We start from the raw sequence: 57200 nt of genomic DNA on the forward strand, positions 1-57200 counted from the left end.
GAGGCGGCTTTCGATCTCGCTGAGGCGGCTGTCGTTGGTCTCGCGGAAGGCCTCAAAGGTCGTGGCGAAATCAGCGAAAGCAGTCGCGACCTCCGTGCCGGCGGCCTTGGTTTCAGGAGCGGTCAGATCCGTGTGCATAGAGTCATTCCTCATGGATCAGAGAGAAGCGGACAGCCGCGTGGCAGCGGCGCGGATGGTGGCGGCGAGATCGGACGCGGGCTGCACGGCGCCGGGCAAGGGGCGCCGCAAGTGATCACGCAAGCGATCGCGCGATAGGTCACGCTTGACGCTGCCGACGCGCGCGCCGGGCAGCATCGGGAAGGTGACGAGCGAGATTTCCCAGAGATCGAGCCGTGAGATATGGCGCAGACCATCGCGCGGATCAGTGCGAGCGCGCTCGGTGCGATAGCCGATCGAGAGGCCATCCACCGCCCCATCGCGCATCAGCGCGTGGATTTCGCGGGCACGCCCAACGGCGAGATTGAGCTGCCCGCGCACCTTCAACCCGCGCGCATCCTCGGCGAGCGCGAGCCAGCGGCCTATCGGCTCGCCGGGATCGTGCTGCCACAGCAACTTGACGCCCTTGATGCCGCGCCGGTCGAGGCTGGCGCGGAAGGCGCCGCGTTCCACGACATCGCGGCCGAGGTCGGGCACGCCGAACAGGCTGGCATAGCCCTCGAACAGACCGGGCGCCGCAGCCGTGGCGATCAGCTTCACCGCGGGTGCGGTCGGAAAAACCGGCTTCACCGGCCGGCCCGGGCCGGCTGCCGGCGGCCATTGGCCAGCCCGGCGGCGCCCGCCTCCAGTTGCTCCAGGATGCGCACAAACGTCGCGATGGCCTCGTCCGGCTTGTGGGGCTGGCGGGGGCGGCGCTGTGCAGGCCGGGCCTGCCGCGCGGGTGAAGCATTCATGCTTGGGTCTCCTTGCTGGGATTGACCGATGGCTCGACCGGCGCCTCGAGCGAGGGCTGAACGGCCGAGGACTGGGCTGCATGGCGAAGGTTGAAGCGGGCGAGCTCGCCGACGAAGACGTCGAAGCGCTGGTTCGCGGCGCTGAGCTCGCGCAGGATGAGCACGAGGAAGGTCGAGGCGCCGCTCGCCCAGAGAAAGAGGGCGAGATGCGCGAGATCACCCCGCGCGATGAAAGTCTCAGTGATGCCGGCCATGGCAGGCCTCCGAGGGTTCAGCGCCCGGCCGGCCCGTAGCCGGTCGCCTCTCGCTTCTCGTCGCGATCGATGAAATCGGCGGCGGCGATACGCCGCCACAGGGCCTCGCGCTCGCTGGAGAGAGCCTCGATGCCGTCGAGATCGGGGACGAGCGTCAATGCGGGCTCATAAGCTGGGCCGAGCCACTGCGCGATACTTTGCGCCGTGCGCTTGACGAGCGGGATGACCGCCTGCCGCCAGAAGGCGCGGTTGGCTTCGGCGAAATTGGCATAGGTATTGTCGCCGGGCAGGCCCAGCATCAGCGGCGGCACGCCGAAGGCGAGCGCGATCTCGCGCGCCGCCGCGGCCTTCGCCTCGATGAAATCCATGTCCTTCGGCGACAGCGACAGCTGCTTCCAGTCGAGACCGCCATCGAGCAGCAGGGGGCGCCCCGCATTGGCCGCGCCCTGGAACTGCTCGTCGAGCTCGGCTTTCAGCCGCTCGAACTGCGCGTCGGTCAGATTGGTGCCCTGCGGCCCCGCATAAACCAGCGCGCCGGACGGCCGAGCGGCGTTGTCGAGCAGCGCCTTGTTCCAGGCGCCCGTCGCGTTGTGGATGTCGAGCGCGGTCGCCGCCGCCTCCATCGGCGACAGCCCGTAGTGGTCATCGACGGGATTGAACAAGGTGAGATGCAGGATGGGCGGGAGGCGCTCGTCTTGGCGCTCTTCCCGGCGCCCTTCTTGGCGCCCGTCCTGGCGAAAGCGGACCGTTTCGCCACCGATGGTGTAGTCATAGGCCTCCGGCCAGCCATCGCCGCCCGGCACGACGCGCATGCGGTCCGGCCGCAGCGCGAAGAGTTCGCGCGGCTCGCCATCGAGCGCGACCATCTCGATATAGGCGTTACCGGCTACCAGAAGGTGCCCATAGACGGCCTCGAGAAAGGCGGCGCCCGCCTCCCGTGGGTTCGGGCGGGCGAGAAGCTTGAGCAGGGGATGATCATCGAGCTCCCGACGGCCGTCATAGGCGAGCCAGGGCACGGAGGCGGCGGCCTCGGCGATCATGCGGACGCAGCGGTGGACGACCGCGTTGCGCTGGAAGCCCTCGCGCGCCAAGGCCGCGTAGTCGCGCGGCGTCCAGACCGGCTTGCCCATCTGGTAAAAGGCAATGAGCGGTCCCGCCCGCGAGGCCTTGGCTTCAGGGGGCGCGGCCGTTGCCGGGCGCGACGGCGTGTTCACCGCGCGCCCGATGAGGCGGGTGAGAAAGTTCGGCATGAACTGTTCTTTCGATGGGACAGAGCGGAAATTCTGGTGTGGCGGGATCAGAGCCGGCGCACGCGCGGCTCGGCCTGCCCGGTGAGGGCAAGGGCGGTTACCGCCCATACCAGGGCATCGAGACGATCGGGAGACCGGCCGGACGACAAACCAGCTGGGCCAAAATCGGCCATCTCGTCCTCGAGCACCGGAAGCGCGCCTACATGACGGACCCGTCCCTGCTCGTAGAGGGCCGCGACCGGTTCGGCCCGCAGATATTTGCCGCGTGTGGCGCGCACCGCTGTCACGGGCACACCGGGATCGATCTCGCGAATGACGGCGGCCACCATCTCGCCGCCCTGATTGACCTCCGCGACGAGCGCATCGGCCTCGAGCCGTCGATAGAGGGCAACCGCGGCCGCGGCCCATTCGGCCGGACGTGCCCGTTCCAGCGTGGCGTCCTCCAGCACGAAGGCCTGGCCGCCCGCATCGATGCCCGCCGCCACGATGCCGCAGGCATCGGCCCGCCGGCCAGACGAAGCGGGCGGATCGACCGCGACGACGATGCGGGTCAGCGCCGGCGCCCTCTCGACGCGGCCCGCCTCGATCGCGTCCCTGTTCCACAGCGCATCCGCGCGCTCCTCGACGATCTCGCCATCGAGTTCCTGCCGGCCGAGGCGGGTGCCCGCATAGCGCCCGACGATCGTATCAAGGAAGGCGGGTGCGAGATGAAAAGCGTTGGCGCGGGTCGCTGCCCGCGACAATGCGGTGCGCGGATCGGCCATGAGCTTTTTCAAGAGGGGGATCGGACGCGGTGTCGTCGTCACCACCTGCCGGGGGCGCGTGCCCAGGCGCAATCCGAACTGCAGCATATCCCATGTCTCCTGCGCGTGACGCCATTTGCAGAGTTCATCGATCCAGGCCGCCTCGAACTGCGGCCCACGCAATTGTTCGGGATCCTCGGCGGAGAAGGCCTGGGCCACTGCGCCGTTCGGCCACTCCAGCCGGCGACGCGTCGGCGTCCATGTCGGGCGTTCCCGTCTCGAATGGATGGCGAGCAGGCCGGAGACGCCTTCGATCATCACATCGCGGACATCGGCCGCCGTCTCGCCGACAAGCGCGATCCGGCCGGCCGGAGCGGACGTGAAGGGCGGATGCCCTAGCGCCATTCCCCGCACCCATTCCGCGCCGGTGCGCGTCTTGCCCGCGCCGCGTCCGCCAAGCACCAGCCAGACGGTCCAGTCGTCGCGGAGCGGGTCGTTGTCCGGCGGCAATTGATCAGGCCGGGCGAAGAGCGGCCAATGATGCATCAGCCAGTCCAGCAGCCTCGCATCACAGCTCGCCAGCAGGGACTTCAGCGTCCCGCGCGCGGCGCAGTCGATCAATGCGCTCCGCAAGCTCGCGTCGGAAATCGTCGAGGTCCCGGACATCGCCGCCCTTCTCCTTCGCCGTCGTGGCGTCGACAGTCTGTTCGTCAGCCTCCAGGGCGAGGAGATCGCGCAGGGTTTTCACCACCACGGCCAGGGTGCGCGCATCCTTTTCGCGCTCTCCGGGCTCGGTCTCGCCTTCCGCCAAACGCCGCTCCACCGCGCGCACCTGCGCATCGGCGGTGCGCCAAAGTCGCGCGACGAGAGCGCTTCTCGCGGGTGCGGTCTTGGATCTGGTCTTCTCGGATCTGGTCTTGGTTTCGACCTCAGGGCCGGGCTTTGGGTCGGCCTTGGAACGTGCCTTCGCAACCGTAGACCGAAGGTCTGTCAGAGCCTTAGGCTTCGTGCCTTTGGAAGGCCTGGCTTTTGTCTTTGCGTTGCGGCGGGTTCTCCCTTCAGCCGACAGCCCAGCGCGACCGGGGATCTCGACGGGCATTTCCGGAGTGGATGCGAGTGCGTTGCGCACGGCGGTTCGCCCCCATCCCGTCGCGACCATAATGCCGGCAATGGAAGCGCCTTCGGCGCGGCGGCGACGCATGTCCGCCGCCTCGTCCGCAGTTGGAGAGGCCATGAAATTGTCCTGTGAACGCTGAAGCAATTCCCAAGAACAGTCGAAGCTGTTTCGCTTTTGGGACTGCGTCACAACATGGAGATGAAAAGATCTTGCGCTCCAAAGGAAATGGAGAAGGCGGTCGCCTGGGCGCCGTTTGCCACGCTCCCGCACTCTGGCAAGTCCCATCTGGCGGCCGCGCCGGAGTATCGCGCTGAAACGCAATTCTGGAGCATGACTGTACCCTACCTCAACAGCGCATCGCCGTCAAGGATAATTTTCCTATTATAGGAATTATACGCTATCGAGGGCGCCGAGGAGCGCAAAACTGCGATGTTTAGGTCACACCTGTTGCCAAACAACACGCTTCACCGACCCGTGAGCGGGATTTGCCCCAGTACGGTCATGTTCAAGGAACTTTTGGCCTTAGTTCTCAATGTATCCGGGACCGTATATCCGCGGTTCCAAAATTTTCCCCGGCAGAGGTCGATTATGGTTGGTTTGACACGGCGTATGTTGATGGGCGGCGGGCTTGTGGCCCTCGGCGGATGCGTTTCCCGTCCCCCGGTTCCGGTGGCAGTCGGACCGACGTATGATCCATCGTTCGAGCGGATGTACGCCGCTATCGATAACGAGCGCTTTCCTATTCCTGCCGTCGATCTTTCCGAAATAGACCCGGAGTTCCTGCGCCGGGAAGTGGCCTATGACACCACGCAGCAGCCGGGAACGATCGTCGTGGATCCGAACGATCGTTTCCTCTACCTCGTACGGCCGAACGGCCGTGCCATGCGCTATGGCATTGGTGTGGGGCGCGAGGGCTTCGGCTGGAACGGCAACGCCCAGGTGCGGCGCAAGGCACAATGGCCGACATGGACTCCGCCGTCGCAGATGATCAAGCGCCAGCCCGAATTGCGCCAATATGCCGGCGGCATGCCGGGGGGCCCGGAAAATCCGCTCGGCGCGCGCGCGCTTTATCTTTATCAGGGCGATCGGGATACGCTCTACCGCATCCATGGCACCAACGAGCCCTGGACGATCGGCCAAGCGGTCTCGTCAGGCTGCATCCGGCTGATCAACCAGGACATCATCGACCTTTATTCGCGTGTCCCGACGGGCACTAAGGTCGTCGTGCTCCGCAGCAATCCCGATCTGATGGCGCAAGGTTGAGGTTCGAGGCCGACGGCCTCGCCCCACATCGTCGGCATATAGTCAACCACGGCCTTGAAGGCTCCGGGATCACGCCCGGAGCCTTTTTTTCAATCTGTCAGGTCGGCGTACGCCGACGCGCACTTCTAGGCACCTTGTTCGGCCAGGTGACGATCCTGTCCGGAAAGTCCTCTTCATCCAAGTCCCCCTCGCTCGTCACAGAGCGTCCGCGCAGGGAAACACCGGCCATGTGAACGGTGTGAGGATCTCCAGAAACGAGCGGATGCCACCAGTAGAGGTCCGCCCCCTCACGCACCAGGCGGTAGGCGCAGGTCGGCGGCAGCCATGAAAGACGCTCGACCTCCTCGACGGTCAGGCGGATGCAATCATGCACGAACGCCTGGCGGTTGGGATAGTCGCGGCAGCGGCAGCTCTCTGTGTCGAGAAGCCGGCAAGCGACGTCCGTGAAATGAATGGTACCTGTGTCCTCATCCTCAAGCTTGACGAGGCAACAGCGACCGCAACCATCGCACAGGGACTCCCATTCAGCCCCGTCCATCTGGGCGAGCGTTTTGGTCTTCCAGAACGGTAGCTCGGCGGAGCCGTCCGGCTCCGCATTTATCGACTCTTTACCGCAGATCTGATCTTTGAATTCGGCGGCGGCCATTTACCATAATACCTTGTCAGACACACAAATGATGCAAGGGATGCGAAAGATATGCGTCGCATAACGGATCCCGTCGACGCGGGAAAGTGCAGCCCGCTGAAGCAGCACTTATCGCGTCAATATGGCCGTCTTTTGCGTCGTGCATGGTGTTGATAAGCGCTATCGTATCCATCTTATGTATCGGTAATAGCAAACATTAGGGCGGGTTGGCGTGCTATCGTTCGGTGGAGCCTCGTTCTGGAAGCGCCTTAAGCGTCGGGCACTCGCCTTCGACTCAAAGGTGGATTCGAGCCTCTACGATGCCAGCCGTGATTTCAACGAGGTTTGGTTACGGATCTGCGCCTACTCCGACAGGCTGCGTGTTCGCGGCTTCGCCCGCGTCGCCAATGAACTCGCCTGTGAAGGCCTGACGCTCGGGCTCGCCGGGGGTATCCTTTTACTCGCCCTTGCCATTCCAGCCTTCCGGGAAACCAGCGAGGACTGGCTCAAGCGGCCGGAGCTGGCGGTCACGTTCCTCGATCGCTATGGCAACGAAATCGGCAAGCGCGGCATCCTCCATGACGACACCCTGGCGTTTCAGGATATCCCCGACGTCTTCATAAAGGCCGTTCTCGCGACTGAGGACCGGCGTTTCTATGACCATTTCGGTATCGACGTCATAGGCACGATGCGTGCCGCCTCCGCCAACGCCCGCGCTGAGGGCGTGGTTCAAGGCGGCTCGTCGATCACCCAGCAGCTCGCCAAGAACCTCTTCCTCAACAACGAGCGATCGCTGGAGCGAAAGGTCAAGGAAGCCTTTCTCGCGCTCTGGCTGGAATCGCGGCTGACCAAGAACGAGATCCTCAAGCTTTATCTCGATCGCGCCTATATGGGGGGCAGCACCTTTGGTGTTGTCGCGGCGACGGAGTTCTATTTCGGCAAGTCGGTCAAGGATTTGACCCTTCCCGAAGCCGCCATGCTGGCCGGCCTGTTCAAGGCGCCCTCGAAATTCGCCCCCCACGTCAATCTGCCCGCGGCCCGGGCCCGCGCCTCGGATGTGCTGAGCAATATGGTCGCGGCCAATGTGCTGAGCGAGGGACAGGCCGAGATGGCCCGGCGCAACCCGGCGACGCCGATCGATCGCCGCCGCGACGTCAGCCCGGACTATTACCTCGATTGGGCTTTCGAGGAGGTCAAGCGGCTCGCGGACGAGGACAAGTTTGGTGAGGAGCGGGTCCTGACGGTCAAGACGGGCCTCGACATCTTTGCCCAGCACAGCGCCGAGAGCGCGCTGGAGGAGAACCTCCGCCGGGATGGCAAGCGCTTCAACGCAAGCCAGGGCGCGATGGCTGTGCTCGAACCCGACGGCAACGTGCGCGCCATGGTCGGCGGCCGCGACTACGGCGCGAGCCAGTTCAACCGGGCGACCAACGCGCTGCGGCAGCCCGGGTCGTCCTACAAGCCGTTCGTCTACACCGCAGCACTGGAAGCCGGGCTCTACAAGCCCAATACCATCGTCACGGATGCGCCCGTCTGCATCGGCAACTGGTGCCCGAACAACTACGGTCGCTCCTACGCCGGTTCGATGCCGCTGATCACGGCTCTCGCAAAATCCATCAACACTATTCCGGTGCGGATGTCGCTGGCGCTCGGCAAAGGCAACGCCAAGGTCGGCCGCGCCAAGATCATCGAGATGAGCCACCGCATGGGGCTCACCACCAATCTCGAGGACACGCCCTCTCTGCCGATTGGCGCCGGTGTCGTGACCGTTCTCGATATGGCTTCGGGCTACGCGGTCTTCGCCAATGGCGGCAAGCGGGCGAAACCCTACAGCGCGACAGAAGTGCGCAACGGGCGCGGCGAGATCATCTGGCGCCACGACAGCGAAGCCCCACCACAGCAGATCGTCGCGCCGTCGGTGATCGCCGACATGAATCTCATGCTGCAGCGCGTGGTCGAAGGTGGCACGGGCGGCCGGGCGCGCCTGCCGGGAATGATCGTCGCGGGCAAGACAGGTACGACCAATGCCTATCGCGATGCCTGGTTCGTCGGCTTCACCGGCAATCTGGTCGCCAGCGTCTGGCTCGGTAACGATGACTATACGTCGACGCGCAACCTGACCGGCGGCGTTCTTCCCGCCCAGATCTGGCACGACACGATGGCGCCGATCCTGGCCGGCACGGAGCAAAAACCTCTTCTGGGGATCGATGTGAAACCCGGCACCGCCGAGAAGCCCGTTGCCTCGAACGCGCCCGCCGCCAGCGACACCGGACGCGGCGGCCCGATGACCCTGTCGCGCCGTTCCTATGAAGCCTTGAACGGCGTAACCGACCTCATCAAGGCGGCCGGCCCCACACCCCGGCGACAGGCTGCCGGAGCGCGTGTGCCAGCGAGCCCGAACGTTTTCGGCTCGGCGACAGCGCCTGTCGCAATGCCCTGATTCGCAAAGGGCATGCGTTCCGTGGCGCCACGGCCAAGCTGTTGGATCACCTCATTTGTGACGTACTCCATCAGCCTATCAGTATGCAGGGATTGCGGGATCTCCGCGGGGCAACCGGGGTTGACGCTCGCAGCACCGTCGCCTCTTGATGGACGTGGATGGCTTGTGCTCTCCCACTCCCGATTCGCTCGCTCCTGACCCTCCGCTGCCGTGCGCTCATTTCTTGCCCTGCCCTTGATCTTCGCCATCGGCGCCGCCACCGGTCTCGGCTCGGCCTATTTTGCCGTGAAGGGGGATCCGGCATTCGGCGCCGTTCAATCCGGCCAATGGGTCACCTGGCCGGATCTCGGCTCGGTTACGATCGACCCCTATGCCCTTGCCAATCTGGCGCGCTCTGCCCGCATTCCTCTCGCGTCAGGCGAAGGATACGCGTTCACGACCAGCACCGACGAAGCTGGCCGGCCCCTCGACAGTACCTGTCGCTACATATTGTCGGGTCACTCGCCACGCTCACGCATTTGGACTGTGACAATCTATGACGCGAACGGCGATCTCTCTCCAAACCCGCTGCAGCGCGATGGTTTCACTTCGCGCGAGGTGACATTGTCAGCCGATGGCGCCATCGCCATCAATCTTTCTCGTGAAGCGACTGCCGGGGACTGGCTTCCCCTACCGACGACGCGTGCATTTTCCGCGGTCCTGCGCCTTTACGACACGGCGTTGTCTCCAACGTCAGGCTCCATCAGCAACATCGGCCTGCCCACCTTGAAGCGGACGGCGTGCTGATGGCGCGGATCCTTGGTTCATTCACGCTGACCTTGATCGCTGGGCTTGTCCTGGGCGCCGCGGTCCATATCCTGACCATCTTCGCGATACCGCATCTTGCAGAGCGCAACGCGTATGCCCGTTTTGGAACGGACACCGGCGCGAGTGACCTGCTCTTTCCCAATCCGGCAAAGCACCCGCCCCTGCCCCAGCCTGATCCTGCTGTGGCGGTGGCCGCCTGCTCGTTCGACCTGAGCAAGGGCCCGGTTGTCGCGTCCGCGAGGCTCGATGCGAGCTTCGCATCCCTCTCGATCCATGCGCGTGGAGGCCAGGTGCTCTACGCTCTTACCGACCAGGCGGCCACCCGCGGTCAGGTGAAGCTCACGCTCATGTCGCAAGCCTATTTCGACGAATTCGTGGCGGACAGCGAGGAAGCGACGGCGACCAACACTCTACGGCTGGTCACCTCGGAAAACAGCGGGCTCGTGGTCATCCGGGTGCTCGCCGCTTTTCCCAGTGAGATGCCCGAGGCCAAGAAGGCCGCGGAAAGCCTGCTGTGCATGCCACAGCCCCAAGCACCTCGTTCTTGAGGGGATGCCGTAGGGCTATAGGCGATTCGCCGGTACCGTAATTGTCGTGACCAACCATTTCAGGCCGTGATGACCTGCGAGAGCCGCATGGTCAGCAGACATTCTTGTCGCGCTGCGGTGCCTGTCTTTTGCCACGCCGCGGTAAATTGCGCGCAGGCGTCTCATGCCGTTCGTAGTGAACACCCATGAAAAGCAAGAGCTGGGCAGGCTTGTCGGACCTTACCGCCGGACGGCGCATCCGATATTTGAACGCGGCTTGATCCGCCAACTGAACAACCTGCCCCAACTGAGTACCGGCAATTTGATCCATCGCGGCCTCCGTACAGCGCCCCGAAACGGGTTGCGTCCATCCACATTAGAAATGGGACGGCGTGGTTAAATGTTCCTTAAATGCAGGTGACTTGCCCTGCAAAAATACAATCAGAAATTGCACGTCGTTGCTGAAATTGCACGTTGCGCGAAATTCAACGCCCGGCAATAGCATGTCCCGATTACCCTATAGCGCCCGCTGGCTATCCCGCGCCTTCTCAACGAGAACGATTCACCATCCGCTAACCATTCAGCAAGACGAATGAGTGCCTGCCAGTCAACGCAAGGGCTGGCACACAATTCTTTCATCCGACCTTTGAAAAGCGCTCGTCATTCCTTGGCTAGATCAAGGAAATGACGTCCCTCTCGATCCTCGACCTCGACGATCCACAAGTCGGGATCGAAAGCGATTTCGCGCCGAAGCTTCTCCTCAGCAGCGAGCGGGCTTGCCTCGCTCAACGGGATCTGGAGGAAAAAGCGCTCTTCCGGTTGGTCGCCCGTCAAACTCTGCGGGGCTGGTCCATAGAGCGCGCAGGTGCCATCCAGGGGATCGATCTTGACGAAGACCGCACCGGCTTCCGCGGCTCCTCGCCGACGCAGAACGGCATAGGCGCCCTCAACTGAACACCGCCTGATATAGGCGGGAACCCAGAAATCAGTCCTCAGCCGCATGGGGAAGTTCCCGGCCCATCTCTATTCAACCGGCATACCACTAGCAGCGCCAAGTGCCTGCAGCGTCCGCGGCCCAAGCTCCCCGGTGACAGCCAGGCCATGGTCCTTCTCGAAGATCTCGATCGCCTTCTGCGTGGCCGGTCCCATCAGGCCGTCCGGCTTGATAACGTAGCCAAGCTTGAGCAGGGCCTTCTGCGCGTTGAGCAGGACGAGCGAGGCCTGGGGTGTTGTATTGATCGCGCCCGTGGTAGCCGGGGCGCCACCACGGATGAAGTCGCCGATGACGTCGGGACGGGCGGGCGGAAGCGCCGCTGCCGTCTCGCGTGGCGCTGGCGCGGCCCGCTCCGGGCGATTGGGTGGCTGGACAGCAGCCGGCGCAGTGGGCGCGGCGCCCCGCTGCGGCGGAGCCGGCACCGGCGGCGCTGGCGTGGTGGATGCGACAGGCCGCTGGGCCGTCTCCGGTGCGGCCCGGCCGCGGTCGGAACCGAACAATGGTGCTGGATGCTGGCCGGGTTGCAGCGCGACCGCATTGACGACGATGAAGACCGCGCAACTCGTCATCAAAAGGGCGGTGAGAGCCGTCGCTGGCTTCCGGACAAGGGGGATGGCCACGATCTTGAGAATGGCGATAGGGCGAACCGCGCTTGCGATGGCGCCTATGATGGATCGGGATGCTTTCGCCCCTTTTGCCCGCCCACCGCGCGTTTGGCCGCCGGCTTGACCGCGCGCCCGCCCCCGTGGCTTCGCCGGAGCGCTATCGTAGACCCTGAAATCGTGATCGGAACGAGCTAGAACTTCACGCACGACGCTTCACAGCCTCTTTTTCATGGTCGTCTTTGCGACGATTAGCCCAGGGCATGGCCAGCCCGATATCCAGCCGATGGCGTGCCTGTGGGACTTCGACACCGACGCGGCAATCCTGCGGCAAGGAGACCGTGACCGTCGTGCCCTTGCCGGCAACGCTCGCGATATTGATGGTTCCATGGTGCAGGGACACAAGCCCGTTGACGACCGACAATCCAAGCCCGGTTCCTTCATAAGGCCGGTCGTAGGACGAGCGCGCCTGAAAGAACGGTGAGCCGAGCCTTGGAATATCTTCCTCCGCGATGCCGATCCCTGTATCCGCGACGCTCAGGACGAAGCGGTCTCCCTCGACCTTCGCGCTCACGCGAACTTCGCCGCCGGGGGGGGTGAATTTCACCGCATTTGCGATGAGGTTGAGCACGATTTGCCGGCAAGCGCGCTGATCGGCCACCAGCACATGGTCATTGCGCTCGAACTGGCGCCCGAGGACGATCTCGGCGTCCTTGGCCTTGAGCTGCATGAGGTCACAACAATCGTCGAGCAAGGCGCTCGCGTCGAAGGGCTCGAATTCGATCTCGAAATTGCCCGCCTCGATCCGCGACATGTCGAGCAGCATGTTCACCATCTCCAGGAGGTGACGGCCGGAGTTCTGCACGATCATCGCATACTCACGCTGCCTTGCCTGATCATGCGGGGAGAGCGCGGGGCTGGCGAGGATCTCGGAGAATCCAATGATGGCGTTGAGCGGCGTTCGCAGTTCATGGCTAACTGTCGCCAGGAAACGGCTCTTGGCGTCATTGGCGCTTTCGGCCTGGCTCAGGGCCTCGTCGAGCTCGGCCTCGTGCTGCTTGAGGGGCGTGATGTCGCGCGTTACCGCGACGACGGCATAGGTGTCGTCCAGCAGTTCGCCAGCCGGATTCTGCGCGCGCTTGACCGTCATCTCCACCCAGATGAAGCCGCTCGACGCCGCGCCGGTCTCGGGATCGGAAGACGCCACGTTGAGCCGGAACTGCGTGTTCAGGGGCCCCGTGGTGAAAACGGCATCGGTCAGAGTTTTGATGAAGGCCGGGCGATCGGCGATATGAACGAGGTCGAAAAGGCCACGTCCATAGAGCTGCCGCGCCGGGAGGCCGGTCAGGACTTCGGCGGCCGAGCTGACGAAAACCACCGAGCCGCTGCGATCATGCCATGTCACGAGATCGCCGATCGTCTCCAGGACCACCTGGTCACGCGCGTCATGCTGGGCGATGACCGCGCGGTCCTTCGCCTCGCGGCGACATGCCGCGAGCGCCTGCGTCGCCACATAGCCGATCGCCGCCGACGCGCAGAGAGGCATCATGAGACCGGGCTGCACGCCACCCGCCTGGACGAGACCCAGCGCCTGCAGGAGCGCGACGGTGAACGCGGCCGCGACACCCATGAAGCTCGACGCGAGCACCAGGCGCGTCGATCCCGACAGCAGCGCCTCCACCGGCAGGGCCACAAGGCAGATCAGCGCGGGCGAAGTTGTCCCGCCGGAAGCCGTGGCGAGCACCAGGACGAGCAAAGCAAAAGACGCCGACGACAGACCATAGGCCACGTCGAGCCGGCCGGTCTGCGACAGCAGCACGACAGCGCCGATCGGGGCGGCGAGGAGAATGAGCACAAGGAGCTGCGCGAGCGAGGGGACGCCAAAAACCGCGAGATAGAGCGGCAGTGCCGTCAGGGCAACGAAGGCGACAATCAAACGCGTGACGATGAAATGCTCGTGGCGCGCGCGCTCGTCTTCATCCTCCCCAACCGAGGGATGGATCAAGCCGGCCAAACGTTGACGCATCGACAATCCAGGCATCAAAGCGGTCACGGTCGTTACACGCTCGATAGGCGCGCCCCTTTCCATTGAGCGCTCACAATGGCAGTAGCGGCTTAAACGAACGCTAAGAAACGCTTTGCATCTTACCCGGACAGTGCGGCGACGCGCTGAACTTCGCCAAAGGCATGGTTTGCCGCGCCGGGCAGGAGGTTCAGCAAGAAGCCGGCTCGAGACTGGCCATTCTGTCGCCGGGAGACATGACGTGAGCGATGTTCCATGAGTTTGCTATGGCGCTGCGCCATCTGCATCGCGGCCATCTACTGGTTCTCGCCCGTTCACGACCGGGTCGATGAGCCGCGTCACGCCAGCCCCGCCGTCACCCGATCCGGCCCGGTGGTCACCGGCAGTGTCGGCAAGGCGGGGCAAGGCGCATCCCAGTCTCAATCCGGCACCAATAATGGCCACGACCTCATCACCGCCGCCGAGCAGGCCGCGCGTCTCTTGAATTCGCTGGACGCGGCAACGCGCCGTCGCCTGATCGAGGCATTGATCTCTACACAGGACGGCGGTGAAGCCGGGACACGGCCGAAGTAACCCGCACGCTTTCACGCCCTGCCAGTTCCTATGCCTTTTCCACTGCGTTGGCCGAAAGGCTTTTTTGTTCGGAGCCGCACGCGGGCGGGGATAGACCGCCGTTATGGCGGACGCTGGCGAAAATGCTCTGGCCCTTTTGGTATTAAGGGCCCATATGACCTTTGAACCTTTTGACGGATCGGGCCGGACCATCGGCCCCCGGCAAGAGACCGAAGCAAGGGCCTGAACCAAGGATCGTTTCATGCAGCCGCCGCTCGACGAGATACTCGACAATTTCGAGTTCCTCGACGATTGGGATGATCGCTACCGCTATCTCATCGAGCTCGGGCGGATGCTGGAGCCGCTGCCGGATTCCGCACGCTCCGAGGCCAACAAGGTTCGCGGCTGCGCCAGCCAAGTCTGGCTGGAAACGATGATCGCGCGCAACGCGGATGACGAGCCGGTGGTGAGCTTCCGTGGCGACAGTGACGCGCACATCGTGCGTGGGCTGGTCGCGCTGACCTTTGCCATCTTCTCGGGCCACACCGCCCGCGAGATCGTTGAAACGGACGCGCTCGCGCTCTTCACTAAACTCGGGCTTGGCGACCACCTGACCCCGCAGCGCTCCAACGGGCTGCGCTCGATGGTGGAGCGGATCAAGACCGACGCGCGGGCCGCACTCGCCGAAGCAACGACCTGAAGGCTTCCGCGGACGGCTGCAAGGATGGCCCGATACAGGCTTTTCAGGCTTCCATGCGGTCGATCGGCGCATGCCACCAACGAATGCCGCTGGCCTCAGCCTTCCCCTCTGCTTCAGCCGACAGCCCATAGGCCTCCGCCAAGCGCCGCAAGGCGAGTTGTAGAATGACCTTGCCCGAGCGCGGGGGCCAGCCACGCTCACGCTCGATCGTTTCAAGACCTTTCAGAAAGCCGCAGACGTCCATGAGGAGGCCGGCGAAATCCGAGCCGACGGCCTGAAGCGCGCGCCGGGCACGCTGCCGCGCCGCGATCATCGCATCGGTGGCCGCGGCCGGACCTTGCCCTCCCTGCCCCGCCGGTCCCGCCGTCCAGCGCATCGTGACCTTGGGCAGGAGCTGGGCAAAGGTCAGATCCGCGCGCAACCGCTCGCCTGCCTCGAAACAAACGGCATCGACAAACGGGCGACCGTTGCGGTCGCGGCGAGCTCTGAGCCAGGCAAGCGGACTTTCCCCTTCATCGACGCGCACCTTGCGCCGCACGCCCTCGACCTCCAGGGACTTTTCGGCGGTGTTGATATGCTGGCTGAGAAAGCGTTCCTCTGGCTCCGCGTCGCGTCTGCGCACATGCGCAACGCCGGCCGACGTTATCGCCAATGTCCGCCGTGGGCCTGTTCCCTCCCATATCGCGAGATCATGCGCGACAAGCATGCCCGCCGCGGCGATCGGCAACCGTCCCGCGCCGAGTGTCACGCCCCTGCGCTCCACAAAGAGATTGATGTCATCGGGCATTTCCGCAAGCTGGCGCGCGCTGGCTCCCCGTGCCGCGAGATGAGTAAGCAGACGCACCGCCGCCGCGGAGAGCTGTCCGGTCCCATTTGCTCGATCATTCATTCGCATCGTGCACCTTGGCAATGTTCATGATATGTTCCATATCTCGCGTCACCCAAGCTAGCCGCGCGGCCACACTTCGTGAGACGGATCCATGTAGTATATTATGAATATATTCCTATTTTAAAAATTGCAACAAAAAAGCGCCGACCGGCTGGCCGACGCTTGGAGTAGCGCTCAATTCGCCTATCCCATGCGAACAAAACTGAGTGGGTCAGGCGACGGCCGCCTTGGCATTTCTCCACGACAGATAGGCGTCACCCGCCGCAGGCGGCCCCGTCAAGGCTGGTCCCATCAGACCTTACCGGATCTGGCTGGAGCGGTTGATGCTCGCATGGAACCGGAACCGTCGCCCTTTTTCTGTGGATGAGCTTCGCCTCGATCCGGAGGCCACATGCAACGTCCAGCTCAATGCGCCATCAGCGGCCTCAACCGCGACCGCCGCGCCGCTTCCGTCGTTGCTGCCCCAGCCCCATATCCTTGGCAAGCTGCGATCGCGCCTTGGCATAGTTCGGGGCGACCATGGGATAATCCGATGGCAGGCCCCATTTCTCTCGATATTGCTCAGGTGTAATATCGTATTGCGTGCGCAGATGCCGCTTCAGAGACTTGAACTTCTTTCCATCCTCGAGACAAATCAGATAGTCCGGCGTTATGGATTTCCTGATGGAGATCGCCGGCTTCGGTGCCTCGACCGGCTCTTCAACAGGACTGCTAGTGACGCGCGCGAGCGCAGCATGTACCTCGCCGATCATCGTAGCCAATTCACTCGGCCCGACAGTATTGTTGCTTACATACGCGGACACGATATCGGCCGTGAGTTCGACATAGTTAGGACTAGTCTCGGCATCGTTTATCACAGGTTGCTTTCCCCTTTTAGCGCCTCAATTGCGCCTGCGCGTAGAAGCGTTGCATGGCATCTGCGGCCCGATCCCCGCCGCGACGAGGACGCAGCCAGGCGCGACATCGCCCTGGACAGTAATTATTGGATAATACTTACATAATCAATACAAGAAAAATAATAGATATATATATCATCGATCAGATCGCCTAAATATGGATATATAGCGACGGATAATACCATTATTTTATTTAGAACATCTGATCGATCAGAAAAAGCGTCAATCGCCCTCTGACAAGAACGATATTGCAGCACGCTAAGGGATCACGACATAGCCTGCGATCGATTCTTCCGCCGTAAAGCGGACGCAGTATCCCCGGCCCAATACATCGTGATGGGCCATATTACGCGGCGAAATCTCATTGAGAAATCAGATTGAGAAATCCTGGCGAAGTGGAGCACCGAGGCGCGATGAGGGCGCTCCAATAGCTTCGCAGCTGTTCCGATAGGCGCGCTTTGCAGAACCGAATCCCGGCCGACGAATACCGCTTCACAGGTCTCGATCCCATGTTCTAGTAAGAGGGCTACGCCAGCGAACGTCATGGCAAAGTCGCGACCGCCGCAGCCCCAAGGAGGCTCCGATGAAACACAGCCAGCCCCCCACCGCGCCGCCCGTCGCTCCGACCACCCCTCATGAGACCGTGGTCCATGGCGTGACGCTGCGCGATGACTACGCTTGGCTGAAGGCAGACAACTGGCGCGAGGTCCTGGCGGATCCATCGGCCTTGCCGGGTCATATCCGCGCGCATCTGGAGGCGGAAAACGCCTTCGCGGAAACGATCCTCGCTCCGACCGCCGCCCAGCGCAAGACGCTCGTCGCCGAGATGCGCGGACGCATTCGCGAGGACGACGCCAGCGTACCCGCTCGCGACGGACCGTTCTATTACTATACCCGCTATCGCGAGGGAGGACAACATCCGCTGATCTGCCGCGCCGCAGCTTCAGCCATGGAGAGCGACCCGACCTTCGGTGTTCCACTCGCCGATGACGCGGATATCCTTCTTGATGGCGACGCTCTGGCTGCCGGAAAGGCGTTCTTCGACCTCGCGGAGGCTGTTCGATCTCCCGACCATAACCGCATGGCGTGGTGCGCCGATGACACAGGCGCCGAGTTCAACGTCATCCGTGTGCGGGATATCCTCTCCGGCCGCGACCTTGACGATCGCATAGAGCAGGCCGCGGACGATATTGTCTGGGCGGCCGACGGAGCGGCCTTCTACTATGTGCGGCTGGATGACAATCATCGCCCTTGCGAAGTGTTGTTGCATCGCCTTGGGACACCAGCGGAAGATGATGCGCTGATCTTCCGCAGCAACGATCCCGCCTGGTTCGTCAATCTGTCGCAAACCCAGTCACAGCGCTTCGCCGTCATCTCGGTCAGTGACCACGAGACCTCGGAAGCCTATCTTCTGGACCTTCACGAAGAGGCGCCAAGCCCCCGTCTCGTGGCGGCCCGCGAGGACGGCCTCCGCTATGAGGTCGAGCACCACGGCGGGGTTCTGTTCATCCTGACCAATGCCGATGGCGCCGAGGATTTCAAGATCGTCACAGCCCCGCTGGCAACCCCTGAACGGGCGCAGTGGCGGGACGCGGTACCCCATCGCCCCGGGATCTACGTGCTGGCCCAACTTGTCCTCCAGCGCCACCTCGTCCGGCTCGAGCGCGAGAACGCGCTGCCGCGCATTGTCATCCGCACGCTGGCGACAGGTGAGGAGCATGCCATCAGCATTCCGGAGGAAGCTTATCGGCTCTCGCTAGGCGAGGTCCTGGAATTTGATACCGACCAGTTGCGCTTCGTCTATTCCTCCATGACGACGCCCAATGAGACCTATGACTATGACATGGCGAGCCATGAACGCGTGCTGCGCAAGCGCCAGATCATCCCGTCAGGACATGATCCGGCCGCCTATGTCACGCGCCGTCTGCTGGCACCCGCGCCCGACGGTGAACTCGTGCCGGTATCCATTCTCCACCGGCGCGACCTCAAGCTCGACGGCAACGCCCCGTGCCTGCTCTATGGCTATGGTGCCTACGGCCACGCGCTGTCCGCCGGCTTCAGCGCCAACAATCTCTCCCTGGTCGATCGCGGCTTCGTCTATGCCATCGCCCATGTGCGTGGCGGCAGCGAGAAGGGGTGGCACTGGTATCTCGAGGGCAAGCGCGACAAAAAGCCGAACACGTTCTCGGATTTCATCGTGGTGGCTCGCCACCTGATCACGACCGGCTATACGGCTTCCGGGCGGATCGCCGCCCATGGCGGCAGCGCGGGCGGAATGCTGATGGGCGCGATCGCTAATGACGCGCCGGACCTCTTCGCCGCGATCCTCGCGGAAGTGCCCTTCGTCGATGTGCTGAACACCATGCTCGACGGCGATCTGCCGCTGACACCGCCGGAATGGCCGGAATGGGGCAATCCCATAACAGACCAGGCCGCGTTCACGCGTATCCAGGCCTATTCGCCTTATGATCAGGTCAAGGCGCAGCGGTATCCCGCGATCCTGGCGCTCGGGGGCTTGTCGGATCCGCGCGTGACCTATTGGGAGCCGGCGAAATGGATCGCCAAGGTCCGCGCGAAAGCCACGGGCGGCGGCCCGTTCGTGCTGCGCACCAATATGGACGCGGGCCACGGGGGCGCGGCCGGCCGTTTTGATCGGCTTGACGAGATTGCCCTCGTCTACGCGTTCGCTCTCGGCGTCGTCCAGGGAACGTTGCCTTCGGCCTCCGTCTCCTGACGCTCATCATTCGGGGGGGCGCCGGCGTCGGCGCCTTCATCGCCCTCCTCGCTCGCCGCCACATAGGCCTTGAGTTCATCGAGCGAGCGGAAGCGATAGGTGCCACGGCTCGTCTCGGCCTCGATGGAGCCATCAGAGAACATGACGTAGAGATTGCCGCCGGCGCTGTAGGTTCCCACCACCGTCGGAACAGGATCGGGGATGAATTCCGATGACGCCGGCTCGTCCTCGACCGTCAATTCCTCGGCAACCGCAGCTTCACCTTCCGATACCTCCGTCTGGCCGAGCTGCTGCGATGAAGCCTCGTGATCGAATGGAGCTTCGCCCTGCGGGAGGGAGGTATTGTCCTCTTCACGCCGCCAGCCACCGCCGCTGAAGAATTCGTCGTCCTCGACCGCCACGGCTGCCGAGCGAACAGACTCGCGTTCCTCATCCGCAAGCGGAGCGCCGGTATCTGGAGGAAGCCTGTCATCGTCGATCGCCGAGGGACGATCCACATGCACATAGGCCCGCTCCTCGTTGACAGGAGTCATTCCGCGCCACGGTGCTTCGCGCGTGCCGACGTCTTCTTCCTCGCGAGACTTGTCTTCGGCAGCCTGGGGCGCCGCATTCTCGGACACGGGATCTGGCATATCGAGACGGGGTTCCTCGCCGGCAAAGGACCGGTTCGGCGTCACCGCGAGCGCCGCGGCGGCTATCCTGGCCGCACGTTCAGCATCCGTTTCCGAGCTGGCGGGCGCTTCGCTGCGCCTGCGGAACAGGGACCAACGCGCCTTACGCTCGGCGGCCGTCTGCTCTGCCGTCTTCTCCACGGGCACCGTGCCGGGCAACCCCATGTCGGGCGCCGGCGGGGCATCGCGCGAGACAGCGAAATCTGGGAAAGGCGGCCGTTCCGGCGCGGCGGGGACGGATCCTTCGGGATTGGCGACTTCGGGATCGGCAACTTCGGCGGCGCGGTCATCAAGGCCCGCCGCGTCCGCTTCGACGCCGGATGAAGCGGCCTCCGGCAACGGTTCAGCGGGCGTGGGCTCAGGCACAGGCGCCTGTTCAGCAGCAGGTGCCTCCTGCGGTGCCGCGCGGCCAAAACGCGACGGCGAGAACCATGAGGGAAGCGATGGCCGCACAGGCTCTGGCGCGCTCGCGGCCGGTTCGGGCTCAACCACGCTCGGCTTGTCCGCCGTGAGATCCCGCAGGAAGGCATCCGGATCGACAGCCGGCTCGCGCCCGCCAATGTCCTCATGCGAGGGCGCTATCTCATGAGTTGGCTCGGGAGCCGCCCCGGACTTCTCCTCCGCAGAGAGCCCACGTTCCGCGTTGGCGGAATCAGTCTTTCCGGCGGCGGCCGGCGCGAAATCAAAGCTCGCGGCGAAGGCTTCCTCGACCGAGGCCAGCGCCCGGTCCAGTCCCGCACGATCAGCGCCGGCAACTGTGGAGCCTTGCACCTCGGCAAGGGGAACAGCCTCTTCAGCGACGACGTCGGCCACGGCATCGGAGGAGCCGTCAGCTTTTCGGGTCGCGGCGGCGACGACAACCGGGGCCGCTGTCGCCAGCGCAGCGGTGGCAGCCGCACCGGCAATCGAGCCGCGGACGGCGGCGGGCACGGTGTCGGAAACCGGTGCCGCGGACACGGGTTCGGGGTAAGACCGCACGGGAGGCGGCAGATCACGGCGCTCCTCGCGCCCTACGGCAGCGGACGCTTGCCGGGAATCGTCATGCCGGGAGTCGTCCTGAAAGGCCTCAGTGCGGGGTTCATTAACACTTTGGTAACCGGCGGCGTGCTCTTCATGGGAAGCGCCGTCGACGCGGCGGGCGTGATGCTCCGCTTCCTCCCACTCCTCAGGCTGATCGTAAGTCGCCAGGTGCATGGGAAGCCTGCGGATCTCGCGGATGAGAAGCGCGATTCCTATGAGGAGCGCACCGCCGGTGGCCACGACGCTGCCGGCGATGACCATCGACCAGCCGCGCTCGAGAACGATGAATCCCATCCCGGTCGTCACCGCGGTGACGCCGCCGGCCACCATCAAGCAGCCTACCAGCAAGCAAATCACGACCATCGGCTGACGACTTTCCTTATCTGACACACACAAGTGCCCGTTAGATTAGAGTTTTTGGCTCGCGCTGCCAACTCCTGCCATTCAATCAGGCAACGCTTGCCGCCGGGCCCGTGGGATCATAATTAAGAAATGGTCGGGTCATCCTCAAAGAATCTGTGGATGATTTCACCGATCAAGCTGGGAAATGCCAAAATCTGGCGGGGCGAACAAAGCCTGATGGTTTTGCTGATCATCCGCGGAACAATTGGCGCATGCCGAACCGTTTGGGATAGACATGCAATCCCGGTGGACACAGGAACTCAAGTCGAGCATCCAGCCAGGGGATGCCAAGGAGCCCAAGATGTCTTTTTCCCTTCCAGATCTGCCCTATGCCTATGACGCGCTCCAGCCCTACATGTCGAAGGAGACGCTTGAGTATCACCACGACAAGCACCACAAGGCCTATGTCGACAATGGCAACAATCTCCTGAAGGGCAGCGAGTTCGAGGGCAAATCCCTCGAGGAGATCGTCAAAGGCTCTTATGGCAAGAATGCCGGCCTCTTCAACAATGCTGGCCAGCACTACAATCATCTCCACTTCTGGAAGTGGATGAAGCCGAATGGCGGCGGCAAGCTTCCGGGCGAGCTTGAAAAGAAGCTTGTGGAAGACTTCGGCTCCGTCGAAAAGGCGAAGGAAGATTTCATCCAGGGCGGCGTCACCCAGTTCGGTTCCGGCTGGTCCTGGCTTGCCGTGAAGGACGGCAAGATCGTCGTCATGAAGACGCCGAACGGCGAGAGCCCGCTCGTTCACGGCGCCACGCCGATCCTCGGCGTGGATGTGTGGGAGCACTCCTACTACATCGACTACCGCAATCGCCGTCCCGACTACCTCAAGGCCTTCGTGGAAAATCTGGTCAACTGGGAATATGTGGCCGAGCTTTACGCCGCCGCCCGCTGAACCAGTCGAGATCGTGCAGAATGGGGCCTCACGGCCCCATTTTCTTTTGAGGGCCGTCTTCAGACCAAGAGTTGAGGACGACCCGTTTCATCAGGTGAGACAATTCGCTGCCTCGGCCGGACCTTCACACCTGCCACGCGCCCGTGCTCACGCCCTGCAGCCTGAGTGCGCTCCCCGGCATCAGGGCAAGACCCGCCGCCGCGCATATTTCCGCGAATCGTGGGGATCGCAGGAAAGCGAATTCCATCGGCCGGCTGTCAACGACGGGATCAAGGGCCCTGAGTTCCGCGTCCGCCTCGCTGGGGCGAGGCATCCCTCCCGGGTGGCACATCACGAGATGGCGTGGCCCGGGCGCGACGAGAAACGAGGCAAATTCAGTCCCGAAATCTCCTGTGGATCGAAAGGCGCTGACGCCTGCAAAACCATGGTTGGTGGCGAAACCCGCAGCGATCGCTGCCTCCCGCCAGCCTTTCGCCAGCGTCGCGATCACCACCGCCTTCGCCATCGGACCGCGTCGCGAGAGAATCGCCGCAATTTTTTCAGACGGATCGCGCAGCCACAGGCGGCCCGCGAGCCCCCGGCTGCGGAGACAGGCGAGCAAGGCACCACGAATGCCCGGCAAAACGTGCACATGCTGATGGCCATCCACATAGTCCGGTTCGCGCCCGAACGCCTCCGTGAACAGGTCAAGCTGCGCCCCGATCTCGGCCGTGAGTTCATTCCTGGCAGCCCTGTCCCGCAAACGGCCCGTCAGGCTTTGCGTGGCGAGACCGCCGAAAGCCGGCAGACGTCCGTCGGGCGCCAGCGTAGCCATCGCCGTCGCCGGCCGTCCAAGCGTCAGGTTGAGATGCAGGCCGATCGCGAGTTCGGCCTCGCGCTCCCTCAGGGCCGGCGCGAACTCGCGCCAGCGTGGCATCGTCGTCATGACGCTGGTCGCGGATAATCGCCCCTGAGCGGCAAGACTGAGGATGGCTTGGCTGACCCCCTCGGTCATCGCGAAATCATCGGCACAGAGGGCAAAAGCCGGACGCGCGCCGGAACGTGGCGGCCATCCCTCACCAAAGGCGTCTACGCGCACGCTTCAATCTCCCACGGGGCCTTGTCGCACCCCACGATCGCGCTCACTGTACGGCGGCTGCGCCGCATGCCACGCGAAATGTGATCCCACTTGAAGTCCGGGTGCAAAGGTTGTCTTGATGGCGGCCCAATTCAGCGCTTGCCTCATGCAACTGGGGGCGCGAACGGGCGGTCAAGGGATAGGCGTATCGCATGGAACTCTCGGTCGTTGTGCCAGTCTACAATGAGGCCGATAACATCGCACCTCTTCTCGCGCGCCTCATCCCCGTGCTCGAAGGTCTCGGCCTGAGTACATCGGGAGACTTGGGCTCAGCAGCCTCGGGCTCGGGAGATCTGAGCTCAGGAGACTTGGGCAAGGCGAGCTGGGAAATCATCTTCGTCAACGATGGCAGCCGGGATGGGACCCTCGCCCGGATCCGCGAGGCCCATGAGAAGGAGCCACGCGTCGGTCTCGTTGCCTTCAGCCGCAACTTCGGCAAGGAGGTGGCCATCGCCGCCGGCCTCGACTACGCGAGGGGACGGGGTGTGGTTATCATGGACGCCGATCTCCAGCATCCACCCGAGACCATCGCCGAATTCGTCGCCAAATGGCGCGAGGGCTTCGTGATGGTCTATGGCCAGCGGACGGACCGCGTCAACGAAACGCCGATCAAGCGTGGCTTCGCGCGGCTGTTCTATCGTCTGTTCCGCGCCTTCGGGGAGATGCCGCTGCCAGAGGGCGCCGGCGACTTCCGCCTTATTGACCGCCGGGCCGTGGACGCGCTGCGCGCCATGGGTGAAAGGGCGCGCTTTTCCAAGGGGCTCTATGCCTGGGTCGGCTTTTCCTCGGTCGGCGTGCCCTTCGTGGTGGCGGATCGCGCACACGGCGTCACGAAATGGAGCTTCCGCAAACTCTTCCGTTTTGCCTTCGACGGCATCACCTCCTTCTCGACCATCCCGCTAAAGATCTGGACCTATGCGGGCCTCGGGATCTCGCTCGCCTCCATCGCGACAGCCCTCTACTTTCTCATCCGCACCCTCCTCCTCGGCTCGGACCTGCCCGGCTATCCCTCGCTGATCGTGTCGGTGATGTTCTTCTCAGGCATCCAGCTCATGTCGCTCGGCATGATCGGGGAATATGTCGGGCGCATCTTCGCGGAGGTGAAGCGCCGTCCGCTCTATATCGTCGCGGAAAGCCTTGTTCCTGCCGGAGCGCAGGCGCAAGCACAGGCGCTGGTGCCGGCTCGCGCGCAAGCCCCCCTGTCGCCCACCACGGCCGCGGCGCCCGCGAATATCTGATGCTCAGAAAACTCCTGTCCGTCAGCGGCTTCACACTCCTTTCACGCGTCACGGGCCTGATCCGCGACCTCATGGCCGCCGCCATCATGGGCGCCGGCATGCTTGCGGACGCCTTCTTCGTCGCGCTTCGCCTACCCAACCACTTCCGCGCCATTTTCGGTGAGGGCGCCTTCAACCAGGCGTTCATTCCCTCGATCTCGCGCCTGCGCGAGGCCCGCGGCGATGGTGCCGCCCAGCATTTCGCGAGCAGCGTCTGGACATTGATGATCATCGTCCAGCTGCCGCTGATGGTCATCGCCCTCGCCGGCATGCCCTGGCTTGTGGCGCTGCTCGCGCCGGGTTTCTCCGACCAGCCGGAGAAATACGCGCTGGCCATCGCGCTGACGCGAATCACGTTCCCCTATCTGTTCTTCATCACGCTGGTGACGCTGGTCAGCGGCATCTTGAATTCCGTCGACCGCTTCGCGGCGGCGGCGGCCTCGCCCATTCTGCTGAATGCGGCGATGGTGGTGGCGCTCGCCTTCGCCGCCTACTTCCCCACGGCCGGCCACGCCGCCGCCTGGGGTGTCAGCGTCGCGGGCCTGCTGCAGCTTCTCATGGTGCTGGCCGACGCCCGCATCGCGGGCGTGGCGCCACGGCTGGTGCGGCCCCGCCTCGACGCGGACATGAAGGTGTTCCTGAAGGCGCTCCTACCCGCCGTGATCGGCTCGGCCGGCATCCAGATCGCGGTGTTCGCCGACACCATCATCGCGTCGCAGCTGCCGACCGGCGCTGTCGCCTCGATCTACTATGCCGACCGGCTCTACCAGTTGCCCGTCGGCGTCATCGCCATCGCGGCCGGAACCGTGCTCCTGCCGGAAATGAGCCGGCGTCTGTCGGTGAACGACAGCGAAAACGCTCACCGCGCACAGAACCGCGCCTTCATCTTCTCGCTCGCCCTGTCCGCGCCATGTCTCGTGGCATTCTTCCTGCTGCCGACCACGATCATGTCGGCGGTCTTCGGGCGCGGTGCCTTTACAGCGGCGGATGCCGAAGCCGCCGGCGCCGTCCTGTCTGCCTATGCCATCGGCCTGCCGGCGATCGTGCTGATATCGAGCGTGGTCGCGAGCTTCCGGTCGCGTCTCGACACCGCGACTCCGGCGATCGTCTCGCTGTCGGTGATCGCGGTCAACGTCACGCTCAAGATCATCTTCGCGCAGCGCCTCGGCGCGGCGGGGCTGGCGCTGGCCACCGCCATCGCGGCCTGGGCCAATGTGCTCATCCTCTACGGCATCGCGCTCCATCGCGGCTGGACGGCGCCGAACAGCGAACTCATGCGCGCCGTCCTCGCCACCGCGCTCTCCTGCTTTGCGCTCGCGGGCGCGACGCTCGCCACCCATCACATCGCCAGTCCCTGGAGCGCGGGACTGCCGCGCTTCAACGACGAAGTCCTTCTCGCCGTTGATGCGCTCATCGGCGGCATCGTCTATGCGGCGGCGATCCTCGTGGCCTTCAAGGGCCTGAGGCTATCGCTGCGCCGTATTTGATGCGCCACGCCCGGGGATGGCATAGTCATACGCAAAGCGGTGCGTCTCGAGCGGCCGTCCGGCGATTTCCTGGACGAGCTTGCGCTTCGCGGCGAGGGCAAACGGGGTCTGGCTGTCAGCAATCTCGACGAAAGAGCCAGGACCGCCGATGACGGCCTCCCCATAGTAGGTCTCCAGCGCCATGCCGCCCGGTCCACCCGGGCGCCCGCCCGGCCGGCGGATAGCCAGCGCATTGATGGTGAAGCCCTTGGCCAGGGCGTCGCCACGGGCGGCGGCCAGCGGCCGCCCGCCTATGTTGGGTCCATCGCCGGATACGTCGATGATCTTGCGAATACCCTCATAGGCGTTGGTCTCGACCATGTTCACCGCGTAGTCGATGGCATTCGAGATGGAATTGTAGCCATAGGCGCCGCGCGGGCGGGTCCTGAGCTTCTCGGCGAAATCCGCGGCGCTCGCCGCGTCCTTGATCACCTGCCAGTCGACCACCGTCACCTGCGAATCCGGACCTCCCCATTCGACATAGGCGACGACGATCTTCCCCGTCAGACCGTCGCGGATGCCATTCAACACCTCGGGGCTGGTCAGGGCGGAGCCCCAGCCCTCGCGCTGGAGGCGCAACTCGTCACTATCGATCGAGCCCGAACCATCAGCCGCCAGCACCAGTTCGAGGTCGACCTCCTCGGCGGCAAGCGCGCTCGTGGACTGGGCCCCCATGGACAGGGCGAGAGACGTCATCGTCAGCACGGCAGCAAAAGCGGCAGAGGTTTTCGACATAACTTCACCCCGATCGTTGCGATGCAACAAAGGTTAAGTCAGCCCTGCCGCGCGGTCGTCTCACGTCCGCGTTATGAGAAAGGAGCAGATCGACATTCAGGAATGGCCCAAGAGATTCCACCGTCATCACCGGGCTTGTCCCGAGATCGGATTTATCTGATCTCGGCTAGTAGCCTGGAACTCGGTAACAGCCGAGTTCCAGTGATCCCGATAGGAAAGGCGTCTCGTCAATCGGGACGGCCGGGACAAGCCCACGGCTGTCCGGTTCGTTTTGTCATAGGGCGAGTGCGAGTTGTCTTGTGTCGGAGCGTGGGATTTCGGGCGGCTTTGCGAGATGACGGAGGTCTCGCCTGTGCATGATGTTGGCGCGCACGAGCCTTGCGAAGGCGAGCGGGCTCTGTGTGATCTTGACGGCGTCGTTCGCGAGCCTGAGCAGGAGATAGGCGATCAGGGCGACCGCGATCTGGATGCGGACGGCGTTTTCGGATCGGCCGATGAAGTGCTTGATCTTGAGGGTCTGCTTGACCCATCGGAAGAACATCTCGATGGCCCAGCGTCGCTTGTAGAGATCGGCGATGTCCTGCGCGGGAGTCTTGATATCGTTGGAGACGACGCGGATGGTCTTGCCGCCGTCGAGGACGACGCCGATCTCGCGCACGCGTTTGTGGAACGGGTTTTTCCGCGAGGCGGCCTGACGGGCCGGCAGAAGACCGACGCGGTCGTAAGCCAGGCTCGATCCAGCGGGCAAGGCGAGGTCCTCGACCTCGGACAAGGGCGTGTTGGCCTTGAGCCTGGTGACGATCCGGCAGCCGGCCTCGTCGAGGCGCGCCCACCAGGCGAAGTCGTAGTAGCCGAGGTCGAAGACGTAAGTCGCGCCGGGCTCGACGGGCATGGCGCGGGCCGCGACGATGTCGTTCACCCGCGCCGGCGTGACGGCGAGGTAAAGGGGCGCCTCGGCGTCGGGATCGTAGACGACATGCGCCTTGGCGCCGCGGACATCTTTCGAGAAGCGGGCCCAGTCGCTGGCGATGCCGGCCAGCCTGATGCCGGTCGAATCGATCAGCCTGACCGCTCCTTGCGTCGCGCGGCGCAAGCCGCGCCCGGCACCGCCCGCCATGGCCGAAAAGAGCTGGCCGAAGACCTCGTGGGGCCGGCCGGCATTGGCGTCGGCCAAGGTCGAGCGCGAGATCTCGTCCCCGCCCAAATGGTAGAGCCGGGCCCCGTGGCTCGCCATCGCCGTCTCGATCTCGCGCAGGGAGGCGGCGCCGGCGAACTGGCCGTAAAGCAGAGCCACGAACTGTCCCTTCGTCGTCAGCCGCCGCACGCCCCGGTCGGCGCGGTGCTCATCCACCAGTTTCTCGAAAAGCGACCATGGAACCTGCTTCAGCAGGGCGTGAAAGACGCTATTCTGATGCCGCATGGCGTTGCTTCCGCTCGTGTCCAAAACACCGGCAAGTGCTTGGAAACAAGTAGAATCAATGCCATGCGCCACGTCCACAAAATTCAACCGGACAGCCGTGGCTCAAGCCCGGCCATGACAGCTAAGAGCGCTTAAAGTCCATTGACTTTGACGCGAAGCCCCGGAATGACACGAGCCCGTCCGACAGAGCCATGGCACCAACCGCCCGCCCAGTCTAACGCTTCAGGATGCCGCCGAGCATCCCACGGACGATAGCGCGGCCGACCGAACTGCCGGCCGAGCCGCCGACCGACTTGCCGATCTGCGCGGCAACGTTACCCGCGACATTGTTGATGACGGTACGCGTGACGCTCCGTGCCACGGTCTGCGTGGTGGTCAGGCGCGTACCGCGCTTCACATTGGTTCCAAGGATCGATCCGAGCATGCCGGAGATGGTGTCGAGCACGCCGCCTTCAGACTGGCCACCAGCAGGGGCGGCATTATCGGCGGTGCGTTGGGTCAGGACCTCATAGGCGGATTCCCGGTCGATCTCCTCGTCGTATTTCCCGCGCATGGGGCTCGCGGCGATGATCGCCTTTCGCTCCTCGGGCGTGCACGGTCCGACGCGGCCAGACGGTGGCGCGATCAAGGTCCTCTCGACAACCGAGGGCGCGCCCTTGGCGTCGAGCGTCGAGACCAGCGCCTCGCCAACCGACAGTTCGAGGATGGCCTTGGCGGTATCAAACGACGGGTTCTGCCGGAACGTGTCCGCGGCCGCCTTCACAGCCTTCTGGTCGCGCGGCGTGAAGGCGCGAAGCGCGTGCTGGACGCGGTTGGAAAGCTGCGCCAGCACAGCGTCCGGCACGTCGAGCGGGTTCTGCGTGACGAAATAGACGCCCACGCCCTTCGAGCGAATGAGCCGGACGACACGTTCAACAGCGTCGACCAGCGCCTTGGGCGCGTTGTCGAAAAGGAGATGCGCCTCGTCGAAGAAGAAGACGAGCTTGGGCTTGTCGAGATCGCCAACCTCCGGCATCTGCTCGAACAGCTCGGACAGGAGCCACAGCAGGAAGGTCGCATAGACCCGCGGATTGGCCATCAGCTTGTCCGCGGCCAGGATATTGACCACGCCGCGACCGTCGCGATCGGTCTTCAGGAGGTCATTGATGTCGAGCGCCGGCTCGCCGAAGAACTTCTCGCCCTTCTGGTTCTCTAGGACAAGAAGCTGGCGCTGGATGGCGCCGATCGACTGGGTCGAGACGTTGCCGTAGGTCGCCGTCAGGTCCTTCGCCTGTTCGGCGACGAAGGTCAGCAGCGCGCGCAGATCCTTCAGGTCAAGGAGCAGGAGGCCCCGTTCGTCGGCGACACGAAAGGCAATGTTGAGCACGCCTTCCTGCGTGTCGTTGAGATCGAGCAGCCTTGAAAGCAGTAGCGGTCCCATCTCGGAGATGGTCGCCCGGATGGGATGGCCTTGCTCGCCGAACACGTCCCAGAAGGTCACGGGGAAGCGATCCGGCACGTATTCGACGCCAATGTCGGCAGCGCGCTTGACGAAGGCAGGCTTGCTGTCGCCGGGCTGCGAAATGCCGGAGAGGTCGCCCTTCACGTCGGCCGCGAACACCGGCACACCGGCATTCGAAAAGCCCTCAGCCAGCACCTGCAGCGTCACCGTCTTGCCGGTTCCGGTTGCCCCGGTCACCAATCCGTGCCGGTTGGCGAGTCGGAGCAGGAGCTCCTCGGGCTTGGTGCTTTTTCCGATGAAAATGGAGCCGCTATCGGTCATGCGCTTTATCCGGGAAGGGCCAAAAATCGTCTCCGAATTTTATAAGTGATCAGACATGGCCTTACCATAGTGCTGAGCGCTGACGGCGGCCCGTCCCGTGGTGAGATGCGTCGCTACGGCCTAGCTGTGGACCAATCTTCTCCCGCCCCGCTCACGCCACGCGAATCATTGATCTAAAACACGGGCGTGAGACAATGACCGCGCATGGAGGACAGCATGGACGAACTCGTAAACCTGATCAGCGAAAAGGTTGGCCTCGACGCGGCATTGACGCGCCGTGCCATCGGGATCGTCCTCGCCTTTCTCCAGCGTGAGGGGCCGGAGAACGAGGTGAGCGCGCTCGTCGCCGCGCTGCCCGGCGCGGATCAGGCGATCGCTGAAGCGGGCTCGTCGGCGCAGGGTGGCGGGCTGATGGGGGCTCTCGGGAGCCTCATGGGGGGCTCGGGTGGCATCATGGCGCTCGGCAGCGAGTTGACCGCTGCAGGATTGTCCATGGGCCAGATGCAGACCCTCGGCCAGGAGCTTTTCGCCTATGGCCGGGAAAAGGCCGGTGAGGACGTAATGGGCGCCATAGTCGGCGAGATCCCCGGCCTGTCACAGTTCGTGTAATTTCCGTACCACCACCCGCCGGCTGTGAACGTCCGGCCGCGCAACCATCCGGAGCCCGTGCCGGGCTCCCAAAAATCCAGAAGAATACCGATTTTCAGGAGGATTGGGCAATTCGGGGGCCGCCGGCATCCCGCTGGCGCCGCACAAGGGAGAGCAGCACGATGGCGTCCTATTCCATAGTGGCGATTGAAGGCATTGGCGCGGTCTTTGCGGAGAAGCTCAAGGCAGCCGGCGTGACGACCACTGAGAAGCTTCTCGAACGCGGCAAGGATCCAAAGGGCCGCAAAGAGTTGGCCTTGGTGAGCGGTGTCGACGAAGCCCGAATCCTCAAGTGGACCAATATGGCTGATCTGATGCGGATCAAGGGCATCGCCGAGGAGTACTCGGAACTGCTTGAAGCCGCCGGGGTCGATACGGTCAAGGAACTCCGCAACCGCAAGCCCGCCAATCTTACGAAGGCGCTCGCCGACGTCAACGAGAAGCGCAAACTTGTGCGCGCCCTCCCTCCCGAGAGTGTCGTCACAGGCTGGATCGAGCAAGCCAAGAGTCTGCCGCCGATGATGACTTACTGAGTGACGGTGTGATCGTCAGCGCGAGGCGACCGCGCCCTGCCGCTCAATGGCACGGGCGATGACCTGACGCACGTCGGCATTGGTGAGGAAGACGTCATGCCCGATGACGCCCCAGCCGTAGTCCGACGCATCGACGACCCTGACGCCGAGCGGTTCGAGCACGGACCGATCGGCGCCGCCCACACGGGCGACACCGCCGGCAATGCGCCGTGAGACACCGAGCGCGCGATCGCTGGACGAAGTGATCACCGTGATGTGCTGGGCCAGCGGCCCGATTCGCTTCAACGTCGCCGCGAACTGGTCGACATCCACATCCGGCGCCGCCAGCACGATCGCGCCGAAGCGCGGGGGGATGTCGGCGCTCGCGCTCGACGCCCAAAGCTGACGCAAGGTTTCCAGCAGGAGGAGTGAGCCCATGCTATGCGCGACGATATGCACGCGCCCCACCGCTCCATTGCGAACCAGCGCCTCCAGAAGATCCTGAAGGGCGTCCCGCGACCACAGCGCGCTTTCACGGTCATAGACATAATCGAGCAGGCCGCTTTTCGAAGGCCAGCTGAAGGCCGCCGTCATGCCCCTGAAGCGGATGCCTGTGGACAGTTCCGCCGCGCTGATGACCGCTGTCTCAAAAGATTCGTTGTAACCGTGAATATAAAGAAGCACCTCCCGGCCAGTCGCGCGCTGCGCGACGCCGGCGATCGGGTCAGACGAGCCGTTCGGCTCCACACTCGTGATCTGCCAGCGACCCGTGATCGAGGCGGAGGCGCGCCCGATCAGACTCGAGGGCGGAGGGGCGAACTTGACCTCGACGGCTCGCACAGCGCCGCTGCGCTCGCTGCCGAACCAAGGCGCAGCCTGCGCGCCATCCACGGGCTTGCGGTTGGTGATCGCATCGACAACGAAGCTGGCGCCACCCCCGCCAGCGCCGGTCGTGCTGGCGCCCACGGCGAAATCGGCAGTCGCCCCGCCACAAGCGGCGAGTGCGGTGGTCGCACCCTGCACAGCGGCGAGACGAAGGAACAGGCGACGGGAAATCACAGGACGAAGCGGCATAGGCAACGCGGGGCTCATCATTCGGGGCGCCATAAAGCGTGGCGATTGCGGCAATCGCGCGGCGAGAGTGCAGCCGTCAATAGGCGCGACGCGGCAACTTTTGTTCGTCCTTTACAAGTCGGTGGCAATCTGGCGTCGGCTAAGGTGATGCCCCGCTCCTTCGACCGATGCGGGGCGCGGATACCCATCCCGTGACCGCCCGCCGTAACCGCCCATGCGCGTGAAAGGACATTCGGACATGGTGACCAGCCGACGCACTCTTCTGACCGGCGCTGGCGCGCTCGCTCTGGCGGCGGGGACCGCTGTCCTGAGGCCAGCCGATGTCCTCGCCCAGTCACGCGAGCGGAGCCGTCCGGCTTCTCCGGCGGGGAATCTCGGCCTCGATGCAGCGACGCTCGGCCTCAACGCCAACAGCCCGGACGACCAAAGCAAGGCGCTGGCCGCCGCCATTCGGGAGGCAGCGCAGCGCCAGGTGCCACTCGTTCTGCAGCCAGGCCGCTACCGCGTTTCCGCCGTGCCGCTGGTGGAAGGCAGCACGCTTATCGGCGTGGGCGGCCAGGCGCGACTCGTGCAGGCGGCGGACAGCCCGATTGTCATCGCCGACAGCATCCGGCGTGTCAGCCTCACCCATCTCACTTTCGACGGCATGAGCCAGCCGCTATCGCAGGGCCGCGGCCTCGTGGAGATCGATGGTACGCCACAGGTCGTCGTGGAGGCTTGCAGCTTTACCAACTCCGGCCAGATCGGCCTCGTGTTGCGCGGCTCGGGCGGACGCGTCGCGACAACGGGTTTCACCGGCATGGGCTCCTCGGCGCTCTTCAGCCTTGATGCCTCGGGCCTTTCGGTGACCGACAACACGGTCCGCACCTGCAGCAACAACGGCATCCAGATCTGGCGCTCGGCGGCAGGCGACGACGGCACCGTCGTTCAAGGCAACCGCATCTCGGACATCCATTTCGACGCCGGCGGCACGGGCGAGAACGGCAATGGAATCAGCGTGTTCCGGGCGGGTGGCGTCATGATCGCGAATAACGTCGTCCGTGATTGCGCCCTCTCGGCGATCCGCAACAACTCCGGCGCGAACTGCCAGATCTTGGGCAACAATTGCGCCCATTTCGGCGAGACCGCGATTTTCTCTGAATTCGCCTTCCAGGGCGCGGTCATCGCCAACAACATCATCGACGACGCCGCGACCGGGATTTCCATCACCAATCTCGACCAGGGCGGGCGGCTGGCGGTCTGCTCGGGCAATCTCGTCCGGAATGTAACGCGGCGAAAGTCTCCGTACGCCCCGGATATCGTCGGGGGTTACGGAATTCATGCCGAGGCGGAGACCACCGTTACCGGCAATGCGATCGACGGCGCTGATTTCGTCGGCATCAGCGCCGGCTGGTCCTATGCCATGCGCAATCTTGTCATCACCAGCAACATGCTGCGCGGATCACCTGTCGGCATCGGGGTGAGCCTTGTGCCGGACATCCGGAATGCCGTTATCGCCAATAATGTCATCGCCGGCGCCGCGAAAGGCGCCGTCGTCGGCTTCCGCTATGCCGATGCGGTCACTGGCGACCTCACCCGCGGCGCGGATGAGCGCGCGAAGGGCATTCGCGTCGAGGGCAATGCGGTGACCTCATAGTCCAAGCACGGTTGCGGGCGCCAAGGCCCCCACGGCGATGCCGTTCCAATTGGTCAGTCCAGGCGCCACGAAAGGCCTGAGGGCGGCCTTGTCCGTATCGCTGAGGTCGAGAAAACGGGCAATGAGGGCCGCCGTCGCCACTTCCGCCGCGCGGGTCGCGCCGTCGTCGCATTTGATCGCGAAGCCGAGGCCGACCTCGGGCAAACTGCCGCAATAGACGCCCTCGGCGCCGGTTTTCAGGAACACCCGTTCCCGGAAGATCTCGGTAATGCGGGTGTCGAACCGCCCGGAGCCCGCGAGCATGAACGGATTTTCAGCCACCGCCTTGCGTAGTCTCGCGACCGCCTCGGCGCGCTGCGGGGGCAAGCCCACCCCGGTGCCGAGACGGGCAAAGGCGAAGGCGAGCGATTGCAACGGCACGGCATAAGTCGGTATCGAGCAGCCATCGGTACCGCGCAGCGCATCGATATGCGGCGCGCCTGTCATGGCCTCCAGCGCGCCGCGCACCTCACGTTGCACGGGGTGCTCGGCCCCGACATAGCCCGCGACGTCGACGCCCATCGCAGTCGCCACACAGACGAAGCCCGCATGCTTGCCCGAACAGTTGTTATGCAAGGCCGTTGGCTTCTGATGGTGCCAGGCGAGCGCGCGGGCCGCGGCCACACCCATCGGATGCTGGATGCCGCATTCGAGGCAGGTTGGCTGACGGCCGGCCTTCGCCAGAATGGCGGCCGCCGTCTCGGCATGCCGCTCCTCGCCGGAATGGGACGAACAGGCCAGCGCGAGTTCCGCCCCGGACAGACCAAAACGGTCAGCCGCGCCGCTCTCGATCAAGGGCAGAGCCTGAAGCGCCTTCACGGCGGAACGCGGAAAAACCGGCCGCTCGACTGCACCGATGGCCAGCACCAGCCCGCCGCGCGCGTCAGCCACGGCCACCGCGCCCCGGTGGCGTGATTCCACAACCGCTCCACGGCGCACTTCCACGAGAACAGGATTGTCCATCGGCAACCTCCTGCCGGCTTCGTGCCGTGTAACGTCAGGCTTGTCAAAGCGTTCCGCGCAGCGATCGCGGCGGCGGCCGAAAGCTGGCCAAAGACAAGCGCCCGCGCGCGGTCGTTGCGCCCATCCTTGCGCCGATGCCGTCCTTGCGGGCAGCCTCCGCGATCGCTAAATCCCCTGCGAGGCTCGCGAGGAAGGCGACTGATGCGTATTGCGATGATCGGTACGGGCTATGTCGGCCTCGTATCTGGAACGTGCTTTGCAGATTTCGGCCATCAGGTCACCTGCGTCGACAACGATCCCGCCAAGATTGCCATGCTCCAGCGCGGTGAGATCCCGATTTTCGAGCCGGGCCTTGGCGAACTGGTGGAGAACAACCGTAAGGCGGGACGACTGTCGTTCACGACGGATCTGACGGACGCGGTGCGCGAGGCGGATGCCGTCTTCATCGCCGTCGGCACGCCCTCGCGTCGCGGCGACGGCCATGCCGACCTCACCTTCGTGCACCAGGCCGCGCGCGAGATCGCGGCGGCGATCGGCGGTTATACGGTGGTCGTGACCAAATCGACGGTGCCCGTCGGCACGGGCGATGACGTCGAGCGGATCATGCGTGAAATTCGTCCCGACGGCGATATCGCCGTGGTCTCCAACCCTGAATTTCTGCGTGAGGGCGCAGCCATCACCGATTTCAAGCGGCCCGACCGCATCGTCATCGGCACCGACGACCAGCGCGCGCAGACGGTGATGTCCGAGATCTACCGGCCGCTCTACCTCAACCAGGCTCCCATCGTCTTCACCGGGCGCCGCACCGCCGAACTCATCAAATACGCGGCCAATGCCTTTCTCGCCACCAAGATCACCTTCATCAACGAGATCGCCGATCTCTGCGAGAGCGTCGGCGCGAATGTGCAGGAGGTTGCCCGCGGCATCGGCCTCGATAATCGCATCGGCGGCAAGTTCCTGCATGCCGGTCCCGGCTACGGCGGCTCGTGCTTTCCCAAGGACACGCTGGCGCTCCTGCGCACGGCCGAGGAAAGCGACATCTCCTTGTCGATCGTTTCGGCCGTCGTCGAGACCAACGACCGGCGCAAGCGCGCGATGGCCGACAAGATCATGGCGGCCTGCGGCGGCTCCGTCGCCGGCAAGACCATCGCCCTGCTCGGCCTGACCTTCAAGCCGAACACGGACGACATGCGCGACGCGCCGTCCCTCACCATCGTGCCCGCCCTGCAGGAGGCTGGAGCAACCGTGCGCGCCTTCGAGCCCACGCAATCACCTGAAATCGAGCGGCTGCTGCCCGGGATCCATCTCAGCGAGGATGCCTATGACTGCATGACCGGCGCTGATGCGCTCGTCATCCTGACGGAATGGGATGCGTTCCGCGCGCTTGATCTCGACCGGATCAAGGCGACGCTGGCCGCGCCCGTGGTGATCGATCTGCGCAATATCTACAGGCCGCAGGAAATGCGCCAGCGCGGCTTCACCTATGTCAGCGTCGGCAGACCGTGAACAGGATGCCGATCATGACCGAAGCGACGGCCCCGAACACGACCGCGCGAACCGTCCGGCTCGGTGATCACACCGTGACGGTCGTCGATGACTATCCGACTTTCTGGGCGCGGGTGGACGCAGGCACCTGGGAAGCGAGCGCGCTGATCGCGCAGGCCGCGCTGATTTCGAGCAACACCCTCTTCATCGACCTCGGCGCCTGGATCGGCCCCACCAGCCTGCATGCCGCGTCCTGCGGCGCGCGCGTCATCGCGGTCGAAGCAGACCCCGCCGCCGCGGCCGTTCTGAAAAGCAATGTCGCGGCAAATCCGGAACTCGCGTCACGCATCACCGTCCTCGAGCGCGCCGTGGCGGCAACATCCGCGCCGGTGACATTCGGTGCCCGCAGAAAGGCCGGCGACTCGATGGCGAGCATACTGCTCGCGGAAACGGCAGCGCTCACTTGGACGACCCCGGCCGTCACGCCCGCCGATATCGCGGCCCTCATAGCCCCCGGCGAGCGGCCGGTGATCAAGATCGACCTCGAAGGCGCGGAGTATGGTGTGCTGCCGGCGATGGGGGCCCTCCTCGCGCATCCACGAACCGCGGTGCTGGTGTCGTTCCATCCCGGCATTCTGGCCGATGCGCGACCCGGAGCGGACAGGGCAGCGCTGGAGCACGCGGCCCTGGCGCCATTTTCAGGGTGGCTTGCGAACCCGGTGGGCGACCAAGGTCCAGGTGAAGCCATCGCGGTCGATGATCTTCTGTCCGATCCGGATTGGTGCCGGCAGGATCAATGGCTGTTGTCCCGCGCCAACCTTTGAGGCTTAGACGATAACCAAGCCGCCGTGAATCGGGTGCCGGCTTCGTCATACCCTCGGGAAACGGCCGTCCGTGTGCCCTTGGATCGTTCAGCTTGAGCTTTCCGCGAGGCGAGCATTGGTGCGCTCCAGGCGCTTGGCGAGTTCGCGCATGACGGCGATCGACATCTGCGGGAATTGCCCGAGGAGTTCCAGAAAGACGCGCTTGTCGATGCGGAGCGCGGTCACCTCGCCCTCGGCAATCACGCTCGCCGAACGCGGCGTATCCGACAGGATACCCATCTCGCCGACGATGTCGTTCGTGCCGAGTTCCGCAATCTTGAACGCGCCAGCCGGCAGATCGAGCATCACCTGCGCCTTGCCTACCAAGATCACATAAGCGGCGTCGGACGCATCGCCCTGGCTGAAAAAGCGCTGTCCGGGCGCAAAGCCCACGCGTTCGCTGGTGAAGGCGAGCAGCTTGAGCCGCGCCGGATCTATTTCCCTGAACATCGGAACTTGACGAAGGGATTGAACTTCGGCTTCCAACGTCATGATCTGCCCTTCACCAAAATAGCCTCAGCCCTGTCATGCTGCCCGCCCGCCTCGCCGACGGCCTCAGCCTTGCCGGTCGGGATATCCTCATCCTGCTCCCCCTTTTTCGTTGGGGAAACATCCACGCCATGCACGATCCGTGCCCCGGCGCCGTCGAACTCCACGACCACGTCGAATTCATCGCGATTGTGAAGCTGACGCATGACAACGACGATACACCGCTCGCGGTGAGTGTCGAGTAAACGCGTCAAAAGGCGGCGCGCTTGGGCGTCACCATAGGCGGACATCGCATTGTTCAGGATGAAATGATCAGGCCGCTTGACGATGCAGCGCCCGAGCGCCACGCCCGAGCGCTGCTGTGGCGTCAGGAGACGGCCAGCCGGACCGACCTGATAGCCGAGCCCGACGACCTCGACGCTTTGCCGAAGGCCGAGTTCGTCGACGACCTCGGATATCAGCGCTGTGATCTGGCTCTGGGCATCGGCGATGTCATAGGCCACCCGGCCGAACAACAGGTTGTCCCGGAGCGGCGCGGCGCTGCACAATTCATCGGGGTCATACAGCACCAGGTCGTTCTCGAACAGGCTACCCTTGAGACGCTCGCCAAGTACGCGCCGCGCCGCGACGATCCGCTCGCGCAGTTCGTCGTTCAGGAAGCCCAGACGATGCCGCGGCTCGATGTAGTCGAACGGCAACGCGAGCAGGCGCGTCTTGTCCTCGCGCGACAGCGCGGAAGTGCCGCGCATGGAGCGGCGGCGCATGATGTCCTCGTATTCCTGCAGGTCATCGGCGGCGATAAAGGAGAACTGGTCGAAGAGCGGATGTCCCGGCGGCAAGTCCCGGAAGATTTCCGTCATGGTCTCGGCGATGCGCGCGCCGAGTTCTACCAGATCCGGTGTCAACTCCTCGCTGTCGAGGACGCCGCGCAGCAATGGGTTTGCCACGAGGCCGCGGCCGGAAAAGCTCGGTGCGGTGGAAGCTCCGAACAATAGATTCTCGCCGATCGAGGCCTGGCGGTTGTAGCGATCCTGGTCGAAAGGCTCGACAAGCCGCTCCAGGCCGTCTTCCTTGAGCTTGGCGCGCAGGAGATGCCGCGCCTCGACGACCTGCTCCTCCAGCTCCGGCTGGCGGTCGAGATCAACGAGGCCCGACAGTCCGAACCGATAGACGTCGTCGGCGAGTTCCAGCTCCGTCAGGATCTCGATGAGCTGGACATCCAGTTCCTCGGCCCCGTCCACGCCGGCCGCCTGATAGTCGATCCAGTCATCGGTCAGCTTGTCGCACGGATTGCCGGTGCGTTTGGCCTCGAGGATCCGTTCCGCGTCGGTGGCCCCATCGTCGTCCCCGGAGGGATGGGGCGCGTAGCGCAGGCCGTAGACCAGATTCTCGCGCAAAGTGCCAGGAAACAGGATGGGTTCGCTGCCCACATAGGCGACATGCCGGCCGGCGACCGCATCCGACATCTGCAACAGTTCATTACCGGCGATTGTCGCGGAGCCGCCGTAGTCCATGCGGCGCCCGAGAACCCGCGCCATGACGCCGGGGCCTGGCCCACTATCGCCGACGAGGGCGACCCGCGCCGGATAGGACCAGCCAAGTGTCACTCCCTCCAGCAGCGTACTGCCATGGGCATCCAGCACATGCAGGTTCTTGAACACCACCGGCCCATCGAGCTCCGGAATCTCCCCGGCCTCGTTCACCGCCTCGGGTGGCAGCAGCTTGTCGGGAATGAACTGCTGGATGATCTGATCGTACTTGATCTGGACATCGAGCCGTTGCTGATCCCAGTCGATCAACTCCTTGAGAGGTGGCGGCAGATCGCGGTAAGCGCCGATGACAGCAACCAGCTGGCCGATGTCGAGATGCCCCTTGAGGGCGAGATAGCCGCCGACGACGTAAAAGAAGAAGGGGGTGATCTGGGCCAAGAGGTTGTTGAGGAACTTGACCATGAATTTCCATTTGTAGATCCGGAAACGCAGGTCAAAGATGTAATAGAGACGCTCGCCGATCTCGGCGCGCTCCCAACGCGTCGCGTTGTGCACATGCACGGCCTCCATGCCGTCGACGATTTCGCCGATACGGCCGGCAAGCCGGCGGGAGGCAATCTGGCGCTTCTTGCCGAGACGCAACTGAATACGCCGCATCCGCGGGATGACGGTGAACTGCACCCCGACGACGGCCCCCGCCAGCAGGCCGAGCCATACGTTCTGCATCAGAATGAAGATCATGGCCGTCAAGGCCTGGGTGCCTAGCAGCAACGGCTGGACGAAGGCGTCGCCGATGAAGCCGCCGATCGGCTCCACCTCGTCCTTGATGATGGTCGCCGTCTCGGATGCCTTGACCGTGCGCAGCGTATTGGGGGTGAAGCGCAGCGTGATGGCGAAGAGATCGAAGCGCAGGCGGCGCAGCATGCGCTCGCCAAGCGCGCCCTTGGCCACGTTGATCCAGTACTTGAAGGCGCCGTTGATCAGCACCAGCACCAGGAACATGAGCGACAGGCCAAGCAGCAGCCCGATCTGGTCCACGGTGATTCCGGGGAACAGCGTGATGCGCCCCCAGTTTCCCAGCCATCCCGGCGGCGTGAAGGCGATCTCGAGGAAAATGGCGTCCGTCTTGCCATTTTTGAACGCACCGGCCTGTATCACATCGTTGACGATGCTCTTGGGCAGGTCCAGCGACCAAAAATAGAAGGGAAGCGATGCGAGGATGACCGCGAAAATGACGAGTTGCTCGCGGCTGGAGTATCGCCAGATATAGCGGAAGAGGCTTTTATCCACGCAGTTGATTCCGGGCTGACACGCAACGGCAACAAATAGGGCATCTCAATGCGGGCCGCACGTGATGCGTCGTCATCAATAATAGGACTATATAGGCTCCTCCACCATGGACGAAAGCGCCGAAGCAATCCATAACACGAGAATAGCGGGATCAACCGGCCGGGGGGCTGCCATGCCGGCGGCAGTATTCGACGACGAACATATCGGCGAGCTCGTCGATCATCAGCTCCCGGCGACGCCCGCCGCTGAACGGGCGCGCGTCCTCATTTACAGCCACGACACGTTCGGACTCGGGCATCTCCGTCGCTCGCGCGCCATCGCCAACGCGCTGGCGGGCGGCACCGCAGGCGTATCCGTGGTGATCATCTCGGGCTCGCCCGTCATCGGCAATTTCGAGTTCGGATCCGGCGTCGATCACGTGCGCGTGCCGGGGGTCGTGAAGCTGCGCAACGGGGACTACCGAAGCCTCAACCTGAATATCGGCATCGAGGAAACGACAAATCTGCGCGCCGCCATCATTGCGCAGACAGCCCAAAGTTTCCGGCCTGATCTCGTTATCATCGACAAGGAGCCTACGGGTTTTCGTGGCGAGATTCTGCCTGCCCTCAACATCCTGAAACGCAACGGAGCCCGCCTCGTACTGGGTATCCGCGACGTGATGGACGAGCCCGCGGCGTTGAAGCCCGAATGGGAACGCAAAGGCGGGCTTGAAGCCCTGTCCACCTACTACGATGAAATATGGGTCTACGGCCTGCAGCAGTTCTATGAGCCGCTCGCCTGCCTTCCCCTGTCCGAGGAGGTCAGGCAGCGGATCCTCTATACGGGCTATTTGCGTCGCGGCCTGCCCCGCGAAGCCAGCATCACCAGCTATCCTCGGATTACGCGCGGGCCCTTCGTGCTCGTGACGACAGGCGGTGGGGGCGACGGCGAGGACCTGATCGACTGGACGATATCCGCCTATGAGTCTGAGGCTTGCCCCGATATTCCCGCGCTCATCGTTTTCGGTCCGTTCATCAACCGCGAGCAGCGGCGCGGCTTCATGACACGTATCGCCAAGCATCCGAAGCTCGCGGCGATCTCCTTCGATTCCAAGCTGGAGCTGCTGATGAACCGCGCTTCGGCGGTGGTGGCCATGGGCGGATACAATACGTTCTGCGAGGTGCTATCCCTCGACAAGCCGACGCTGATCGTGCCGCGCACCACTCCGCGCCTGGAACAGTATATCCGCGCCGCGCAGGCTGAGCGCCTCGGCCTCATCCGCATGCTGGTGCAAGGCAGCGGCACGGCCAAGGCCATGGCCGATGCCATCAATGACCTCGCCAGCCAGAAGCGTCCTTCGGAAGTGTTCGTCCCCGGCCTTCTCGATGGCCTCGACGTCATCGGGCGCCGGTTCGGCGACTGGCTTGCCGAGCGGCCGGAACCCGTCGTCACGCACCAGGCGGCCGAGTAACCGGCTATGCCGTTGGAGCAACATCCGTCCGGCGTCATCGCCGTCGTCGTCAAGGGTTACCCGCGTCTCTCCGAAACTTTCATCGCACAGGAAATCCTGGCGCTCGAGGCGCGTGGCCTGCCGCTCGCGATCTGGTCTCTCCGTCACCCGACGGAAAAGGCGGTGCATCCCATGCACAAGAAGATCAAGGCCCGGCCAAACTACTTGCCAGAATATCTCTATCAGGAGCCCCTGCGCGTCGCTGCCGGCTTTCTCTGGGGGCTGCGCCAGCGAACGATCTGGCGCATGCTCGGCACGTTCTGGCGCGACCTGAAGCGCGACATGACCGCGAACCGTGGCCGGCGCCTGGGCCAGGCCTTCGTGCTGGCGCGCGAGCTCCCAGCGCATACCGGCCATCTCCACGTGCACTATCTGCACACCCCAGCCTCGGTTGTGCGCTATGCGGCGCTGCTGCGTGGCCTGACCTTCAGTTTCTCGGCACACGCGAAAGACATCTGGACGACGCCAGACTGGGACATCCGGGAGAAGATCACAGACAGTGCGTGGGGGGTGACGTGCACGAGGGATGGGCACATCAGACTGTCCGGGCTTTCGCCGTCGGATGCGTCCCGGCCCGGACGTGTCGAGCTCGTCTATCACGGGCTCGATCTCAGCCGCTTCCCGACGCCGCCGCAACGCCCGCCGCGCGACGGCTCGGATCCGGCGGACCCCGTCCGTATCGTCACCGTCGGGCGCGCCGTCGCCAAGAAGGGCTTCGACGATCTTCTCGCGGCGCTTGCCGCCCTGCCCGATGGTCTGCACTGGCAGTTCGTGCATATCGGCGGCGGTGAACTGCTTGGTGACCTCAAGCAGCAGGCCGCGCGCGAGGGGATAGCGGGGCGCGTAGCGTTCCTGGGCGCCAAGGCACAGCCGGACGTCATCACCATGATGCGTGAGGCGGATCTGTTCGTCTTGCCGGCCAAGGAGGCGAAATCCGGTGATCGCGACGGGCTGCCCAATGTTTTAATGGAAGCGGCCAGCCAGGAGCTCGCGATCGTAGCGAGCGACTTCGCCGGAATCCCTGAATTCCTGCGCGACGGGCGCGAGGGCGTGCTTGTACCGCCCGGTCGCTGGGATCTTCTCGCCAATGCCATCAATCTGCTGGCGCGGGACCCGAAACGTCGCGCGCTTCTTGGGCAGGCCGCGGCGAGCAGGCTCGCGCGGGATTTTTCCATGGAGGCCGGGATCGAGCTTCTTGCGGCAAAGTTTCGCGCCCAGCTCGGCGAAGATCGCGCGCCGTCCGTCGATGGGGACGGCACAGGCGAGGCTGAGACGGAACGCGCCCTGGTGGCAGCGCCGACGGAATGAGCGCGATCGCGTTCTATGCTCCCCTCAAGCCGCCGGATCATCCCGTCGCTTCCGGCGACCGTCGGATGGCGCGGCTGCTGCTGAAGGCGCTGGCGCGGGCAGGTTTTGCCCCCTGCGTCGCAACCACCCTGCGCAGCTTCGATGGCGCCGGCGAGCCCGCGCTGCAAAGAGCGTTGCGGGACGCGAGCCTTGTCGAGGCTGATCGACTCGCCGGGGCATGGCGCGCGCTCCGCCCGGCCGACCGGCCGGCTCTCTGGTTCACCTATCACGTCTATTACAAGGCACCCGACTGGATCGGCCCGCGCGTCGCCGCGGCGCTCGGCATCCCCTATGTGGTCGCGGAGGGTTCGCGCGCGTCGAAACGCGCCGATGGCCCATGGCACCTCGGCCACGCTGGCGCGGAGGCGGCGCTTGACACAGCGGCCATCGTTTTCGTGATGAATGAGGCGGATCGCCCTGCCCTCGCCGCGATGAGCCGCCCCGGCCAGCAGCTCATAGCGCTCCCCCCCTTCATCGATACGCCACAAGCCGCGAGGGATCGCCGCTCGCGGCGCAGCGAAGATCCTTGCCGCCTCCTCGCCGTGGCGATGATGCGCCATGGCGACAAGCTCGCGAGCTACCGGCTCCTGGCGCAGGCGCTTCGACAGGTGTCCGATCATCTGCCATGGCGTCTGGACGTCGTCGGTGATGGCCCGACGCGGGCGGAGGTGGAGGCGCTGTTTGCTCCCTTTGGCGAGCGCATCACATTCCACGGCCTGGTGAACGACGAAAACCGCATGGCGGGGTTCTATGCCAATGCGGAGCTCCTCGTCTGGCCGGCCGTCAATGAAGCTTATGGCATGATTTTTCTCGAGGCGGCTGTCCAGGGGTGCCCAGCGATCGCCGGCGCCTACGGGGGTGTGCCGGGGGTGATCCGCGACGGTGAGAGCGGCGTGCTGGTGTCTCCCGGCGATGCCAGCGTCTTTTCCGCGGCTCTCTCGAAGCTGCTTGGAGATCCCGCGCATCGTGCCGCCATGGGGGAAGCCGCTCGCAACTTCGTGCGGAGCGAACGGAGTCTCACCGGCGCAGCCCAGATCCTGCATCGGTCGCTCGCGCCCCTCATCGCCAACACGTCCGAGACAACAGGGATAGGATGAAGATCCTCGTCAGCGTCACCCATCTCCTCGGGGTCGGGCATCTCAACCGGGCAGCGGCCATCGCCCGCGCGTTCGCGGCGGCCGGACATCAGGTCACCCTGGCTTCGGGCGGCATGCCCTCGCCCTTGCTCGACAGCACGGGCTTCACGGTCATCCAGCTCCCGCCGGTGCGGGTCGAGGGCACTGCTTTCTCGCATCTTCTCGATGCGTCCGGCGAAGCAGCTTCCCCCGCGCATCTTGAGGCCCGCGCCGCGAAACTGGTAGCGACGCTTCGCGCGCTTCGCCCGGATGTCGTCATTACCGAGCTGTTTCCCTTCGGCCGCAGGGCGCTCGCCGCCGAACATCTCGCTCTGCTCAACGCCGCCCATGCACTGCGCCCGCGTCCGCTGGTGCTGTCGTCGGCGCGCGACGTGCTGGCCGCCTCGCGCCGGCCGGAGCGTATCGCTCAGAGCCATGCGCACCTGCGCGCCTTCTATGACGCGGTGCTGGTGCACGGGGACCCGGCGGTGCTGCCTCTGGAGGCAAGCTGGCCGGTCGATGATGGTGTGGGGGCCCTCCTTCGCTATACGGGCTATATTGACGATGGATCCGCGGCGATCGTGCGGTCGGACGCCATCAACCCAGTCCCTCAGGGCGAAATCCTCGTATCCGGCGGGGGGAGCGCAGCGTCCCTGCCGGTCTATCGTGCCGCGATCGGGGCAGCGACGATCCTTACCGGCCACCGCTGGCGACTTCTGGTCGGTGCGGGCGTGAGTGAAGCGGATTTTAAGTCTCTCCTCGAAGCCGCGCCTGACCATCTCACGGTCGAGCGCGCGCGGCGCGACTTTCCCGCCTTGCTCGCCCGCGCGGCAGTCGCCGTCAGCCAGTTCGGCTACAATACCGCCGTCGACCTGCTGCGCGCGGGAACCCGTGCGGTCGTCGTGCCTTTTGAGGACGGCGGCGAGACTGAACAGCGCCTGCGCGCCGAGCGTTTCGCCCGCGAGGGGCTGGTCACGGTGCTGCCGCAGGCGGAATTATCGGCGAACCGCCTCGCCGAGGCTGTGCGTGCTGCGCTGGCCAGGCCACAGCCACAAGCTGCATCGATCGACCGGGACGGCCTCAACCGCAGCGTCGCCATCATCGCGGAGCTCGCCGCCGCGCCCCTGCGGGGGACGACCGTCCCGCTGGCCTCGCCCGCCATTCTGCCGGATACCTCAGGGCTCTGGGCCGCGCTGGACGAAGCCCTCGGCCGGCGTGCCGATCGCGGCGCCGCCCTGGGTGTCTGGTGGCGCGACGACGATGCCGTCGCGCCGACCGCAGCGCTCGACAGGCTGCTGGCGATGAGCGCCCGGCAGGGAATGCCGATCGCGCTCGCCGTCATTCCTGAGCGCGCTTCGCGCGAGCTCGCGGCGCGCCTTGCCGCCGAGCCCTCGGTCGATGTGCTGGTGCACGGCTATGGCCACCATAACCACGCCCCGGCCGGCGAGAAGAAGGCGGAGTTCGGCGGCCACCGGCCGCTGGAGGCGTTGCAGGACGAAGCGCGGGCCGGGCTCGAACGCCTGCACGCCCTGATGCCAGGCAAGCTCGTTCCGGCCTTCGTGCCACCGTGGAACCGGATCGCTCCAGAACTGGCCGCGACGCTCCCGGCGCTGGGCTATCGAGGCCTCTCGACGTTCAAGACGCGCAGATCACTTGCGGGCCTCGTTGTTGCCAATTGCCACTGCGATCCGATCGACTGGCATGGAAGCCGCAGTCTCGTCGACCCACATATCGTCATTAACCGGCTCGCAGGCGAGATCCTCGCCATGCCCGACGATGAGCCCATCGGCCTCCTGACCCATCATCTGGTTCATGATGAGGCGATCTGGCGCTTCTGCGAGGATCTCCTCGCGCATCTGATGGCCTCGGCCGTCGTGAGGCCGCTCGCCGGGCGCGCCATCTTTACACGCGACGGCGCTCCCCAGGTGGAGGTCGCCGCGCCGCAATGACAATCAGAAGGATTTCGCCGGCGAAACTCATGCAATATGGCGTGACAGACCAGAAATTGCGCCGGATCAATTACTTAGAGCCTGATCCGCGCAACTATCGGGTAACGGGTTAGGCAAGAGCACCGATTTGCACACAACACGCAGAAAGTCCGTCTCGATAAAGTGACAGACTCCTGTAATAGATTAATGTTGATAAGATCGCCGTGGGCGTCGGAGGGGAATCTGTGAGTGCGATGGACAAGACCGGCAAGCCGCCAAGCGGGCCTCTGCTCGCCGTCCGCGGTCTTGAAGTCACTTTCACCGGTGACCACGCGGCCTTTCGCGCACTCGACGGCGTCTCCCTGACGATCGAGGCCGGGCGAACGGTCGCCCTTGTCGGCGAATCCGGTTCCGGCAAGTCCGTCACCTCGCAGGCTATTCTTGGCATCCTCCCTAAGACCGGACACGTCACCGGCGGAGAGATCCTGTTCAGGGATCCGGCGCATCACCACGGTGCCGGCGAGCCAATCGACATCGCGCGTCTCGACCCGGAATCGGAGGCCATGCGGGCGCTGCGTGGTGGCCGCATCGCGATGATCTTCCAGGAACCGATGACCTCGCTGTCCCCCGTGCACACGGTCGGCGACCAGGTCAGCGAAGCGGTGATGCTGCATCAGAAGGTATCCGCCGCGGAAGCGAAGGCCCTGTCCATCGCCGTCTTCGAGCGCGTCGGTTTTCCCAATCCCGAGCGCACGTTCGACACCTATCCCTTCGAGCTTTCCGGCGGAATGCGCCAGCGCGCGATGATCGCCATGGCGCTGATCTGCCGCCCAGCGCTCCTGATCGCCGACGAGCCGACGACCGCGCTCGACGTGACCACCCAGGCCCAAATCCTCGACCTGATGCGGGAGTTGCAGGCCGAGACCGGCATGGCGATCCTCCTGATCACCCATGATCTCGGCATCGTCGCCAACATGGCCGACGACATCGCCGTGATGTATCGCGGCCGTATCGTGGAATCCGGCACCCGCGAGGCGTTGTTCCGCGATCCGCAGCATCCCTATCTCGAGGCGCTCCTGCGCGCCGTGCCGCGTTTCGACATGCCACCCGGAGAGCGGCTGACCCCCATCCGCGAGGTGGCGTCAACGGGCATCATCGAGGCCACGCCGAAGATGGTGCGCGCGCAGCCGAAGGGCCCGGTGCTCGTCGCCGAGGGAATTGGCAAGACCTATACCCTGCGCAGCGGCTGGTTCTCCGGTCGAACGAAAACCTTGCGCGCCATCGACGAGGTGAGCCTCGCGCTGCCATCGGGAAAGACCCTCGGCCTCGTCGGCGAATCCGGTTGCGGCAAAACGACCGTCTCGAAGATCATCATGCGGGCGATCGATCCGGACGGGGGGCGTGTGCTCTTCGACGACGGCAGCGGTCCCCGCGATATCAGCAAGCTGGAGGGCGATGATCTCTTCGCCTATCGTCGCGCGATCCAGATCGTCTTCCAGGACCCGTTCTCGTCGCTCAACCCGCGCATGACGGTCTATGAGGCGCTGATCGAGCCGCTCGTCATCCATCGCATCGGGACGAGCGAGGAGCGTTTCGCCAAGGCGAAGATGTTGATGGAGCTCGTCGGCCTCGACAAACGCTATCTCCGGCGCTACCCGCATTCCTTCTCGGGCGGCCAGCGCCAGCGCATCGGTATCGCCCGGGCGCTCGCCCTGTCACCGCGGGTGCTCGTGCTCGATGAGCCGGTATCGGCGCTCGACGTCTCGGTGCAGGCGCAGATCCTCAATCTCCTGAAGGACTTGCAGAGCGCACTCGGCCTCTCCTACCTGTTCGTGTCCCACAATCTGGCGGTGGTCGACTATCTCGCCGACACCATCGCCGTGATGTGCCGGGGCCATATCGTCGAGGAGGCGCCGAAGGCGTCGCTGTTCCGCAACCCGGCCCATCCCTATACGCGCGCGCTTCTCGCGGCGGTGCCGAGCCCCGACCTCGACCATCCGCTCGATTTCAACGCCTTGCGTTCGGACCGCTTTTCCGATCCCGAAAAATGGCCGGAGCCTTTCCGGCTCGCGCCAGGTCTCGCGAGCACAATGCACGAGATCGAACCGGGCCATCGCGTTCGCATGAACCTGACCGGTGAAAGGAGGGCTGCATGACACGCCTACCTCGCTCTCTCAATCGCCCGCTGACCCGCCGCGCCTTCGCGAAGGCTGGCCTCGGCGCCGCGAGCCTCGCGCTTCTCGCGCGGGGCGCCGAGGCACAGTCGGCCCTGGGTCCCTCCACCATGCCGTTGCCCAGCCATTGGGTGGAAACACCGTTCTTTCAGAAAATGGTGGACGCTGGCAAGCTGCCGCCCATCGCCGAACGCGTGCCGAAGCAGCCGCTTGTCGCTGATCTCAAGGCGCGGGGCCGCGAGATCGGGAAGCAAGGCGGCGAGGTCATCACGCTCGCCGCGCGGGCGCGCGACCTGCGTTATTTCTCGGCAATCGCCTACAACCGCCTGGTCGGCTACGACGAAAAACTGGTTCTGCGTCCAGATATCCTCGAGTCCGTCGATAATCAGGATGATCGCGTCATCACGCTGCACCTGCGGCGTGGTCACCGGTGGTCGGATGGACATCCCTTCACCGCCGAGGATTTCCGCTACTGGTGGGAAGACGCAGCGCTCAACAAGGCGCTCTTCCCGGCCGGCCCCCCGATTTTCATGATGATCGATGGCCAGTTGCCGACGTTCACGGTCATCGATGAAGTCACGGTACGCTACGAATGGCCGAGGTCCAATCCGCGCTTCCTGCCAACGCTGGCGTTGCCGCGCGATCCGATGATCTACCGGCCCGCGCACTATATGAAGCAGTTCCATACGAAATATTCCGATGGAGAAGCGCTCGCCCAGGCGGCAGCACGCGCCAAGCTGAAGTCCTGGGCGGCGCTGCACAACCGCATGGACGACATGTTCGAGAATTCGAACCCGGATATTCCGACGCTTGGGCCCTGGAAGATCATGAACGCGAGCCCGGCGACGCGTTTCGTTTTCGAGCGAAACCCCTACTACCATCGGGTCGATGAAGCGGGTCAGCAACTCCCCTACACGGACAAGGTCATCGTCGATATCGCCTCAGCCGGCCTGTTCCCCGCCAAGGCCAATGCGGGTGAGGTGGATTTCCTGGCACGCGGCCTGTCCATGCCGGACATTCCCGTACTGAAGGAAGGCGAGAAGGCCCAGGGCTACCGCACGCTGCTCTGGCCGATCGCCCGCGGCTCGCAGGTCGCGCTCTATCCCAATCTCACGGTGGCCGACCCGGTCTGGCGCAAGCTCAATCGCGATGTGCGTTTCCGCCGGGCGTTGTCGCTCGGCATCGATCGCCACACGATCAACAACGCCATCTTCTTCGGGCTGGGCCAGGAGGGCAACAATACGGTCCGTGAGGGTTCGGCGATGTTCGAGCCGGATTTCCGCACGCGCTATGGCATCTACGACCCCGAAGCCGCCAATGCCCTGCTGGACGAGATCGGCCTCACCGAGCGTCGCGGCGACGGCACACGCCTGCTGTCCGACGGGCGGCCGGTCGAAATCGTCGTCGAGGTCGACGGCGAGGGCGGCATGACCGTCGATACCCTTCAGCTCCTCGTCGAGTTCTGGCGCGAGATCGGCGTGGGCCTGTTCATCAAGCCACAGGACATCAACGTGCTGCGCAACCGGGCCTATGCCGGGTTGCCGGTCATGGTGGCGGGTTTTGGCATCGACAACGCCATTCCAACCGCCGAAATGCTGCCGTCGGAGCTCGCGCCGATCTTCCAGGACAATTTCGCCTGGCCGAAATGGGGCCAGTATATCGAGACCAAGGGCAAGAACGGCGAGGCTTGCGACGTCAAGGAAGCAAAACGCCTGCTCGAGCTCTATGAAAGCTGGCTCAGCACGGCCGACGAAGGCGAGCAGGCGAAGATCTGGAAGGAAATGCTGTCGAACCACGCTGATCAGCAATGGTCAATCGGCACCGTGGCAGATGCGCTGCAGCCCATCATCTTGCGTGAGGGACTGAAGAACTTTCCCACGAAAGCCGTGTACAGCTGGGATCCGACATCGCTTGTCGGCATCTATCGGGTTGATGAGATGTATTGGGACAAGGCGGAACGTCGGGTGGCGCAGGCACTATGATCGGTTTTCTTGCGAAGCGTTTCGCCACGATGGTGGGGACGCTGCTGCTCATCAGCGCGTTGACCTTTTTCATCATCAAACTGCCCCCTGGGGATTTCCTGTCCAACCAGATCGCGGAGCTGCGCTCACAGGGCGATGCGGGCGCGGCGGCACGCGCCGACTTCCTCATCAAGCAATACGGCCTCGACCGGCCGGTCTGGGAACAGTACCTCGTCTGGATCGGCGTGATGCCGGGCAGCAATGGCTACTCGGGATTGCTGCAAGGTGACTGGGGATGGTCATTCGAATATGACAAGCCGGTCAATCAGGTTGTCGGCGACGCGTTGTGGCTAACACTGCTGCTTAATCTGGCAACAGTTGCTTTTGTTCATATCGTCGCGATTCCCATCGCGATCTATTCGGCGCGACGACAATATTCCATTGGTGACTATGCTTTCACCTTGCTCGGCTATATTGGCCTCGCAATGCCGAGTTTTCTGCTCGCACTTATCATGCTCTATTACATGAACCGGTGGTTCGGCATATCCATCGGCGGGCTCTATGACTCGCGTTACGCCAACGAGCCCTGGACTGTGGACAAGGTCAAGTCGCTTCTCCAGCACCTCATCGTGCCGACGCTGGTCATCGGGCTGTCCGGAACCGCGGCGATGATCCGGCGCATGCGCGCCAACCTGCTCGACGAGCTCAGCAAGCAATATTACGTCACCGCCAAGGCCAAGGGCCTGCCACCGACCAAAGCCCTGCTGAAATATCCCTTCCGTATGGCGCTCAACCCCTTCGTGTCCGATATCGGCAACCTCCTGCCCCATCTTGTGTCCGGCTCGGTTCTCGTGTCGCTGGTCATGAGCCTGCCGACCGTCGGCCCCATCCTGCTCGCCGCGCTCAAATCGCAGGACCAGTTTCTCGCCGGCTTCATTCTCATGTTCGTCGCCGTGCTGACGGTCGTCGGCATGCTCATTTCGGATCTGTTGCTGGCGTGGCTCGATCCGCGTATCCGCCTCGGGCAACGATAACATGCAGGCCACAATGATTTGCGCGCCGCGAGGTGAACCATGACGATGACCCGTGATGCAGGGGCAAGCGCGACAGCGCATTTCGTCGACAAGGCGCCTTTCGACCCTGGCCTCACCGATCCCGGCACGGGCGAGGATGAACGCTTCTATCAGGCCTCTTCGCTGAAGCTGATCTGGTGGAAGTTCAAGCGCCATCGGCTCGCGGTCGCTTCGGCGCTCCTGCTTCTCTTCTTCTATCTCAGCATTCCGTTCGTGGAGCTGATCGCGCCTTATGGGCAGAACCAGCGCAACGGCAACTTCCTCTACGCGCCGCCGCAAGGCGTCCACCTCTTCCACGAGGGTCGCTTTGTCGGTCCTCACGTCTACCCTTATTCCTTCACGTTCAATCTCGACACCTTCACCCGCGATTATGTCGTTGACCGCACGAAGCCGCAGCCGATCCGCTTCTTCTGCCAGGGCGAGCGCTACAATTTCTGGGGTCTGTTCGAAGCGCGCGCGCATCTGATCTGCCCGCCGGAGGGCGGCACGTTCTTCCTGCTCGGCACGGACAGACTGGGACGCGATATCTTCTCGCGCATCATCTATGGCGGGCGCATCTCGCTGACGGTCGGCATTGTCGGTATCGCCGTGTCCTTCGCGCTCGGCCTGTTTTTTGGCGGCATCGCCGGCTATCTCGGCGGATGGGTCGACAATGTCGTGCAGCGGATGATCGAGATCCTGCGGTCGCTGCCGGAGCTACCGCTCTGGCTCGCCCTGTCGGCCGCCCTGCCCGCCAACTGGAGCCCCCTGCTCGTTTTCTTCGGAATTACCATCATCCTGGGATTGCTCGACTGGCCTGGGCTGGCCCGAGCGGTGCGTTCCAAGCTGCTGGCTCTGCGTGAGGAAGAGTATGTGCGCGCGGCCGTGCTGATGGGCGCCTCACGGCGACGCATCATCGCGCGCCATCTCATTCCGAATTTCATGAGCCATCTGATCGCGTCCGCTACCCTGTCGATCCCTTCGATGATTCTGGGTGAGACGGCCCTGTCGTTCCTTGGCCTCGGCCTGCGACCACCGATCACGAGCTGGGGCGTTCTGCTCAACGAGGCGCAGAACCTCGCGGCCGTCAATCTTCAACCCTGGCTGCTGTGGCCGATCCTGCCTGTGGTTCTGGTCGTTCTTGCCTTCAACTTCATGGGCGACGGGCTCCGCGACGCTGCCGACCCCTATCATTGAGAGACAGGCACGCTGACAAGAAAAGCCCGCCGTTGAGGCGGGCTTGCAAGTTGTGACTGGAGATTATTGATCGTCTTCGTATGACAACAGCTCTGCCGAAATCAGAGCTGTTGCGCGATCCTCGCTTAGCGAACCGGTGCGGCTGGCGCGCCGGGTGCCGCTGGAGGAGCCGCCGGGCTCGTCGATCCGGTGGTCATCGAATCCGAGTTATCATCCGCGCGCTTGAAGTCCGGCGCGTTCTGCAGATCGGCCTTGCTGACCTGCATGGTGATCTTGGGTGTATTGGCCGCATTGCCATCCGGCGTCACTTGCAGCGCCGTCATGGGAACGGCGACGTTCTTCTGGCCTAGCCCCAGAAAACCGCCAACCCCGACCACAACCCCTTCGACAGTCCCATTCTGCGCAATCAGCAGGTCGTTGATCTCGCCGATCGAGGCATCCTCGTTACCGACCACCGACGCGCCGATCAGCTTGGAACCGAGCAATTGATTGTCGGTCTGCTGCGACATATAGGTCACCGCAGCACCGGGTGCAGCTGGCGAACCCATGGTCGGGTTCGGAGCCATCGGCGCCGTTGCGGGCGGATTGCCACCCGGTGCCGTCGTGGAAGGGTTGGTGGCGTTCTGAGCAAGGACCGGCCCGGCAGCCACGGCTGCCAAGAGGGCAGTAGCAAGCGTTACGCGCTTCATCATCATTTTTTCCTCTCCTTCCTGAAAATTGGCAATCTTGCAAAGACAACGGCGAACATCATTGATGGTTCCATGCGACTGATCACGGACTTGGAAAAAATCTACTCGCAAATTACAACCGCCCTGGCCTCTATGCCCGCTCACAAGCCCAAGATTGCAGAAACAATACTCAAGGCCTCGCTCTCGCTTGGCGCAAATCCGAAGCGTTGCTTTAAAATTGATGATCCCAAAAGGGTCTTACAGTTTTGACGCAGCCGAAGTAACGAAGAGGCATGTTGGATGCGACACGCAGCAAACTCCGTTCGATCCCCTTCGAGGGGATGTCCGCTCTGCTGTGCATGCCCGCCCTCGTTGTCACCCTGGCTTATGGCGCTCTGAGCGGCGATGTCATCCACGCCAGCATCCTCACGGGCGGGGCTCTCGCCGTCGGCTTTGGCTCCGTGCATGCCTTCACGGACTATCGCTCGGCGCCCATGCTTCTGGCGGCGATCGGAATCGCCATTTCCACATTCGTCGGCTCGCTGGTCGGCAACCATGAGCTTCTCTTCATTCTGACAGCCGTCCTGTGGGCGGCGACTTGCGCGATCTTCGCGACGATCGAATTCGGCGCGTGGTGGATCATCCTGCAGTGGTCGATCGCGCTGTTCGTGGCCGGATATTTCCCCGCTGATATGACAGGGGCCGCAGCTCGCGCCGGCCTTGCCTTCACGGGTGGGCTCCTGCAGTTCTGCCTCGTGCTGATAGGCTGGCGGATCAGCGGCGGGCCCCGGTCGTCCGGCGCGCATCACAGCATCAGGCGTATCCGCAAGAGCCTGCGGCTGGCGCGTCACGGCCGGCTACCCACCGTGCGTCACGCTGCCCGCGCCGGACTGTCAGTCGCCATCGCCCTTGGCGTCGTGCATTGGATGGACTTGCCCTATGGCTACTGGGCCGCGATGACGGCCTTCATCGTGCTGCGCCCGCAGCTGCGCGCCACGCGGACGCGCGGTTTCGAGAGGCTCATGGGCACGCTGGTGGGAGCTGGCCTTGCAACAATCATCAGCCTGATGCAGCTGTCCGACGCGATCATGCTCGTCCTCACCTTGGTGACGGCCTGGCTTGCCTATGGTCTCCAGCGCAGTCGCTACATCCTCTTCACCATCGCCATCACCGCGACCATCGTCTTCGTTTTGACGCTTGAGCACCAACCCGGACCGCTTTCCGCCCTCCATCGGCTGTTCGCCACCGCGCTCGGCGGCATCATCGCGCTGGTCATCGCCTTCATCACGAGCCCGAAGAACTGGCCAGCACCGTTGCGACGCTCTGTCAGCGCCCCATCCGGCTTCATCCGTGGAGCCCTCGCGCAAAGGGAGGTGGCTCTGCGGCGGCGCGCGACAAAAGCGCCACGCCTTTCCTCAACACGAGACGATGTCACCTGAAATCAGGCCATTCCGCTTGACTTTTTGACCTGTTCGCACCAGTTCAATGGCGCCGGTGCGGGCGCTATGCCATCGGCAGCGTGAGTGACGACGCCAATCGTCGCCCGCCGACAGTCCGCACCTCACCGAACAGCCCAATCACGCGGGGCGTTCATGTCCCGCGCTCGCGACCTGCAGCCTCGACGGCTCGCAGTGTCGGCGTGTTGTTTTGGAAAGACCTATCGATTGACGACGTTCAAAGACCTGGGCCTTGCCCAGCCCCTGCTCAAGGCCCTGGAAGGCGAAGGCTACCACACCCCCACCCCCATCCAGGCGCAGAGCATTCCCCATCTTCTCGAAGGCCATGATCTTCTCGGCATCGCCCAGACCGGCACCGGCAAGACAGCGGCTTTCGCGCTGCCGATCCTGCACAAGCTCGCGGCCAACAAGCAGCCGCGCCGGCGCCATGCGTGCCGGGCGCTGGTGCTGAGCCCCACACGTGAACTCGCCAGCCAGATCGCGGATAGCTTCCGGACCTACGGCCGGCATCTCGGCCTCACGATCGCTGTCTGCTTCGGCGGTGTCGGCGTTCGCCCCCAGGCCATGCAGCTCGCGCAGGGCGTCGACGTGCTGGTCGCCACGCCCGGACGGCTGATCGACCATCTCGACGGCCGCGCGGTCAACCTCGCGAGCGTGGAGGTCTTTGTCCTCGACGAGGCCGACCAGATGCTCGACATGGGCTTCATCCACGCCATCCGCCGGATCCTTCCCGGCCTGCCCAAGGCCCGGCAGAACCTGTTCTTCTCGGCGACGATGCCGAAGGAGATCGGCGCGCTGGCGGCCGAGTTCCTGAAGGACCCCGTCAAGGTGTCGGTGACCCCGGTCGCGACCACGGCGGAACGTGTCGAGCAGCAAGTCATCTTCGTCGAGACAGCCCACAAGCGTAATCTCCTCGCCAGGACCCTGCGCGAGGTGGTCAAGGGCCGTACCCTCGTCTTCGCGCGCACCAAGCATGGCGCTGATCGCATCGTGCGGCATCTCGATCAGGACGGCGTCCGCTCCGCCGCTATCCACGGCAACAAGAGCCAGGGGCAGCGCGAGAAGGCGCTGGCCGAGTTCCGCTCCGGCCGCACGCCGATCCTCGTCGCGACCGACATCGCCGCGCGCGGCATCGACGTCGATGGGGTGACCCACGTCATCAATTTCGATCTGCCGAATGTTCCGGAATCCTATGTTCACCGCATTGGACGCACGGCCCGCGCCGGCGCCGAGGGTTCCGCGATATCGTTCTGTGATGCCGAGGAACGCGCTTATCTGCGTGATATCGAGAAGCTGACGCGCCAGAAGATTCCGGCGACGGACGGCCGCGCCGACCAGTCCACGCCGCTGGAACTATTCTCCGCGAAGCCCCAGACCAAGCGCCAAGGCGGCAATGGCGGCAACAACGGTGGTCGTGGCCGCCCCCAACACGCCCACGGCGGCCATCACGGCGCCAATGGCGGAGGGCGCAACAGCCACAGCGGCGAGGGCCGGGGCGCCGAAAACCGCAATCACGCCAGCGGCGGCGCATCCCAGCCGCATGGGCATGGTGATCGCCGGGGGCATAGCGCGGGTGGCCACGGCGCTGCCGGCGAGGCGAACCGGGGCAATGGCCATGGCGGCTTCGCCAACCGGTCCGGCGGTCGCGACGGAGCGCCGAACGGGGCACCTGGTGGCCGCCCACGCCGCCCGCGCTACAAGGGCCCCGCCTCGCGCAGCGCCCAGTCGTAGAGCACTCTCGATCGATTGATGCGCTCCTCCCAAGGCGTCATCACATCAGTCGCGATAGGCCGATCCCTCCCCTCAGGGGAGGGTGGCGCCGCAGGCGCCGGGTGGGGTTCCACCTGACTCTGCCCGACCGGAAGAAGGCGACGTGTGCTGGCCAGGGGAGCACGATCTCCTGCCGCGTGCCCCCACTCGACCTCGCTCGCAGGACGCACCTTCCCCGAGGGGAGGGATCAACGCGACGGCTCCCTCGTGTCATCCCCGGCCTTGTGCCGGGGATCCCGATCGTAAAGGCAGGGACCCCACTGATCGGGATAGCCGGGACAAGCCCGGCCATGACGGTAGAGTTTCACCGATTCAATCAGATCGGAATTGGCTTTGGACTAAACGCGCCCGTTCCGAACCTGCGTAAGGACATCGCGCAAGACAGCGAAGATGCGATC

The 57200-nt window shown here is 64.2% G+C and carries 51 protein-coding genes (2 of these 51 running past the window's edge); 26 read left to right on the plus strand and 25 right to left on the minus strand.

Features of this window, described 5'->3' with window-relative positions; translation table 11 throughout:
- The 7 genes in view from KIO74_RS08730 to KIO74_RS08755 are tightly spaced (at most 47 nt apart) and all read right to left on the minus strand, a layout consistent with a single transcriptional unit that may run on beyond the window.
- On the minus strand, positions 1–138 hold the start of the coding sequence (locus KIO74_RS08730) for a phage major capsid protein (RefSeq protein ID WP_249730914.1). Its footprint begins 1122 nt before the window's first position; 138 of the gene's 1260 nt are visible here — the first part of the coding sequence; its start codon is at positions 136–138; its stop codon lies off the left edge, out of view.
- 18 nt (positions 139–156) lie between these two features.
- Entirely contained in the window at positions 157–747 is a 591-nt protein-coding gene (locus KIO74_RS08735; protein ID WP_291980170.1) for an HK97 family phage prohead protease, read from the minus strand.
- Positions 744–911, minus strand: coding sequence for a hypothetical protein (locus KIO74_RS31670; protein WP_249730915.1), 168 nt, complete (start codon positions 909–911; stop codon positions 744–746). The genes KIO74_RS08735 and KIO74_RS31670 overlap by 4 nt, the downstream gene beginning before the upstream one ends.
- A complete protein-coding gene (locus tag KIO74_RS08740; protein ID WP_213336113.1) occupies positions 908–1165 on the minus strand; it encodes a hypothetical protein in 258 nt (85 codons plus the stop codon). The genes KIO74_RS31670 and KIO74_RS08740 overlap by 4 nt, the downstream gene beginning before the upstream one ends.
- A 17-nt stretch (positions 1166–1182) precedes the next feature.
- Positions 1183–2415: a phage portal protein gene (locus tag KIO74_RS08745; protein WP_213331640.1), complete on the minus strand. Its 1233-nt coding sequence runs from the start codon at positions 2413–2415 to the stop codon at positions 1183–1185.
- Positions 2416–2462: 47 nt separating this feature from the next.
- Positions 2463–3824 carry a DNA-packaging protein gene (locus tag KIO74_RS08750; RefSeq protein ID WP_249730916.1) on the minus strand — a complete coding sequence of 454 codons (1362 nt, stop codon included), beginning with the start codon at positions 3822–3824 and terminating at the stop codon, positions 2463–2465.
- Positions 3727–4392, minus strand: coding sequence for a hypothetical protein (locus KIO74_RS08755; RefSeq protein ID WP_213331641.1), 666 nt, complete (start codon positions 4390–4392; stop codon positions 3727–3729). Before KIO74_RS08755 ends, KIO74_RS08750 begins: the two co-directional genes overlap by 98 nt.
- Before the next feature lie 471 nt (positions 4393–4863).
- Here KIO74_RS08755 and KIO74_RS08760 point away from each other — a divergent pair, with 471 nt between their 5' ends.
- A complete protein-coding gene (locus KIO74_RS08760; protein ID WP_213331642.1) occupies positions 4864–5538 on the plus strand; it encodes a L,D-transpeptidase in 675 nt (224 codons plus the stop codon).
- A 97-nt stretch (positions 5539–5635) separates the two neighbouring features.
- Here KIO74_RS08760 and KIO74_RS08765 read toward each other — a convergent pair whose 3' ends face one another.
- Complete coding sequence (locus KIO74_RS08765) at positions 5636–6184, minus strand: YcgN family cysteine cluster protein (protein WP_213331643.1); 549 nt, start codon at positions 6182–6184, stop codon at positions 5636–5638.
- A 211-nt stretch (positions 6185–6395) separates the two neighbouring features.
- Between KIO74_RS08765 and KIO74_RS08770 the strand changes: the two genes are divergently transcribed.
- The 3 genes from KIO74_RS08770 to KIO74_RS08780 all read left to right on the plus strand — a co-directional run bounded on the left by KIO74_RS08770 (position 6396) and on the right by KIO74_RS08780 (position 9958).
- Complete coding sequence (locus tag KIO74_RS08770; protein ID WP_213331644.1) at positions 6396–8603, plus strand: transglycosylase domain-containing protein; 2208 nt, start codon at positions 6396–6398, stop codon at positions 8601–8603.
- Between the two features lie 210 nt (positions 8604–8813).
- Positions 8814–9389 carry a DUF1214 domain-containing protein gene (locus tag KIO74_RS08775; protein ID WP_213331645.1) on the plus strand — a complete coding sequence of 192 codons (576 nt, stop codon included), beginning with the start codon at positions 8814–8816 and terminating at the stop codon, positions 9387–9389.
- Positions 9389–9958, plus strand: a complete 570-nt coding sequence (locus KIO74_RS08780; RefSeq protein WP_213331646.1) for a DUF1254 domain-containing protein — start codon at positions 9389–9391, stop codon at positions 9956–9958. Before KIO74_RS08775 ends, KIO74_RS08780 begins: the two co-directional genes overlap by 1 nt.
- 91 nt (positions 9959–10049) lie before the next feature.
- Here KIO74_RS08780 and KIO74_RS08785 read toward each other — a convergent pair whose 3' ends face one another.
- From KIO74_RS08785 to KIO74_RS08800, 4 genes are all read right to left on the minus strand, one after another.
- On the minus strand, positions 10050–10268 hold the full coding sequence (locus KIO74_RS08785; RefSeq protein WP_213331647.1) for a hypothetical protein: 219 nt from the start codon (positions 10266–10268) through the stop codon (positions 10050–10052).
- A gap of 329 nt (positions 10269–10597) precedes the next feature.
- Positions 10598–10939: a DUF1491 family protein gene (locus tag KIO74_RS08790; protein WP_213331648.1), complete on the minus strand. Its 342-nt coding sequence runs from the start codon at positions 10937–10939 to the stop codon at positions 10598–10600.
- Positions 10940–10960: 21 nt separating this feature from the next.
- Positions 10961–11743, minus strand: coding sequence for a peptidoglycan-binding domain-containing protein (locus KIO74_RS32200; RefSeq protein ID WP_213331649.1), 783 nt, complete (start codon positions 11741–11743; stop codon positions 10961–10963).
- Complete coding sequence (locus KIO74_RS08800) at positions 11736–13559, minus strand: PAS domain-containing sensor histidine kinase (RefSeq protein WP_213331650.1); 1824 nt, start codon at positions 13557–13559, stop codon at positions 11736–11738. Before KIO74_RS08800 ends, KIO74_RS32200 begins: the two co-directional genes overlap by 8 nt.
- 252 nt (positions 13560–13811) lie before the next feature.
- On the opposite strand from KIO74_RS08800, the gene KIO74_RS08805 reads away from it, so the two are divergent.
- Together KIO74_RS08805 and KIO74_RS08810 are read left to right on the plus strand one after the other, a co-directional pair.
- Complete coding sequence (locus KIO74_RS08805; protein WP_213331651.1) at positions 13812–14129, plus strand: hypothetical protein; 318 nt, start codon at positions 13812–13814, stop codon at positions 14127–14129.
- Between the two features lie 241 nt (positions 14130–14370).
- Complete coding sequence (locus KIO74_RS08810; RefSeq protein ID WP_213331652.1) at positions 14371–14808, plus strand: SufE family protein; 438 nt, start codon at positions 14371–14373, stop codon at positions 14806–14808.
- 43 nt (positions 14809–14851) lie between these two features.
- Here the strand turns inward: KIO74_RS08810 and KIO74_RS08815 are convergent, their stop codons facing one another.
- Positions 14852–15697, minus strand: coding sequence for a DUF6456 domain-containing protein (locus KIO74_RS08815; protein ID WP_249730917.1), 846 nt, complete (start codon positions 15695–15697; stop codon positions 14852–14854).
- Between the two features lie 425 nt (positions 15698–16122).
- Positions 16123–16551 carry a Ros/MucR family transcriptional regulator gene (locus KIO74_RS08820; RefSeq protein ID WP_213334670.1) on the minus strand — a complete coding sequence of 143 codons (429 nt, stop codon included), beginning with the start codon at positions 16549–16551 and terminating at the stop codon, positions 16123–16125.
- A gap of 625 nt (positions 16552–17176) precedes the next feature.
- Here KIO74_RS08820 and KIO74_RS08825 point away from each other — a divergent pair.
- A complete protein-coding gene (locus tag KIO74_RS08825) occupies positions 17177–19327 on the plus strand; it encodes a S9 family peptidase (protein ID WP_213331654.1) in 2151 nt (716 codons plus the stop codon).
- Here the strand turns inward: KIO74_RS08825 and KIO74_RS08830 are convergent.
- A complete protein-coding gene (locus KIO74_RS08830; RefSeq protein WP_213331655.1) occupies positions 19270–21381 on the minus strand; it encodes a hypothetical protein in 2112 nt (703 codons plus the stop codon). The genes KIO74_RS08825 and KIO74_RS08830 overlap by 58 nt on opposite strands.
- A 340-nt stretch (positions 21382–21721) precedes the next feature.
- On the opposite strand from KIO74_RS08830, the gene KIO74_RS08835 reads away from it, so the two are divergent.
- Entirely contained in the window at positions 21722–22318 is a 597-nt protein-coding gene (locus KIO74_RS08835; RefSeq protein WP_213331656.1) for a superoxide dismutase, read from the plus strand.
- A 124-nt stretch (positions 22319–22442) separates the two neighbouring features.
- On the opposite strand, the gene KIO74_RS08840 is transcribed toward KIO74_RS08835, so the two are convergent.
- The gene (locus tag KIO74_RS08840; RefSeq protein ID WP_291980176.1) at positions 22443–23396 is read right to left on the minus strand and encodes a ChbG/HpnK family deacetylase; all 954 of its coding nucleotides are present in this window, start codon (positions 23394–23396) and stop codon (positions 22443–22445) included.
- Between the two features lie 191 nt (positions 23397–23587).
- Here KIO74_RS08840 and KIO74_RS08845 point away from each other — a divergent pair, with 191 nt between their 5' ends.
- On the plus strand, positions 23588–24673 hold the full coding sequence (locus KIO74_RS08845) for a glycosyltransferase family 2 protein (protein ID WP_213331657.1): 1086 nt from the start codon (positions 23588–23590) through the stop codon (positions 24671–24673).
- Positions 24673–26199 carry a murein biosynthesis integral membrane protein MurJ gene (gene murJ / locus KIO74_RS08850; protein WP_213331658.1) on the plus strand — a complete coding sequence of 509 codons (1527 nt, stop codon included), beginning with the start codon at positions 24673–24675 and terminating at the stop codon, positions 26197–26199. The genes KIO74_RS08845 and murJ overlap by 1 nt, the downstream gene beginning before the upstream one ends.
- On the opposite strand, the gene KIO74_RS08855 is transcribed toward murJ, so the two are convergent.
- From KIO74_RS08855 to KIO74_RS08865, 3 genes are all read right to left on the minus strand, one after another.
- A complete protein-coding gene (locus tag KIO74_RS08855) occupies positions 26179–26973 on the minus strand; it encodes a DUF1194 domain-containing protein (RefSeq protein WP_249730918.1) in 795 nt (264 codons plus the stop codon). The two genes, murJ and KIO74_RS08855, sit on opposite strands and share 21 nt — an antisense overlap.
- Before the next feature lie 274 nt (positions 26974–27247).
- Positions 27248–28393 (minus strand): IS4 family transposase, encoded by a 1146-nt coding sequence (locus KIO74_RS08860; RefSeq protein WP_213331659.1) that lies wholly within the window; start codon positions 28391–28393, stop codon positions 27248–27250.
- 214 nt (positions 28394–28607) lie between these two features.
- A complete protein-coding gene (locus tag KIO74_RS08865; protein ID WP_213331660.1) occupies positions 28608–30155 on the minus strand; it encodes a helicase HerA-like domain-containing protein in 1548 nt (515 codons plus the stop codon).
- A 216-nt stretch (positions 30156–30371) separates the two neighbouring features.
- Between KIO74_RS08865 and KIO74_RS08870 the strand changes: the two genes are divergently transcribed.
- Both KIO74_RS08870 and KIO74_RS08875 read left to right on the plus strand, forming a co-directional pair.
- A complete protein-coding gene (locus KIO74_RS08870) occupies positions 30372–30764 on the plus strand; it encodes a DUF2267 domain-containing protein (RefSeq protein ID WP_213331661.1) in 393 nt (130 codons plus the stop codon).
- A gap of 161 nt (positions 30765–30925) precedes the next feature.
- Positions 30926–31336 carry a DUF4332 domain-containing protein gene (locus KIO74_RS08875; protein WP_213331662.1) on the plus strand — a complete coding sequence of 137 codons (411 nt, stop codon included), beginning with the start codon at positions 30926–30928 and terminating at the stop codon, positions 31334–31336.
- Between the two features lie 15 nt (positions 31337–31351).
- On the opposite strand, the gene KIO74_RS08880 is transcribed toward KIO74_RS08875, so the two are convergent.
- A complete protein-coding gene (locus KIO74_RS08880) occupies positions 31352–32410 on the minus strand; it encodes an alpha/beta hydrolase (RefSeq protein ID WP_349629165.1) in 1059 nt (352 codons plus the stop codon).
- A 217-nt stretch (positions 32411–32627) separates the two neighbouring features.
- Between KIO74_RS08880 and KIO74_RS08885 the strand changes: the two genes are divergently transcribed.
- Entirely contained in the window at positions 32628–34025 is a 1398-nt protein-coding gene (locus KIO74_RS08885) for a TIGR03808 family TAT-translocated repetitive protein (protein WP_213331663.1), read from the plus strand.
- Here KIO74_RS08885 and KIO74_RS08890 read toward each other — a convergent pair.
- Entirely contained in the window at positions 34020–35027 is a 1008-nt protein-coding gene (locus KIO74_RS08890; RefSeq protein WP_213331664.1) for an asparaginase, read from the minus strand. The genes KIO74_RS08885 and KIO74_RS08890 overlap by 6 nt on opposite strands.
- A gap of 201 nt (positions 35028–35228) precedes the next feature.
- On the opposite strand from KIO74_RS08890, the gene KIO74_RS08895 reads away from it, so the two are divergent.
- Both KIO74_RS08895 and KIO74_RS08900 read left to right on the plus strand, forming a co-directional pair.
- Complete coding sequence (locus tag KIO74_RS08895; RefSeq protein WP_213331665.1) at positions 35229–36533, plus strand: UDP-glucose dehydrogenase family protein; 1305 nt, start codon at positions 35229–35231, stop codon at positions 36531–36533.
- Positions 36534–36547: 14 nt separating this feature from the next.
- Positions 36548–37336 carry an FkbM family methyltransferase gene (locus KIO74_RS08900; protein ID WP_213331666.1) on the plus strand — a complete coding sequence of 263 codons (789 nt, stop codon included), beginning with the start codon at positions 36548–36550 and terminating at the stop codon, positions 37334–37336.
- A gap of 87 nt (positions 37337–37423) precedes the next feature.
- On the opposite strand, the gene KIO74_RS08905 is transcribed toward KIO74_RS08900, so the two are convergent.
- Positions 37424–37867: a Crp/Fnr family transcriptional regulator gene (locus tag KIO74_RS08905; protein ID WP_213331667.1), complete on the minus strand. Its 444-nt coding sequence runs from the start codon at positions 37865–37867 to the stop codon at positions 37424–37426.
- Positions 37864–40644, minus strand: coding sequence for an ABC transporter transmembrane domain-containing protein (locus KIO74_RS08910; RefSeq protein ID WP_213331668.1), 2781 nt, complete (start codon positions 40642–40644; stop codon positions 37864–37866). The genes KIO74_RS08905 and KIO74_RS08910 overlap by 4 nt, the downstream gene beginning before the upstream one ends.
- A 172-nt stretch (positions 40645–40816) precedes the next feature.
- Here KIO74_RS08910 and KIO74_RS08915 point away from each other — a divergent pair, with 172 nt between their 5' ends.
- From KIO74_RS08915 to KIO74_RS08950, 8 genes are all read left to right on the plus strand, one after another.
- Positions 40817–42094 carry a glycosyltransferase family protein gene (locus tag KIO74_RS08915; RefSeq protein WP_213331669.1) on the plus strand — a complete coding sequence of 426 codons (1278 nt, stop codon included), beginning with the start codon at positions 40817–40819 and terminating at the stop codon, positions 42092–42094.
- A 6-nt stretch (positions 42095–42100) separates the two neighbouring features.
- Complete coding sequence (locus KIO74_RS08920; RefSeq protein WP_213331670.1) at positions 42101–43441, plus strand: glycosyltransferase family 4 protein; 1341 nt, start codon at positions 42101–42103, stop codon at positions 43439–43441.
- Complete coding sequence (locus KIO74_RS08925) at positions 43438–44577, plus strand: glycosyltransferase family 4 protein (RefSeq protein WP_213331671.1); 1140 nt, start codon at positions 43438–43440, stop codon at positions 44575–44577. The genes KIO74_RS08920 and KIO74_RS08925 overlap by 4 nt, the downstream gene beginning before the upstream one ends.
- On the plus strand, positions 44574–46544 hold the full coding sequence (locus tag KIO74_RS08930; RefSeq protein WP_213331672.1) for a glycosyltransferase: 1971 nt from the start codon (positions 44574–44576) through the stop codon (positions 46542–46544). Before KIO74_RS08925 ends, KIO74_RS08930 begins: the two co-directional genes overlap by 4 nt.
- A gap of 233 nt (positions 46545–46777) precedes the next feature.
- Positions 46778–48679 (plus strand): ABC transporter ATP-binding protein, encoded by a 1902-nt coding sequence (locus KIO74_RS08935; RefSeq protein ID WP_213334693.1) that lies wholly within the window; start codon positions 46778–46780, stop codon positions 48677–48679.
- Complete coding sequence (locus tag KIO74_RS08940) at positions 48676–50679, plus strand: ABC transporter substrate-binding protein (protein ID WP_249730919.1); 2004 nt, start codon at positions 48676–48678, stop codon at positions 50677–50679. Before KIO74_RS08935 ends, KIO74_RS08940 begins: the two co-directional genes overlap by 4 nt.
- The gene (locus KIO74_RS08945) at positions 50676–51692 is read left to right on the plus strand and encodes an ABC transporter permease (RefSeq protein WP_213331673.1); all 1017 of its coding nucleotides are present in this window, start codon (positions 50676–50678) and stop codon (positions 51690–51692) included. The genes KIO74_RS08940 and KIO74_RS08945 overlap by 4 nt, the downstream gene beginning before the upstream one ends.
- Before the next feature lie 45 nt (positions 51693–51737).
- A complete protein-coding gene (locus KIO74_RS08950) occupies positions 51738–52907 on the plus strand; it encodes an ABC transporter permease (RefSeq protein ID WP_213334699.1) in 1170 nt (389 codons plus the stop codon).
- Between the two features lie 125 nt (positions 52908–53032).
- Here KIO74_RS08950 and KIO74_RS08955 read toward each other — a convergent pair whose 3' ends face one another.
- Positions 53033–53602, minus strand: a complete 570-nt coding sequence (locus KIO74_RS08955) for a PRC-barrel domain-containing protein (protein ID WP_213331674.1) — start codon at positions 53600–53602, stop codon at positions 53033–53035.
- 66 nt (positions 53603–53668) lie between these two features.
- Between KIO74_RS08955 and KIO74_RS08960 the strand changes: the two genes are divergently transcribed.
- The 3 genes from KIO74_RS08960 to KIO74_RS08970 all read left to right on the plus strand — a co-directional run bounded on the left by KIO74_RS08960 (position 53669) and on the right by KIO74_RS08970 (position 56763).
- On the plus strand, positions 53669–53845 hold the full coding sequence (locus KIO74_RS08960) for a hypothetical protein (RefSeq protein WP_213331675.1): 177 nt from the start codon (positions 53669–53671) through the stop codon (positions 53843–53845).
- 23 nt (positions 53846–53868) lie between these two features.
- Positions 53869–55014: an FUSC family protein gene (locus KIO74_RS08965; RefSeq protein WP_213331676.1), complete on the plus strand. Its 1146-nt coding sequence runs from the start codon at positions 53869–53871 to the stop codon at positions 55012–55014.
- 225 nt (positions 55015–55239) lie between these two features.
- Positions 55240–56763 carry a DEAD/DEAH box helicase gene (locus KIO74_RS08970; protein WP_213331677.1) on the plus strand — a complete coding sequence of 508 codons (1524 nt, stop codon included), beginning with the start codon at positions 55240–55242 and terminating at the stop codon, positions 56761–56763.
- Positions 56764–57140: 377 nt separating this feature from the next.
- Here KIO74_RS08970 and KIO74_RS08975 read toward each other — a convergent pair whose 3' ends face one another.
- A protein-coding gene (locus tag KIO74_RS08975; protein ID WP_502762038.1) for an aminotransferase-like domain-containing protein crosses the window boundary here: on the minus strand, positions 57141–57200 show its 3' portion. The gene runs 1347 nt beyond the window's last position; the window shows 60 of its 1407 coding nt (coding positions 1348–1407); its start codon lies beyond the right edge, outside the window — the gene reads right to left on this strand; it ends in the stop codon at positions 57141–57143.

The organism is Chelatococcus sp. HY11 (assembly GCF_018398335.1).
Lineage (GTDB): Bacteria > Pseudomonadota > Alphaproteobacteria > Rhizobiales > Beijerinckiaceae > Chelatococcus.

Bases quoted from the DNA above. Each gene is read 5' to 3' on its own strand.
- KIO74_RS31670 (WP_249730915.1), bottom strand. From the start codon at position 911: ATGAATGCTTCACCCGCGCGGCAGGCCCGGCCTGCACAGCGCCGCCCC.
- KIO74_RS08740 (WP_213336113.1), bottom strand. From the start codon at position 1,165: ATGGCCGGCATCACTGAGACTTTCATCGCGCGGGGTGATCTCGCGCAT.
- KIO74_RS08745 (WP_213331640.1), bottom strand. From the start codon at position 2,415: ATGCCGAACTTTCTCACCCGCCTCATCGGGCGCGCGGTGAACACGCCG.
- KIO74_RS08750 (WP_249730916.1), bottom strand. From the start codon at position 3,824: ATGTCCGGGACCTCGACGATTTCCGACGCGAGCTTGCGGAGCGCATTG.
- KIO74_RS08755 (WP_213331641.1), bottom strand. From the start codon at position 4,392: ATGGCCTCTCCAACTGCGGACGAGGCGGCGGACATGCGTCGCCGCCGC.
- KIO74_RS08760 (WP_213331642.1), top strand. From the start codon at position 4,864: ATGGTTGGTTTGACACGGCGTATGTTGATGGGCGGCGGGCTTGTGGCC.
- KIO74_RS08765 (WP_213331643.1), bottom strand. From the start codon at position 6,184: ATGGCCGCCGCCGAATTCAAAGATCAGATCTGCGGTAAAGAGTCGATA.
- KIO74_RS08780 (WP_213331646.1), top strand. From the start codon at position 9,389: ATGGCGCGGATCCTTGGTTCATTCACGCTGACCTTGATCGCTGGGCTT.
- KIO74_RS08785 (WP_213331647.1), bottom strand. From the start codon at position 10,268: ATGGATCAAATTGCCGGTACTCAGTTGGGGCAGGTTGTTCAGTTGGCG.
- KIO74_RS08790 (WP_213331648.1), bottom strand. From the start codon at position 10,939: ATGCGGCTGAGGACTGATTTCTGGGTTCCCGCCTATATCAGGCGGTGT.
- KIO74_RS08800 (WP_213331650.1), bottom strand. From the start codon at position 13,559: ATGCGTCAACGTTTGGCCGGCTTGATCCATCCCTCGGTTGGGGAGGAT.
- KIO74_RS08805 (WP_213331651.1), top strand. From the start codon at position 13,812: ATGAGTTTGCTATGGCGCTGCGCCATCTGCATCGCGGCCATCTACTGG.
- KIO74_RS08810 (WP_213331652.1), top strand. From the start codon at position 14,371: ATGCAGCCGCCGCTCGACGAGATACTCGACAATTTCGAGTTCCTCGAC.
- KIO74_RS08815 (WP_249730917.1), bottom strand. From the start codon at position 15,697: ATGAATGATCGAGCAAATGGGACCGGACAGCTCTCCGCGGCGGCGGTG.
- KIO74_RS08825 (WP_213331654.1), top strand. From the start codon at position 17,177: ATGAAACACAGCCAGCCCCCCACCGCGCCGCCCGTCGCTCCGACCACC.
- KIO74_RS08830 (WP_213331655.1), bottom strand. From the start codon at position 21,381: ATGGTCGTGATTTGCTTGCTGGTAGGCTGCTTGATGGTGGCCGGCGGC.
- KIO74_RS08835 (WP_213331656.1), top strand. From the start codon at position 21,722: ATGTCTTTTTCCCTTCCAGATCTGCCCTATGCCTATGACGCGCTCCAG.
- KIO74_RS08845 (WP_213331657.1), top strand. From the start codon at position 23,588: ATGGAACTCTCGGTCGTTGTGCCAGTCTACAATGAGGCCGATAACATC.
- murJ (WP_213331658.1), top strand. From the start codon at position 24,673: ATGCTCAGAAAACTCCTGTCCGTCAGCGGCTTCACACTCCTTTCACGC.
- KIO74_RS08855 (WP_249730918.1), bottom strand. From the start codon at position 26,973: ATGTCGAAAACCTCTGCCGCTTTTGCTGCCGTGCTGACGATGACGTCT.
- KIO74_RS08860 (WP_213331659.1), bottom strand. From the start codon at position 28,393: ATGCGGCATCAGAATAGCGTCTTTCACGCCCTGCTGAAGCAGGTTCCA.
- KIO74_RS08865 (WP_213331660.1), bottom strand. From the start codon at position 30,155: ATGACCGATAGCGGCTCCATTTTCATCGGAAAAAGCACCAAGCCCGAG.
- KIO74_RS08870 (WP_213331661.1), top strand. From the start codon at position 30,372: ATGGACGAACTCGTAAACCTGATCAGCGAAAAGGTTGGCCTCGACGCG.
- KIO74_RS08875 (WP_213331662.1), top strand. From the start codon at position 30,926: ATGGCGTCCTATTCCATAGTGGCGATTGAAGGCATTGGCGCGGTCTTT.
- KIO74_RS08880 (WP_349629165.1), bottom strand. From the start codon at position 32,410: ATGATGAGCCCCGCGTTGCCTATGCCGCTTCGTCCTGTGATTTCCCGT.
- KIO74_RS08885 (WP_213331663.1), top strand. From the start codon at position 32,628: ATGGTGACCAGCCGACGCACTCTTCTGACCGGCGCTGGCGCGCTCGCT.
- KIO74_RS08890 (WP_213331664.1), bottom strand. From the start codon at position 35,027: ATGGACAATCCTGTTCTCGTGGAAGTGCGCCGTGGAGCGGTTGTGGAA.
- KIO74_RS08895 (WP_213331665.1), top strand. From the start codon at position 35,229: ATGCGTATTGCGATGATCGGTACGGGCTATGTCGGCCTCGTATCTGGA.
- KIO74_RS08900 (WP_213331666.1), top strand. From the start codon at position 36,548: ATGACCGAAGCGACGGCCCCGAACACGACCGCGCGAACCGTCCGGCTC.
- KIO74_RS08905 (WP_213331667.1), bottom strand. From the start codon at position 37,867: ATGACGTTGGAAGCCGAAGTTCAATCCCTTCGTCAAGTTCCGATGTTC.
- KIO74_RS08915 (WP_213331669.1), top strand. From the start codon at position 40,817: ATGCCGGCGGCAGTATTCGACGACGAACATATCGGCGAGCTCGTCGAT.
- KIO74_RS08920 (WP_213331670.1), top strand. From the start codon at position 42,101: ATGCCGTTGGAGCAACATCCGTCCGGCGTCATCGCCGTCGTCGTCAAG.
- KIO74_RS08925 (WP_213331671.1), top strand. From the start codon at position 43,438: ATGAGCGCGATCGCGTTCTATGCTCCCCTCAAGCCGCCGGATCATCCC.
- KIO74_RS08930 (WP_213331672.1), top strand. From the start codon at position 44,574: ATGAAGATCCTCGTCAGCGTCACCCATCTCCTCGGGGTCGGGCATCTC.
- KIO74_RS08935 (WP_213334693.1), top strand. From the start codon at position 46,778: ATGGACAAGACCGGCAAGCCGCCAAGCGGGCCTCTGCTCGCCGTCCGC.
- KIO74_RS08940 (WP_249730919.1), top strand. From the start codon at position 48,676: ATGACACGCCTACCTCGCTCTCTCAATCGCCCGCTGACCCGCCGCGCC.
- KIO74_RS08945 (WP_213331673.1), top strand. From the start codon at position 50,676: ATGATCGGTTTTCTTGCGAAGCGTTTCGCCACGATGGTGGGGACGCTG.
- KIO74_RS08950 (WP_213334699.1), top strand. From the start codon at position 51,738: ATGACCCGTGATGCAGGGGCAAGCGCGACAGCGCATTTCGTCGACAAG.
- KIO74_RS08955 (WP_213331674.1), bottom strand. From the start codon at position 53,602: ATGATGATGAAGCGCGTAACGCTTGCTACTGCCCTCTTGGCAGCCGTG.
- KIO74_RS08960 (WP_213331675.1), top strand. From the start codon at position 53,669: ATGCGACTGATCACGGACTTGGAAAAAATCTACTCGCAAATTACAACC.
- KIO74_RS08965 (WP_213331676.1), top strand. From the start codon at position 53,869: ATGTTGGATGCGACACGCAGCAAACTCCGTTCGATCCCCTTCGAGGGG.